The 57671-nt window shown below is 50.1% G+C and carries 51 protein-coding genes (1 of these 51 running past the window's edge); 20 read left to right on the top strand and 31 right to left on the bottom strand.

Annotation, left to right across the window (positions count from 1 at the left end; genetic code table 11):
• Both gcvP and trhA read left to right on the top strand, forming a co-directional pair.
• A protein-coding gene (gcvP, locus tag BUB52_RS07555; RefSeq protein ID WP_009121183.1) for an aminomethyl-transferring glycine dehydrogenase crosses the window boundary here: on the top strand, positions 1–236 show its end. It extends 2614 nt beyond the left edge of the window; only the last 236 of its 2850 coding nucleotides appear in the window; its start codon lies beyond the left edge, outside the window; it ends in the stop codon at positions 234–236.
• 58 nt (positions 237–294) lie between these two features.
• The gene (gene trhA, locus BUB52_RS07550; protein ID WP_009121184.1) at positions 295–966 is read left to right on the top strand and encodes a PAQR family membrane homeostasis protein TrhA; all 672 of its coding nucleotides are present in this window, start codon (positions 295–297) and stop codon (positions 964–966) included.
• A gap of 28 nt (positions 967–994) precedes the next feature.
• Here trhA and BUB52_RS07545 read toward each other — a convergent pair whose 3' ends face one another.
• Together BUB52_RS07545 and BUB52_RS07540 are read right to left on the bottom strand one after the other, a co-directional pair.
• On the bottom strand, positions 995–1561 hold the full coding sequence (locus BUB52_RS07545; protein ID WP_009121185.1) for a nitroreductase family protein: 567 nt from the start codon (positions 1559–1561) through the stop codon (positions 995–997).
• Between the two features lie 32 nt (positions 1562–1593).
• Positions 1594–2721, bottom strand: coding sequence for an HpaII family restriction endonuclease (locus BUB52_RS07540; protein WP_039950385.1), 1128 nt, complete (start codon positions 2719–2721; stop codon positions 1594–1596).
• A 125-nt stretch (positions 2722–2846) separates the two neighbouring features.
• Between BUB52_RS07540 and BUB52_RS07535 the strand changes: the two genes are divergently transcribed.
• Positions 2847–3074: a CDGSH iron-sulfur domain-containing protein gene (locus tag BUB52_RS07535; protein WP_009121187.1), complete on the top strand. Its 228-nt coding sequence runs from the start codon at positions 2847–2849 to the stop codon at positions 3072–3074.
• A 16-nt stretch (positions 3075–3090) separates the two neighbouring features.
• Here BUB52_RS07535 and BUB52_RS07530 read toward each other — a convergent pair whose 3' ends face one another.
• Positions 3091–3693: an IMPACT family protein gene (locus BUB52_RS07530; RefSeq protein WP_009121188.1), complete on the bottom strand. Its 603-nt coding sequence runs from the start codon at positions 3691–3693 to the stop codon at positions 3091–3093.
• Positions 3694–3822: 129 nt separating this feature from the next.
• Between BUB52_RS07530 and BUB52_RS07525 the strand changes: the two genes are divergently transcribed.
• Positions 3823–4953 (top strand): glycerate kinase family protein, encoded by a 1131-nt coding sequence (locus BUB52_RS07525; protein WP_009121189.1) that lies wholly within the window; start codon positions 3823–3825, stop codon positions 4951–4953.
• 7 nt (positions 4954–4960) lie between these two features.
• Here BUB52_RS07525 and BUB52_RS07520 read toward each other — a convergent pair whose 3' ends face one another.
• From BUB52_RS07520 to BUB52_RS07430, 19 genes are all read right to left on the bottom strand, one after another.
• Positions 4961–5866: a DMT family transporter gene (locus BUB52_RS07520; protein ID WP_009121190.1), complete on the bottom strand. Its 906-nt coding sequence runs from the start codon at positions 5864–5866 to the stop codon at positions 4961–4963.
• 108 nt (positions 5867–5974) lie between these two features.
• Positions 5975–7306, bottom strand: coding sequence for an MATE family efflux transporter (locus BUB52_RS07515; RefSeq protein ID WP_009121192.1), 1332 nt, complete (start codon positions 7304–7306; stop codon positions 5975–5977).
• A gap of 109 nt (positions 7307–7415) precedes the next feature.
• Positions 7416–7613 carry a hypothetical protein gene (locus BUB52_RS07510; protein WP_009121193.1) on the bottom strand — a complete coding sequence of 66 codons (198 nt, stop codon included), beginning with the start codon at positions 7611–7613 and terminating at the stop codon, positions 7416–7418.
• A gap of 66 nt (positions 7614–7679) precedes the next feature.
• On the bottom strand, positions 7680–8084 hold the full coding sequence (locus tag BUB52_RS07505) for a BamJ family beta-barrel-assembly machinery protein (protein WP_009121194.1): 405 nt from the start codon (positions 8082–8084) through the stop codon (positions 7680–7682).
• 12 nt (positions 8085–8096) lie between these two features.
• Positions 8097–8672, bottom strand: a complete 576-nt coding sequence (locus tag BUB52_RS07500) for a flavodoxin family protein (RefSeq protein ID WP_009121195.1) — start codon at positions 8670–8672, stop codon at positions 8097–8099.
• A gap of 131 nt (positions 8673–8803) precedes the next feature.
• Positions 8804–10051, bottom strand: coding sequence for a DUF1015 domain-containing protein (locus tag BUB52_RS07495; RefSeq protein WP_009121196.1), 1248 nt, complete (start codon positions 10049–10051; stop codon positions 8804–8806).
• 22 nt (positions 10052–10073) lie between these two features.
• Positions 10074–10994, bottom strand: a complete 921-nt coding sequence (locus BUB52_RS07490; protein WP_009121197.1) for an NAD(P)-dependent oxidoreductase — start codon at positions 10992–10994, stop codon at positions 10074–10076.
• Positions 10995–11106: 112 nt separating this feature from the next.
• A complete protein-coding gene (gene serC, locus BUB52_RS07485; RefSeq protein ID WP_009121198.1) occupies positions 11107–12174 on the bottom strand; it encodes a 3-phosphoserine/phosphohydroxythreonine transaminase in 1068 nt (355 codons plus the stop codon).
• A 327-nt stretch (positions 12175–12501) separates the two neighbouring features.
• Positions 12502–13848, bottom strand: a complete 1347-nt coding sequence (locus BUB52_RS07480; protein ID WP_009121200.1) for a DEAD/DEAH box helicase — start codon at positions 13846–13848, stop codon at positions 12502–12504.
• A 131-nt stretch (positions 13849–13979) separates the two neighbouring features.
• Positions 13980–15767, bottom strand: a complete 1788-nt coding sequence (locus tag BUB52_RS07475; RefSeq protein ID WP_139259702.1) for a PL29 family lyase N-terminal domain-containing protein — start codon at positions 15765–15767, stop codon at positions 13980–13982.
• 61 nt (positions 15768–15828) lie between these two features.
• The gene (locus tag BUB52_RS07470) at positions 15829–17193 is read right to left on the bottom strand and encodes a hypothetical protein (RefSeq protein WP_254302449.1); all 1365 of its coding nucleotides are present in this window, start codon (positions 17191–17193) and stop codon (positions 15829–15831) included.
• A 703-nt stretch (positions 17194–17896) separates the two neighbouring features.
• Positions 17897–19450, bottom strand: coding sequence for an ATP-binding protein (locus BUB52_RS07465; protein WP_009121205.1), 1554 nt, complete (start codon positions 19448–19450; stop codon positions 17897–17899).
• A 153-nt stretch (positions 19451–19603) separates the two neighbouring features.
• The gene (gene nqrF, locus BUB52_RS07460) at positions 19604–20878 is read right to left on the bottom strand and encodes an NADH:ubiquinone reductase (Na(+)-transporting) subunit F (protein ID WP_039950388.1); all 1275 of its coding nucleotides are present in this window, start codon (positions 20876–20878) and stop codon (positions 19604–19606) included.
• Positions 20879–20895: 17 nt separating this feature from the next.
• On the bottom strand, positions 20896–21522 hold the full coding sequence (nqrE, locus tag BUB52_RS07455; protein WP_009121207.1) for an NADH:ubiquinone reductase (Na(+)-transporting) subunit E: 627 nt from the start codon (positions 21520–21522) through the stop codon (positions 20896–20898).
• A 103-nt stretch (positions 21523–21625) separates the two neighbouring features.
• A complete protein-coding gene (locus BUB52_RS07450) occupies positions 21626–22261 on the bottom strand; it encodes an NADH:ubiquinone reductase (Na(+)-transporting) subunit D (protein WP_004294324.1) in 636 nt (211 codons plus the stop codon).
• Between the two features lie 4 nt (positions 22262–22265).
• Positions 22266–22955 carry a Na(+)-translocating NADH-quinone reductase subunit C gene (locus BUB52_RS07445; protein ID WP_039950394.1) on the bottom strand — a complete coding sequence of 230 codons (690 nt, stop codon included), beginning with the start codon at positions 22953–22955 and terminating at the stop codon, positions 22266–22268.
• Positions 22956–22971: 16 nt separating this feature from the next.
• Positions 22972–24144: an NADH:ubiquinone reductase (Na(+)-transporting) subunit B gene (locus BUB52_RS07440; RefSeq protein WP_004290754.1), complete on the bottom strand. Its 1173-nt coding sequence runs from the start codon at positions 24142–24144 to the stop codon at positions 22972–22974.
• A 122-nt stretch (positions 24145–24266) separates the two neighbouring features.
• The gene (locus tag BUB52_RS07435; RefSeq protein WP_009121209.1) at positions 24267–25616 is read right to left on the bottom strand and encodes a Na(+)-translocating NADH-quinone reductase subunit A; all 1350 of its coding nucleotides are present in this window, start codon (positions 25614–25616) and stop codon (positions 24267–24269) included.
• A 264-nt stretch (positions 25617–25880) separates the two neighbouring features.
• Positions 25881–27299 (bottom strand): C1 family peptidase, encoded by a 1419-nt coding sequence (locus BUB52_RS07430; protein ID WP_009121210.1) that lies wholly within the window; start codon positions 27297–27299, stop codon positions 25881–25883.
• Between the two features lie 206 nt (positions 27300–27505).
• Here BUB52_RS07430 and BUB52_RS07425 point away from each other — a divergent pair, with 206 nt between their 5' ends.
• The 3 genes from BUB52_RS07425 to BUB52_RS07415 all read left to right on the top strand — a co-directional run bounded on the left by BUB52_RS07425 (position 27506) and on the right by BUB52_RS07415 (position 32799).
• Entirely contained in the window at positions 27506–28708 is a 1203-nt protein-coding gene (locus tag BUB52_RS07425) for a BamA/TamA family outer membrane protein (RefSeq protein ID WP_039950396.1), read from the top strand.
• Positions 28709–28847: 139 nt separating this feature from the next.
• The gene (locus BUB52_RS07420) at positions 28848–30038 is read left to right on the top strand and encodes a glycosyltransferase family 2 protein (RefSeq protein WP_009121214.1); all 1191 of its coding nucleotides are present in this window, start codon (positions 28848–28850) and stop codon (positions 30036–30038) included.
• Between the two features lie 13 nt (positions 30039–30051).
• Complete coding sequence (locus BUB52_RS07415) at positions 30052–32799, top strand: hybrid sensor histidine kinase/response regulator (protein ID WP_039950436.1); 2748 nt, start codon at positions 30052–30054, stop codon at positions 32797–32799.
• 127 nt (positions 32800–32926) lie between these two features.
• Here the strand turns inward: BUB52_RS07415 and BUB52_RS07410 are convergent, their stop codons facing one another.
• The 3 genes from BUB52_RS07410 to BUB52_RS07400 all read right to left on the bottom strand — a co-directional run bounded on the left by BUB52_RS07410 (position 32927) and on the right by BUB52_RS07400 (position 36408).
• On the bottom strand, positions 32927–34702 hold the full coding sequence (locus tag BUB52_RS07410) for an oxaloacetate decarboxylase (protein ID WP_009121216.1): 1776 nt from the start codon (positions 34700–34702) through the stop codon (positions 32927–32929).
• Positions 34703–34921: 219 nt separating this feature from the next.
• Positions 34922–35425 carry an RNA polymerase sigma factor gene (locus BUB52_RS07405; protein ID WP_005653557.1) on the bottom strand — a complete coding sequence of 168 codons (504 nt, stop codon included), beginning with the start codon at positions 35423–35425 and terminating at the stop codon, positions 34922–34924.
• Between the two features lie 347 nt (positions 35426–35772).
• Positions 35773–36408: a trimeric intracellular cation channel family protein gene (locus BUB52_RS07400; RefSeq protein WP_009121217.1), complete on the bottom strand. Its 636-nt coding sequence runs from the start codon at positions 36406–36408 to the stop codon at positions 35773–35775.
• A gap of 79 nt (positions 36409–36487) precedes the next feature.
• Here BUB52_RS07400 and BUB52_RS07395 point away from each other — a divergent pair, with 79 nt between their 5' ends.
• A complete protein-coding gene (locus BUB52_RS07395; RefSeq protein ID WP_009121218.1) occupies positions 36488–37582 on the top strand; it encodes a UDP-N-acetyl glucosamine 2-epimerase in 1095 nt (364 codons plus the stop codon).
• A gap of 226 nt (positions 37583–37808) precedes the next feature.
• Here BUB52_RS07395 and BUB52_RS07390 read toward each other — a convergent pair whose 3' ends face one another.
• Positions 37809–38393, bottom strand: coding sequence for a porin family protein (locus tag BUB52_RS07390; protein WP_022218035.1), 585 nt, complete (start codon positions 38391–38393; stop codon positions 37809–37811).
• A gap of 260 nt (positions 38394–38653) precedes the next feature.
• Between BUB52_RS07390 and BUB52_RS07385 the strand changes: the two genes are divergently transcribed.
• From BUB52_RS07385 to BUB52_RS07365, 5 genes are all read left to right on the top strand, one after another.
• Complete coding sequence (locus tag BUB52_RS07385) at positions 38654–41239, top strand: DUF5686 and carboxypeptidase-like regulatory domain-containing protein (RefSeq protein ID WP_039950439.1); 2586 nt, start codon at positions 38654–38656, stop codon at positions 41237–41239.
• Positions 41240–41277: 38 nt separating this feature from the next.
• Entirely contained in the window at positions 41278–41652 is a 375-nt protein-coding gene (locus BUB52_RS07380; protein WP_009121221.1) for a four helix bundle protein, read from the top strand.
• Positions 41653–41688: 36 nt separating this feature from the next.
• Positions 41689–42984 (top strand): replication-associated recombination protein A, encoded by a 1296-nt coding sequence (locus tag BUB52_RS07375; protein WP_009121222.1) that lies wholly within the window; start codon positions 41689–41691, stop codon positions 42982–42984.
• 18 nt (positions 42985–43002) lie between these two features.
• On the top strand, positions 43003–43959 hold the full coding sequence (locus BUB52_RS07370) for a D-2-hydroxyacid dehydrogenase (RefSeq protein ID WP_009121223.1): 957 nt from the start codon (positions 43003–43005) through the stop codon (positions 43957–43959).
• 81 nt (positions 43960–44040) lie between these two features.
• A complete protein-coding gene (locus BUB52_RS07365; protein ID WP_009121224.1) occupies positions 44041–45153 on the top strand; it encodes an endonuclease/exonuclease/phosphatase family protein in 1113 nt (370 codons plus the stop codon).
• A gap of 85 nt (positions 45154–45238) precedes the next feature.
• On the opposite strand, the gene BUB52_RS07360 is transcribed toward BUB52_RS07365, so the two are convergent.
• From BUB52_RS07360 to BUB52_RS15860, 3 genes are all read right to left on the bottom strand, one after another.
• Positions 45239–48430: a TonB-dependent receptor gene (locus tag BUB52_RS07360; protein WP_009121225.1), complete on the bottom strand. Its 3192-nt coding sequence runs from the start codon at positions 48428–48430 to the stop codon at positions 45239–45241.
• A gap of 162 nt (positions 48431–48592) precedes the next feature.
• A complete protein-coding gene (locus tag BUB52_RS07355) occupies positions 48593–50722 on the bottom strand; it encodes a sensor histidine kinase (RefSeq protein ID WP_254302451.1) in 2130 nt (709 codons plus the stop codon).
• Positions 50723–50780: 58 nt separating this feature from the next.
• Positions 50781–50942 (bottom strand): hypothetical protein, encoded by a 162-nt coding sequence (locus tag BUB52_RS15860; protein ID WP_254302453.1) that lies wholly within the window; start codon positions 50940–50942, stop codon positions 50781–50783.
• A gap of 125 nt (positions 50943–51067) precedes the next feature.
• Between BUB52_RS15860 and BUB52_RS15760 the strand changes: the two genes are divergently transcribed.
• From BUB52_RS15760 to BUB52_RS07335, 5 genes are all read left to right on the top strand, one after another.
• Positions 51068–51229 carry a hypothetical protein gene (locus BUB52_RS15760; RefSeq protein ID WP_009121228.1) on the top strand — a complete coding sequence of 54 codons (162 nt, stop codon included), beginning with the start codon at positions 51068–51070 and terminating at the stop codon, positions 51227–51229.
• A gap of 224 nt (positions 51230–51453) precedes the next feature.
• Complete coding sequence (locus BUB52_RS07350) at positions 51454–54081, top strand: DUF3987 domain-containing protein (RefSeq protein ID WP_039950400.1); 2628 nt, start codon at positions 51454–51456, stop codon at positions 54079–54081.
• Positions 54082–54474: 393 nt separating this feature from the next.
• Positions 54475–54864, top strand: a complete 390-nt coding sequence (locus tag BUB52_RS07345; RefSeq protein WP_009121233.1) for a hypothetical protein — start codon at positions 54475–54477, stop codon at positions 54862–54864.
• Positions 54865–54930: 66 nt separating this feature from the next.
• On the top strand, positions 54931–55224 hold the full coding sequence (locus BUB52_RS07340) for a nucleotidyltransferase family protein (protein WP_009121234.1): 294 nt from the start codon (positions 54931–54933) through the stop codon (positions 55222–55224).
• Entirely contained in the window at positions 55217–55597 is a 381-nt protein-coding gene (locus BUB52_RS07335; RefSeq protein ID WP_009121235.1) for a HepT-like ribonuclease domain-containing protein, read from the top strand. The genes BUB52_RS07340 and BUB52_RS07335 overlap by 8 nt, the downstream gene beginning before the upstream one ends.
• Positions 55598–55743: 146 nt before the next feature.
• On the opposite strand, the gene BUB52_RS07330 is transcribed toward BUB52_RS07335, so the two are convergent.
• On the bottom strand, positions 55744–55989 hold the full coding sequence (locus BUB52_RS07330) for a DUF4248 domain-containing protein (RefSeq protein WP_009121236.1): 246 nt from the start codon (positions 55987–55989) through the stop codon (positions 55744–55746).
• Between the two features lie 95 nt (positions 55990–56084).
• Positions 56085–56291, bottom strand: coding sequence for a hypothetical protein (locus tag BUB52_RS07325; protein ID WP_022218022.1), 207 nt, complete (start codon positions 56289–56291; stop codon positions 56085–56087).
• 576 nt (positions 56292–56867) lie between these two features.
• Between BUB52_RS07325 and BUB52_RS07320 the strand changes: the two genes are divergently transcribed.
• Complete coding sequence (locus tag BUB52_RS07320) at positions 56868–57365, top strand: HU family DNA-binding protein (protein ID WP_009121238.1); 498 nt, start codon at positions 56868–56870, stop codon at positions 57363–57365.
• Between the two features lie 221 nt (positions 57366–57586).
• Positions 57587–57671, top strand: an 85-nt coding sequence (locus tag BUB52_RS15755; RefSeq protein WP_175546684.1) for a smalltalk protein, incomplete at its 3' end; no start/stop codon positions are given.

Genomic DNA, 57671 nt, shown 5'->3' with positions numbered 1-57671 from the left:
AAATTCAGGAAGTGAAGAACGGCGAAGCGGACAAGACGGACAACGTGCTGATAAATGCTCCGCATCCCGAATATGAAGTAGTGGCCGACGCATGGGAACACAGTTATACCCGGCAGAAAGCCGCCTATCCGATAGAAAGCGTTCGCGACAACAAGTTTTGGGTGAACGTGGCACGGGTAGACAATACGTTGGGCGACCGCAAATTGTTGCCAACGTGCTACGGATGCTTTGAATAGAATATCGGGAGAGGGTGTCGAAACACACCCTCTCTTCTTTTATACCGCAAATAAGTGTATGAGTACAACGCGCAAGAGAAAAAGAAACGGCCTTTTTTACAGTAAAGGCGAAGAAACCGTCAACAGCCTATCCCACGGCATAGGCATCTCGATGGCAGTTATTATCGGGGGATTCTTCCTGATGAAATGCTATCGGGCACAAGACCCGTGGGCGATACTCGGTATGTGGCTCTACCTGTTCGGTATGGGCGGTTCCTATTTGTCTTCCACCCTTTACCACTCCTTGAAGCACCATAATCCGTGGAAACGGCGGTTACGCCATTGGGATCACGCGGCTATCTACTGGCATATCGCCGGAAGCTTCTCTCCCATTACACTGATCGCCTTACGCGATGAGGGGCTCTGGGGCTGGGGACTGTTCTGTTTTGTCTGGCTATGCGCCGTTGCAGGCACTATCATCAGCTTCCGCAAGATGGAAGAACACAGCTATGTGGAAACGGTGTGCTACATCCTTATGGGGCTGTCCGTGCTGGTAGTGTTCAAACAACTCTTTGCCATCGCGCCCGCTTCCTGCTATTGGATTATCGCCGAAGGAGTATGCTATATAGGCGGTGCGGCGTTGTATTCCATACGCAACGTGCGCTATATGCACTCGGCGTTTCATTTCTTCGTATTGGCGGGGTCTGCCTGCCACCTCATCGCCGTGTGGTACATTCTGGCGGAGATATAAAAGTGTACTCTCCGCCTGTGCCGCACCGTCAGCGGATTACAGTAACCGTGTCTTCCGCCAGTTTCTTATCTTTCACGGGAGCGTCCGCAGAGGCATAGCCCAAAGCGGCACAGCCGTACACACGATGATTCTCGGGAATACCGAGTTGGGTAAGGAAAGCGCGCACATCGGGATCGTCACAGGTCTGTCCCAATTGGTTAATCCAGCAAGAGCCGATGCCTAAAGACTTGGCGGCAAGGAAGATATTCTGCAAAGCGCACGCGCAATCCATAGGCGCCCACCAGCAGGTCGGTTCGTTGGATACGATAATCAAGGCGGGAGCATGATAATAGCAGCAGTAAGTCCGGCTGTGTCCGCGTTCCTGCAGACGGGCATCGTCGCTCTTGGCAAAAGCGCCCTTTATCTTCTCATTCAGCTCGGTCAGTACGGCGGCATCCTGAATGGCGGTAAAATGCCAGGTCTGGAAATTCATACCGCTGGGAGCATACGTCGCCGCTTCCAGTATAAGGTTCAAATCTTCAGCGGAAACCTGTTGTTCCGTATAAGCGCGCACGCTGCGGCGCGACTTAATGTTTTCCAATACTTCGTTCAACATTGTACGTTCGTTTTTACGATTCTATGATCGGGTCAGCGTTTCAGCAACCCTATCTTTACATTCAGCTTAAAATAATACACACCGTTCTCCCGTTCCAGGAAGCCGTATTTGTCTTTATCCACCGAGCCTTTTTCAAAACGGGTGTTCCGGTAGAGAAAGTCGGCAAACGTCTGTCTGTCGGACTTGTGATAACAGAGCACTTCACCGTCTCCGTTGGTCAGCAACAACCCTTCCACGGCAGAGTCCGTACCGTTGTAAATCTTTGCCGGACGCATGCCCAGCGCAAGCGCCAGCAAGAACTGTTTCATCTTGAACTCGTAGAAGCAGTGTTTGTTTATCAGTTCGTCCTTTATCTTCAGGGGATTCATTTCCTTGATGCGTTCCGTCAGCTCGGCAACACGGGTGATACCGTCCAGGTGCATGATACGCACCATTTCGGCAAGCATACGGGGAAAGTGCAGGTCTATCATCAGCAGGTTGCAACGGAACACGCGGTCGGCAACGTCGGAATACTTCAATACACCGCCCAGACGCTCAATCATCAGCATGCGTTCGGCAACTTCCGCAGGCGATTCAGGCAAGGCGTTCACCTTGTTCACAGTGGGCACGGCAAACTTCACGCCGCTCTGCTCCAGCTTCAGGTTGGCTGTGCGCCCGCCGTCCAGCAAAGGATTCATGCGGCCGAGACGGCAGCGGACGGTAAATCCCGTCAGCGGAGCGTCCGCGCTCCAAAAAGCTACGGAGAAGTCTGTACGGTCATCGGTCTTGGACTCCAGGTCGTAGATGTTCACAGCATCCAGAAAGGCTTCCAATCCTTCGGAGACTTCCACTTCCTCGCCTTGCTCATTTCTCAACAGATGGAGTATGATTTCCGCCGCGTCGCCAAAGTCCGCACGGGGAAACGAAAGCTCCTCTTTCTCTGCCGACGCTGTGAATGTGCCGTCCTTTTCCACCGTACCGCTGACAATGCGTACATCCTCTTCCCCGATATAATAGCGGCGTGTGCCGTCATGTTCCTCTCTCTGTATCAGCGCCACAGGCCAACATTTTTTATCCTCTCTCTGGGCGTTCGGAGTACCCGGAAAGACTTTTCCGTCCGCCAGCAGACGGAAGAATGTATAGAGCTCGCCCAATTCGCGCTTAGTTGCTTCAAATGCCATATCAACTCGATTTTGATTAAATAAGTGTGCAAAGATAAGTAAATCCATACAAAAGATATGGAATTAACAAACTATTTCCATGCGGAGACGTTCTACCAAGTACGTAAAACATAAAGACCGAGAACATGGAAAAAGAAGAAAATACAGTAACGATTACAGCTACACCCAACGGGCCTTTCATCGTAGAAGGCAATTTTAAACTGGTAGACAGGGAAGGAAAGGCGGAAATGCAGGAAGGCCGGATAGCCCTCTGCCGCTGCGGACGCTCCTGCAAACAACCTTTTTGCGACGGCACGCACCGCAAAATCCATTATAACGATTTATCCGTAAAGAGGATTGAAAGAGTTGTCTGAAAAGAAACCGGAGACTTTACTCCTCCTCAAAACGTAGGGTCTCCACTTTCTCCAGACGCGCCCTCAACCTGGGCATCATCGACTGGCGGATGCGAAGCGTCATACGGCAGTCCATATCATACGACTGTTCCGACAGCTCCGGTTCTTCTTCCTTCACGATGCGCATTACATCGTTCATAAAAGGATACTCGAAGAGAACGGTCACCGTTTCGTCCACAGTCTTTTCAATAACGGTAGCGGCGGCGATAGCCTCGGCGGCGGCAGCCTTATAAGCCACTATCAGCCCGCTCGTACCCAGCTTTATACCACCGAAATAGCGGACTACGACAATCAGAATATCCGTCAGTTCGTTCGAATTTATTTGTCCCAGGATAGGTTTTCCCGCCGTACCGGACGGCTCTCCGTTGTCATTGGCGCGAAAATCCTTGCGCTCGTGCCCCAGCATATAGGCATAACACACATGGCGGGCATCGTAGTATTTCTTCTGATAAGTTTCCAGATGCGCCTTTACTTCTTCAACCGTACGTACCGGCAAGGCGATAGCGATAAACTTGCTGCGCTTCTCGGTGTAAATTCCTTCGGACGGGGTGGCAATGGTTTTATACGTATCTTCACTCATGCCGCAAAGATACTATACTTTTCGCTATCCGCCTTTTGATAGCTATCAAAAAACTTTATCTTTGCAGGAGAAAGAAGTTATCTTCCCACGAAAAAAGGGTATCCTCTTATGAAACCATATTATCCCCCGATGAAAAAAGCGGTTCTTGCCATAGACTCCTTCAAAGGCTGCCTTACATCCGCGGAAGCCGAAGCGGCGGCTGCCGAAGGCGTACACGCCGCACTGCCGGAATGTGAAGTTATCCGTATCCCCGTAGCCGACGGCGGCGAAGGCATGCTGGACGTTCTGATTGCCGCCACTCACGGAAAGAGTATCAGCGTGCAGGCTCACGGTCCTTTAATGGAACTTCGCGAAGCCCGCTACGGCATTTCCGGTGACGGGCAGACGGCTTTCATCGAGATGGCAGCCATTAGCGGACTTCCACTCGTCGCCCCGGAGAAGCGTAACCCGATGCAGACAACAACTTTCGGAACGGGCGAACTGATACGGGACGCATTGCAACGCGGATGCAGGCATTTCATCATCGGTCTGGGCGGAAGCGCCACGAACGACGCCGGATTGGGCATGCTCCGGGCATTAGGTTTCCGTTTCCCGGATAAAACGGGGAATGTTTCGGGCTATGGCGGACAGATGATGGGTAAGGTCGATAGCATAGACACCTCGTCCGTTCATCCCCTGCTCTCCGGATGTACCTTTACCGCCGCCTGCGATGTACGCAACCCATTCTACGGGACAGACGGAGCGGCATACGTATTCGCCCCGCAGAAAGGAGCCGACGCGGCTATGATAGAGGCATTGGATGCAGGTATGCGACATTTGGCCGCGGTCATCTTCCGAACCACCGGTAAGGATATATCTTCCTGTCCCGGAGCAGGAGCAGCCGGCGGAATGGGCGGAAGTCTGTCGGCATTCCTCAATGCCGAACTGAAACCGGGCATACAGCTCTTACTGGAAATGCAGAATTTTGCAGAACAGATAAAAGACGCCGACTTGATTATCACCGGAGAAGGGAAATCGGACAGACAAACCGTCATGGGGAAAGTTCCGTACGGCATACTGACGGAAGCAAGAAAACAGCATATTCCCGTCGTGTTGATAGCGGGCTGCATAGAAGATACGGACATTCTTACCCGTGCCGGATTTCACGGGATATTCTCCATCACTCCAAGTCCCGTCGCTTTGGAACAAGCCATGCAACCGGAATTCGCGCGCATGAATATCCGCCGTACCGTAGAGCAGATATGCAGGATTATCCGCTAACCGCCCGTCAGTGCCGGGTATGCTTCTTCGCCAGCTCCAGCAAGGGTTTGGCCGCGATTATCAGTGTTACGGCAGTCAATATCATCAATACACCGAGCATGATGCGCGGCGTGAGTTGCTCACCGAACACCGCTACCCCGAAGAACAGAGCCGTTACAGGCTCCAACGCTCCCAAAATGGCAGCCGGCGTAGAGCCTATGCTATGAATGGAAAGCGTCATCATAATTAATGAAATGATAGTGGGAAACAAAGCCAGCGAAAGGACATTCACCCACAACACCGGAGAAGGGACAGGCTGCAAGGCCGCACAGAAATCCAGACGCACCACGTAAATGATGACACCGAACAGCAAAGCATAGAAAGTCAGCTTCGCCGTAGGCAGGTCTTTCAGGGAAGAGCGGTTGACCCCTACTATATATACGGCATACGTCAGCGAGGACAGAATAACGAGCAGTACGCCGAACATATTCAACGTCTTGCCATCGCCCCCCTCATACAACAATGAGATGCCCGTAAAAGCCATTGCGATGGAAAACATCGTAATGAACGAGACTTTCTCATGGAAGAACACCGCCATAATGATAGCCACCAGCACCGGATAGACAAACAAAATGGTAGACGCGATACCCGCATCCATATAATTATAACTCTCGAACAGGAACAACGAAGAGAAAGAGAACAGCAACCCCATCACCGCCAACGGCAGTATATCCGTCTTTTTCAGAGCGAAGGACTGTTTCTTTACTTTCATCAGAACGCCCAGCATCACAATAGCAAGAAAATAACGGTAGAACAAGACGGAATCCGCATTCATCCCCGCCCCGTACAAGGGTAACGCAAACAACGGATTCATTCCGTAGCTGGCTGCGGCAATAGCTCCGTAAGTAAATCCTTTCAAACGCTCATTAGTCATGGCAGTATCTCTTTCTAAAAATCGGGCGCAAAGATACTGCTTTTAAATGAAGAATGAAAAATGAAGAATGAAGAATTTCGCTGCGCAAGTATGCCGCAAGGATATTCTTCATTTTTCATTCTTCATTTTATAATACAGTACTCCTACCGCATCCGCCAGCAGCCAACCGATGGGAATAGACCACCAGATGCCTGTTACCCCGATGGAAGGAATGGCGGCGAGTATATAGGAAAGCACGACGCGGGTACCTAACGAAATCACCGTAAGCACGACCGACATCCCCGGTTTGCGGATAGCGCGATAATAGCCGTAAAGCAGGAAAAGGATGCCGATGCCATAGTAGAACGCACCCTCTATACGCAGATATTCCACTCCGGTAGCAAGGATTTCCGTCTCGCTCGGATGAACGAAAATCAGCATCAGCGGTTCTGCAAAGACGAATACAACTACGGAGACGATAAGCGAAAAGATAACCGTAGTGAGAAACGCGCTGCGAACACCCCGGCGAATACGTTCGTAACGTTTCGCCCCGAAATTCTGCGCAATGAAAGTGGAGAAAGCATTTCCGAACTCCTGTACGGGCATATATGCGAAGGAGTCTATCTTTACAGCGGCAGCAAAGGCCGCCATAACGGCTGTACCGAAACTGTTGACCAGCCCTTGTATCATCAGGATACCGAAATTCATAACCGATTGCTGTACACAGGTCAGTGTGGAGAAAGAAACTATCTCTTTCAGACTGCAACGGTCGAAGTGCATGTCTTCGCGATGCAGCCGCAGCTCCGGACGTTTCTTGCAGGTATAGAGCAGTATTCCCGCCGCAGCCGCTCCCTGCGCTATGACTGTGGCTATCGCAGCTCCCTCGATGCCCCAACCCAATTGCAGGATAAAGAACAGGTCGAGCACGATATTCAGTACGACAGAGACGGCCAGAAACCAGAGAGGAGTTACCGAATCTCCCACCGCACGCAGCAGCGCCGCATAGAAATTATAGATGAATGTGAAAACAATGCCGCAAAAGATTATCCACAGGTAGCTGCGCATCATACCGTAGATGTCCTGCGGTACTTGCAGCAGGCGGAGAATAGGGTCTAACCATACGAATGCGGCCACATTCAGCAAAAATGTAACCGCTCCTATCAGCACGAATGAAACAAAAATGCTGCGACGCAAAGCAGAGCTGTTTCCCGCGCCGTAGTGCAATGAAAATACCGTACCGCTACCGATGGACAAACCGAGAAGAACGGAGATAAGGAAAACCATCAGCGTATATGCCGAACCTACCGCCGCCAGGGCGTCCGCACCGATACACTGTCCTACAATAAGGGTATCGGCTATATTATAACACTGTTGCAGCAACGAACCTGCCATCATGGGCAAGGTAAAACGCAACAGCGTACTCGTTATGCCGCCTTGGGTAAGGTCTCCGTTCCGTAACATTCACTACCGTATTTCGATATTTTCGTATTCCGTTTCGTATTTTGCCGCAAAGATACGAAACATAGCGGTGTAACCTACCCGATAAAGGGATAAAATAAAAAGCAGAGGGTTATCCTCTGCTTTCCATGCTGTGCTTGTCCGGATTCAATATCTTAACCATTTGACGAACATCTTTCTTATCCGCTTTTCCATACAGCCCGATTTGCTGTCCGGGTAACGTTTCTTTCTCGTTTTCATTTACCGGCTGTTCCGGGGAGATGGATGCGTTCAAGGTATCACACTCCTTTTTCTTCTTTTCCTGATTCATACTTATTGTTAAAGTTTAAGTTATAAGTAATGTAACGTGTGAAGAAGAAGGATTGTTCACGCTCTCTCAGGCAATACCCAATAGTTTCACTTCAAATATCAGTGTGGAGAAAGCCGGAATAGGTCCGCTGGTACGTGTGCCGTATCCCACGGTATAAGGAATGTAGACCATCCAGTGGTCACCCACGCGCATCCGTTGCAAAGCTATCTGCCAACCGTCAATTACTTCGTTCAGCCGAAAAGCTTCCGGGCAGTTACGCTTCCAGGAGTTGTCAAACTCTCTGCCGTTGATGAGCGTTCCCTTATAATGTACCGACACAATGCTGTTTAAGCGGGGAGTGGCGCCACTGCCCTGCCCGTTTTCCAGCACACGGTAAAGCACACCGGCACCCAACTCTTTTACGCCCTCTTCGGTACGCAGACTTTGCAGAAACTGTTCGTTCTTCAGCTTGTATTCTTCTTTTTTGCTCATATCGATTCAGTATTATAATAACTTATGTACAGCTCTTTTACAATGTGATATCTCTTTGGAGGTCAAATCCGGATGCTTTCTGGTGCCACCCTTCTCTATGGCTTTCACAACTTTGAAGCCGCTCCACTTTAATATTTCCTTGAGGGCTTTCACTACCCCGCGTGTCTGGTTATAAAGAATATTAAAAGGATAAGGAGTTGTGCAGGTACTTACAATAATTACTTTCTTTCCTTTATGAAGCGCAAGAGGCATACCCAATGAATTCTCTCCCATCATGCCGTACACCATACGATCGAACAACACTTTTAATTCTCCGGGCATATTTCCCCAATAACACGGAGCGCCTATTATCAGCGCATCAGCATCCCTGATACTTTGTAATACCCGCTGCGCGTCATCTTCCGGCAAGCAGCACCGTAACGAACAGCGGCATTTCATACAGCCGATACAAGGACGCACTTTCAGCTCCGGCACTCTGACATAGACCGCTTCGGCATTACAACATTCTATTTCCTGTTTCATCGCTTCCAGCATCTTCGAGATGTTGCCATTTCTGCGAGGACTGCTGTTGAGTATTAATATCTTCATAAATATAATCCGGCCTTTTCGGCAAAGGTCAGTATTTTCTATATAACAGGAAAGAAAACGGCCAATAAAATAACGGAGCACCGCGTAATGCAATGCTCCGTCTCCTATTCATTCTTCAAGATTATATCTGATTAGTCTAGTTTGTGAATTACCAGTCCCGAACGTAGCTTCGGTTCAAACCAAGTAGTCTTGGGCGGCATGATATTACCGGTATCGGCGATGTCCATCAATTGTTTCATGGATACGGGATAAAGAGCCAAAGCTACTTTCATTTCGCCGCTATCCACCCGTTTCTTCAATTCGCCCAGACCACGGATACCGCCTACGAAGTCAATACGCTTGTCGGAACGGAGGTCTTTGATACCGAGGATTTCATCCAGTATCAGATTGGATGAAATAGTAACATCCAGCACACCGATAGGATCGTTATCGTTGTAAGTACCCGGCTTGGCAGTAAGACTATACCACTTACCGTCCAGATAAAGGGAGAAGTTATGCAAGCCTGTCGGTTTGTAGATTTCCGTTCCTTTCTCTTCCACCGTGAAGTTCTTACCTACGGCAGCCAGGAATTGTTCGGGCGTCATACCGTTCAAATCTTTCACCACACGATTATAGTCGATGATAGTCAACTGATTGGCGGGGAAACAAACCGCCATGAAGTAGTTGTATTCCTCGTCTCCGCGATGATTGGGATTTTGCTTGGCTTTCTCCGCGCCAACCAGAGCAGCGGCCGCGCTACGGTGATGTCCGTCTGCGATATAGAGCGCGGGCATCTTGGCGAACTCTTTGGTTATGACATCGATATCTTCCTGTTTGTCGATAATCCAGAATGTATGACCGAAGCCGTCGCCCGGAGCAATAAAATCATAAACAGGTTTCTGAGCCGTGTAACGGGCAATGACAGCATCCAGCGTGGCATTATCGGGATAGGCGAAGAATACAGGTTCGATGTTGGCATTATTCACACGCACATGTTTCATGCGATCTTCTTCCTTATCGCGACGGGTAAGCTCATGCTTCTTAATGACGCCATTCATATAATCGGGCACGTATGCGCCCACCACCAAACCATATTGCGTCTTGCCGTTCATGGTCTGGGCATATACGTAGTAATTTTCCTTATCGTCCTGTACCAGCCAGCCTTTGTCCTGAAACATTCGGAAGTTGTCGGCGGCTTTCCGGTAAACACGTTCATCATGCTCATCCGTGCCCTCAGGAAAATCTATCTCGGGCTTAATGATATGATACAAGGATTTTTCGTTTCCTGCCGCTTCTTCACGGGCTTCGGCGGAGTTCAGTACATCGTAAGGACGGGATGCAACTTGCTCTACCAAGTCTTGGGGCGGGCGAATGCCTTTAAAAGGTTTAATTGTAGCCATGGCTATCAGATTATTAATCTATTTACTTATTTACACGGAACTTCTCGCAACCGTCTTTCAGGAATCCTACAATCTGCTTGGCAGCGGCAATACCGGCATTGATATTGGCTTCGGCAGTCTGCGCACCCATCTTTTTCGGTGTGGAGAAATAACGGCCGGCAAACTTGGCGGCAAATGTCTCGTTGGCTGCGGGCATGATGTCAGTCATGTACTTCAAGTCGGCGCGTTCTTCCATAAGCTGAATCAGTTCGGCTTCGTTGATAACTTCCTTGCGGGCGGTATTCACCAACAAACCGCCTTTCGGCATCTTGTTCACCAAAGCATAGTTGATGGAATTCTTGGTTTCCGCCGTTGCGGGAATGTGCAGGGAAACGACATCACAAGTAGAGTAAAGTTCCTCGGCAGAGGCCACAGCCTTTACACCGTCTTTCTCAATAACTTCTTTCGGGCAGAAAGCGTCGAATGCGTAAATCTCCATACCGACACCTTTGGCGATACGGGCTACATTACGACCGACATTACCGTAAGCATGGATACCCAGCTTCTTACCCATCAGTTCCGTACCGGAAGTACCGTTGTACATATTGCGGACAGCCATTACCATAAGTCCGAAAGCCAGTTCGGCTACGGCGTTGGAGTTCTGTCCCGGAGTGTTCATGACACATACGTTGTGGGCGGTGGCGGCAGCCAAGTCCACATTGTCATAGCCCGCACCGGCGCGTACCACAATTTTCAGTTCTTTGGCGGCATCCAAAACCTCGGCATCAATGATGTCGCTGCGGATAATAATAGCGTTGGCGTCTTTCACAGCATCCAGCAGTTTTGCTTTATCGCCATATTTTTCCAGCAAAGCAAGTTCATAACCTGCCGCTTCAATCTCTTTGCGAATACCGTCTACCGCAACTTTTGCAAACGGTTTGTCTGTTGCAACTAATACTTTCATGATTTAATGGTATTAAAAAAAGATTCACCACAAAGTCGCACAGAGTTTCACAGAGTTCTCCTTTTATCCAATCTCTGCGGGACTCTGCGCCCTCTGTGGTGAATGAATATTGTTAATGAAGTTTCTCAAATTCCTGCATGCAGTCTATCAAAGCCTGTACGCTTTCTTTCGGCATGGCGTTGTAGCAAGATGCACGGAAGCCACCTACGGAACGGTGTCCCTTGATACCTACCATACCCTTTTCAGTAGCGAATTTCAGGAAGTCGGCTTCGAGTTCTTTGTATTCGGGAGCCATTACGAAGCAGATATTCATGCGAGAACGGTCTTCCTTGGCGGCGGTACCCACGAACATCTTGTTGCGGTCTATCTCGGCGTACAGCATATCAGCCTTCTCGATGGCACGACGTTCCATTTCTTTCACACCACCCTGAGCCTTTATCCAGCGCAAAGTCTGCAATGCCGCATAAATAGGAACAACCGGAGGAGTATTGAACATTGAACCGCCGTCGATGTGAGTCTGATAGTTCAGCATGGTCGGGATGTAACGGGACACCTTACCTACCGCATCATTCTTCACGATAACGAATGTCACGCCCGAAGGAGCCAGATTCTTCTGTGCGCCACCGTAAATACAGATATATTTAGACACGTCGATAGGACGGGAGAAAATATCGGATGACATATCGGCAACCATAGGAACATTTACATCCAGGTCTTCTTTCAATTCCGTACCATAGATAGTATTGTTGGTAGTGATATGGAAATAATCCGCATCGGCCGGTACCGTGTAATCTTTCGGAATATAAGTATAAGTGGCTTCAGCAGAAGAGGCAACTTCTACAACCTCGCCAAAACCTTTGGCCTCTTTCATAGCTTTCTTGGCCCACACACCCGTATTGAGGTAAGCGGCTTTCTTTTCGAGGAAGTTGAAAGGTACCATGCAGAATTCCAGACTTGCACCACCACCCAGGAACAGTACCGAATAACCTTCGGGAATGTTAAGTAGTTCTTTGAACAGTGCTACGGCTTCGTCCACTACGGGCTGGAAGTCTTTAGCACGGTGGCTAATCTCCATAAGAGAGAGACCGGATCCATTGAAATCTAAAATAGCCTTCGCTGTATCCTCTATCACCTCACGCGGAAGAATGGAAGGTCCTGCATTGAAATTATGCTTTTTCATTTGAAGTTTGTTTTGGTTATACAATTTCGTTCATTTTGTGTCTTACGACATGGCGAAATTACGGAATTATTTCTGTATTGCAAATCTTTCCTTATAAAAATCCTTCTTTAAAGCACATTTACCTTACTTTTTATTGGTATATACAAGAAATATACACCAATCTGTTATGTATACTTACCAAAAAAGCTATTAAAAGGTAAACTGAAAGATAGAAACGGAAATAACTTTCTACTAAGAATTAAAACCGAAAAGAAAGTGCATAATTATTAGAAACAAACTATTCTCCTATGCTTAATAACATCACCGGACATGCTTCATAACATGAAGTTACCGGGCTTCTTCTATCAGCGTTTTCATGCCTTTTATCTTTTCTCCGCGCAACAGCGTGAGCAGTTGCTTCACCTTGCCGCGACGAACCGCCACAAAAGCGTAGTGCTCCTTTACGTCTACCTGTCCCACATCCTCGCGCACCAGCCCGCCTTTCTTATATAGAAAGCCCACGATATCCACCTTGTTCAGTTTGTCTTTCTTACCTTTACCTATATATAAGGTAGTCCAGCGAGGTTTGGCCGGTTTCGGCGTCTGCTCCGGCAGCCCGAATACGGGGATGTCTTCCGGGATATAATCGGGAAGGCGTTCTTCTGCATGGAGAAGAATGAAAGACGAGCCGCGCGCTTCCCAACGTGCCGTACGTCCGTTACGATGTGTAAAGGCTTCTTCGTTGACGGGTATGTGGTAGTGCACGACATTGTCGATACCCGGAATGTCCAATCCGCGTGCGGCAAGATCGGTAGATACCAGAACGGGGCAACTGCCGTTACGGAACTTGTAAAGCGCCCGTTCCCGGTCGTCCTGTTCCATACCGCCATGAAAAGCGTCGCAAGGGAATTTCTTCGATTTCAGGTAGGAAACCACACGCTCCACGCTTTCGCGGTAGTTTACGAACACCAGTGTAGAATGGTCGCCAAGCGTACAAAGCAGGCGGTACAGCGTTTCCAGTTTATCTTTCTCGGGTGAGATTACTTTCTGTAAATTCAGACGTTCGGAAACGGCTTCTTCCGAAAGGAAGTTCAACTTAATGACCCGTGACGATGATGCAGCGTTACCGGATGCTTCACCCCCTACTCCCGCAAATTGCGGAATTTCCTCGGCATCCGTAGCCGAAAGCAGCACGCGCTTCTTCAAGGCGGGCAACTGCCCGATAACCTCTGCCATTTCGTCGTGGAAACCGAATTCAAGGCATTTATCGAACTCATCTATTACCAGCACAGTGACGAAACGGGTATCAAAGTTTCGCTTCCGCAAGTGGTCGTTCATACGACCGGGCGTACCGATGATAACGGCAGGATTAACGCCTCTCATCGTGCGGTGCTCTTCCATTGCCGGACGTCCGCCGTAGCAACTCATTGCCTTAAAGGGCGTACCCATCGACTTAAAAACTGTTTCTATCTGCAAGGCAAGTTCGCGCGAAGGGACAAGCACCACCGCCTGAACGCCTTGTATTTCCGCTTTGAGCGACTGTACCAGCGGCAGTAAGAATGCCAGTGTTTTACCCGAACCCGTGGGCGACAGCAGGACGAGGTCTTTGTCCGATTGATAGGCATCCTGCGCAGACTCTTGCATCGGAGTGAGCTGTTCTATCCGTAAGTTACGAAGTATATCAGATTGTTCCATAAAATTCTTTTATTTAGTGGAGCAAAGATAACAAAAGATTAGCGAAAAACGGGCAATGGGTTTATAATGTTTCTTCAACGCTCTCCACCGGACAGTTTCTGCCTGTCATCGGTTCATGTTCATTACCCGTACTAAAAAGCCAGAACGGCACGTATCGGATGGGAAACAAGATCTTTACGGTCCATGTTCACATTACCGCTAATCATATAGACCGTAAGGGCAATTTTCTCATTATACTGATATACCGAGGAAGACCAGTAGACTGTACCTGTAATTTTTGCGGCATCTACACCCGATGCAGACAAGGCGGATAGTTTTTCATTGATAATATCGATATTACTGCCGGATGTGTCTGTACCGCTATACGTACCGGAATCCACCCAAACATTTTGCCACCCCGAACAAAGGGTAGAAAGTTCACGAATGGAAGGAAAATACCAACCGCTGCTACCGGCGGGAACTGAATTGATGGCGGCATACCCGGCCAATTGCCTATAGGCTTCTATAAGATTACCGCTATGACTACCGTCTTCATTCCACTCTTTCATTTTCAATGTATTGCTATAACCGCATATGTCACTCCCGCCGGTAGTACCTATAGCGGTCGGAGTATAGTTGCGTTGCCAATAAGTGAAGCTGCCCGCATCTTTCAAGGCAACCACCAAACCGTGGATATCATCCGACTTATAATTATCAGCGTTACCGCCACCTAATATTTCCTTCAAATGGCTGTCTTTTGCCACGACATCACCTACATAAAAGACGATTCCGACAGGGGTTTTATCGGGATTATCGCTGATGATTTGACTTGAAACAGAACCGTCGCTGTAATAGTAATCACCCGATTTGGGAACAGTCAAGGCACGAGTGGAAACAGTCTTACTACCGTCTTTGCCTACGAGAGTCACTTCTATAAGAGCACTCTCGTTCTCTCCTATACCTACGGGCATGGTTACGGTTACTTTAGCGTCCTTTTTGTAACTTCCGTCAACATTGAAGGTCGGCTTTGTTACAGTGACTTGCCAAGAACCTGCAGCAACACGAGTCTGAATATCCGTATTCGCATCCTTACCAATGATTTGAGCCATAATAGCGGTATAATCGTTCCTCGAGAAAGCATCGGGAAGAACAAGAGGAATATCCGTTACGTTACGGGTAATAACCAGTGCATCATTCCGTACTGCTTTCGCATCATCTCCGATGTAAAAAACTCTGTAAAGGGGAAGTACGATTTCCGTATCGGTATCTTTTCCCTCGGCATCGGTATTGGTTATGGTAACAATGATCGGGTCGCCGCTATCATCAACCTTGATAGAGCAGGAAGTGCCATTAGTACCGTTCATACCGTCTTTACCCGCAGCCTTTACCCCCGTGGATGTCCAGTTATCGCCGTTGTCGGTGGAAATTTCCCATTCATTATTATCCGTACTAATCCGAACTTGCGGAGCAACGGCATCATCGCCTTTTGCTCCCGCATCTCCCGGTTTTCCTTGTTCACCTGTGACACGCAGAGGATTACCGTTGCCATCTTTTATATAGTCACCGTCAAGTGTCCAGTAATAAACGCCGCTATCTTCTTTGACACCGATATTAGGTGTATTACCCGGTATTCCGGTAGCGCCTGTCTCGCCTTTGACGCCGTTCTTTATGGTTATGGCTCCGCTTTTCACGAAGTTTATCACGTAGCCGGTTCCGTCGGCCAATTCGTCGACGCCCGTCACGTAGTCATTACCTTCAAGAGCGGAGAAAATATTTTGCAGGCTCGTGATTTGTCCGTTTATTGTCCTTTGCCACTCTTCCAGGATGGAAAGGCGGGCGTCAAGACCTGCTTGTTCGGCACGTATTTCATCAAGGTCTTGCTTGGTGCAACTGCATAAAGCGAATGTCGCGGCAAGCAACAGGAATAAAATCTTCTTCATAAGTGTAAGTTTTAATTTAATATGAGTTTTCATAATAGAAGAATCAAATGAATGGTTTCCATCATTTCAAAGTCCAAAGTACGCCGAATTGGAGTAACCACAGTATGTTATGGCGTGTATGTCCGTAAGGTGTAGTGATGCCATCGAATTTATTATCGGTCATCCACAGCAAGTTGTTCTTTAGTTGCAAGCCCCAAGCGGAAGCGATACGATAGCGGAAAATCACGGCTCCGCCCAAACCGATAGACAACGTTCTCGGCCGGGTAGTTCCATCGGAGAATCGGGTGTCGTTCACCTTATCATATATATCGGCTTTGAAGAATTGCCCATAAACGGTAGGAGTCAGCACTGTTTGGAAGCGGTTGTACAGGGCATGAGTACCAAGGAAACGATTGAAATATATATCCAAGCCTAAACCTACATTCACTACGGATATTTTAGAATAAAGTTCTTTGTAAGGTTGGGAAACAGCGGTTCCGTCAGAGTAAATCGTCATACCGGAAGGAGACAGTTGATAGTCCCGCGCATAACTCCGCGCACCTGTCTTGCCTTGTGCATAGTCGGCTGAAAGGTTGGCTCCAAGAAAATCGGAGAAACGGTAATCGATTTGCAGGCCTGCGGATATACCTATGTAGGTTTTATCGGCAGACATGGAAAGCATATCACCCCAAAAGAAAGGGATACCGACGTTTAGGCCGAGAGTCCAACCTCGAAAAGAAGAGGGTACTCTTGAATCGGATACATTTGCGGATGCGGAAAGAGGAGATTCTTCGCTTCGCTCCGAATGACAGTCGGCAGAGGAAGGATTGGTTTCGTAAAGGGTTACTTCGGAAGTATAAAGCTCTTCTTTAGGATTACAGTCTTTATTCCCTGCCGTATTGTCCTTCAGAGCAGAACGAAGAATCTCTTCTCCTATCATCTGTGTATCAGAAGTAGTTTTATCTTCCGGCAACGTAATGCGTACAAACACTACATCACTTGCTTCTTCACTTGCACTCGTAGAATTTGTAGTACGGAAACAATCTTCACGCAGTCCGCTACGCAGTATCATTTCCGCTTTTACCCGATTACTGCGTTCACGTACAAGATTCCGGTTCTTTTTATCGATAGGTGCAGATTGACAGAAGCCACTGATAAATACAGGGATATTCCCGGTAAGAATATCTTTTCGATGCTGTCGTATCAGAAGTAACAACCTTTCCAGTTCCACACTGTTTTTCTTGTAAGAAATGTAAAGCATTCCTTGTTTAGGAACGAACTGAAATGTGTACAGGCTATCTCTTTCAACTGCCTGCATTACAGTGTAAGGTGAAAATGATAGAAGTACGACAAGTAGCGTTATCGGTAATACGGCAGATAGTCGTGCCGATGATGCTGCCAGTAATTTCATCAGGATACAAATGGAGATGCGTTTTCTTTTCGTCATGTGCCATATTATTAAGTTAAACATACAAAAAACGTGAGTTGCTGTATCTGTTTACCCTAACATCAGGCCTTCGCATTGCCTTGCACTTGGATAAACAACAGCCACTCACGTCGTTTTGTATATAGATACTTGCACCCGATATACTCTGGCGGAAAAGTAGGTATATAACACAGACGTGAGCGTTGTTGTTATCATCTTCAAGTGCATTTCAAAGTTGCGAAGTTTGATGTTAGAAGATAATTTCAATAACGCCTCTAAAAAAAATAACAGTTCCATTGCACCCAACGGGACTGTCGCAAAGATAAACAGTTTTTTGTTACGAGAGACTGAATTCTCTACTTTTTATTTTGCTTTCTTCAAGAGTTAGTTCTTACTATCTTTAGTTCAATAACATTTGTCTTCACCTTCCACTGCCCTGTTCATGAGAGATAGCGAGCGAAATGCACATTTGCTGTTTCCCATGAGCAAAAAAAGAAATAAAAAGTGAGAGGGAAGTATAAACAAATACTTTCTTGTAGAAAACGCACCATCTGTTTAAGGTAAACGCATTATCTGTTACACCCAAACAGATAATGCGTTTACCTTAAACAGACAGTATGTTTTTGTCAAGATGATAATTCCGTTTGATATGCTTGATAATATCGTTTGATGCGCTTGATAATTCCATTTGATATACATCAAATATCAGAAGGAATGGTTTCCGCTAAAGTTCCTCTACCACCCAGCGTTCAATATTACGCGTAACATTACTGAAGTTCACCCCTATCTTAAACACTTTACGACTATCCGCAGCAAAAGGCAACGCATACCCTTTATCATTGATTTGCCGCAAAGCCTCTTCCGCCGTGCCATTCAGTTTGAATTCCATTACATAAATATACTTGTCGGTTTGCAGCACCAAATCTATCCTGCCCTGCGAAGTGTGATATTCCGCTTTCACATAAAAACCTACCAGCTTAAAGACGATGAAAAGCACATTCTGATAATGCAGCTCCAAATCCTTCACCAGCTCGTAAGGCGTATCTGCAAAGAAACTTTGCAGGCGGCGGAAGAAAGCGTCGGGCTCACCCGCACGTATCTCCTGCACAAATCTTTGTATCTCAAACGGCGCTTCAATCTTATTGAAGCGTGTATAATAAGGAATAAGGAACTTGATAAATCCCTCTTCCACCTCACGATTCGGAAAACCGAGACGGTAAATGCCAAACTCTTCATCATACCCTTTTATCGTGAGATAACCACTCTGGAAAATTACAGGCAACGGCTCTTCATCCCCATAGATACTGTTCAGTACATCGGCATACGTTTCGGCGTGCGCCATGTGTTCCAAGTCATAGTGATAGCGTTTCAGCAGTTCTATCAAGTAAGTAGGCGTACCCGTCTCGAACCAGTAACTGCCGAACTTTTTATATTTAAAAGTATTCAGCAGGCTGAAAGGATTATAGACCCCTTCAGTGTTCTCTACAAAATGATAACCGTCATATCTCCGCTTCAACTCGGCGCAGGCTTCCTCGTAGGTCATTTTCTGCGCATCCGCCAATTCGTGAAGTTCTTCTTCAAGATTGTCGTGGATTTCCTGCTCGGTCACTCCGCAAAGTCCGACATACATTTCCTGCATGGAAATATCATCCAGATTATTCAAGTCACTGAATACGCTGACCTTGCCAAACTTGGTGACCCCGGTAAGGAAAGCCAATTTGATACAGCCGTCCATGGTTTTCAGTACGCCGTAGAAAGGTTTCAGCGTATCTCGGTATTCCTTTTGCAGTTCCTCGTTGCCGATGGCCTGGAGCATCGGTTTGTCGTATTCGTCCACAAGAATGACTGCACGCTGACCTGTCTGTTGGCAAGCACGCTTAATGATTCCGGCAAAACGCAAAGAAAAAGTTACTTCGGACGGACGAGTACCATATTGTGATTCCCATTGTTCCAAATGGTCGTTCAATATTTTGTCCAAGCTATCAGGAGTATCATATTTACCAATATTTAAATCCAAATGAAATATCGGATACTGTATCCAGTCTTTCTCCAGTTTCTCGATGGCCAATCCTTTGAACAATTCCTTTTTCCCCTGAAAGTAGGCCTCTAAGGTGGAAATCAGAAGACTTTTACCGAAGCGACGCGGACGGCTGAGGAAATAGTAGCTGCCTGTCTTAGCCAACTGATAAACCCAGGCGGTTTTATCGATGTAGAAATATCCGTCCTTGCGGATTTTCTCGAAGTTCTGTATTCCGATAGGATATATTTTATTGCTCATACCGTCCACTGTTTTTAGATTACGATAAAGCAAAGATAGTCATTTCTTCCGAAGTGCCCCGCTACTTGGTTATAAAAAAACTCCGGCAAGAGCCACAGCCCTGCCGGAGTTTCTTCACTATTTTACCTGTATGTGTCTTAACAACGCATCGTCTTATCCGCCGAAGTTATCGAACATCAAGTTCTGAGCCGGAACGCCGAGGTCGTCGAGCATCTTCTCAACGGCTTTGGACATCGGGCCGGGACCGCACATGTAGTATTCGATATCTTCGGGAGCTTCGTGGTCTTTCAAGTAAGTCTCGTAGATTACGTTGTGAACGAAGCCCGGAGTATACTTCACGCCCGCCGCATCGGCTGCCGGATCCGGACGGTCCAGCGCAAGGTGGAACTTGAAGTTGGGGAAATCCTTTTCTATCTGCAGGAAGTCTTCCAGGTAGAACACCTCGTTCAGCGCACGTGCACCGTAGAAATAGTTCATCACGCGGTCCGTGGTATGCAATGTCTTCGTGAGGTGCATAATCTGCGCACGCAACGGAGCCATACCGGCACCACCGCCAATCCACATCATTTCCTTCTTGGAATCGAAAATCGGGTGGAAGTCTCCGTAAGGACCGCTCATGATTACCTTGTCACCCGGTTTCAAGGTGAAGATATAAGATGAAGCGATACCCGGCATTACATCCATAAAGCCCGGACCCTGGTCTTTCGGCTTGAACGGCGGAGTAGCGATACGTACCGTCAGCATGATGCGGTCGCCCTCTGCGGGGTAGTTCGCCATGGAGTAGGCACGGATGGTCTCTTCGTCGTTACGGCACTTCAAGCCCAGCAGACCGAATTTCTCCCATGCAGGCAGATACTCTTCACCGATAAGAGACTTGTCGATGTCCTTGTCATAATCCATAGAGAATTTAGGAATCTTAATCTGCGCATAAGAACCGGGGATGAAGTCCATGTGTTCGCCCTTAGGCAACGCAACGATAAACTCCTTGATGAACGTAGCCACGTTCTTGTTGGAGATAACCTCGCACTCCCACTCTTTTACGCCGAGTACGGACTCGTCGATTTTAATTCCCATGTCGCCTTTCACCTTTACCTGACAACCCAGACGCCAATGGTCCTGGACTTGCTTACGGCTGAAGTGAGGTATTTCGGAAGGCAGAATCTCACCGCCGCCTTCTACAACCTGGCATTTGCACTGTCCGCATGAACCCTTACCACCGCAAGCAGAGGAAAGGAACACGCCGTTTACAGACAGCGTATTCAGCAACGTCGAACCGGAAGCCACTTCCAGCTCCTTGTCGCCGTTGATAGTCAGTTTTACATTACCTGACGGCAGCAAGAATTGCTTGGCTACCAACAGAATAACCACAAGCAACAGAATAACCACAAGGAATACTCCAATGCTCGCTAATATTAAATTCATATCCATTGTCTTATTCCTTTCTTTTAGATGTTCAAACCAGAGAAACACATGAATGCCATTGCCATCAAACCTACTGTGATGAAAGTGATGCCTAAGCCTTTCAGCGGAGCAGGCACGTCAGAGTAGGCCATTTTCTCGCGGATGGCGGCCAGACCGACAATAGCCAGCAACCAGCCGATACCCGAACCCAATGCGTAAGAGATGGAATCCCAAACGTCACCGATGTATTTCGGATCGCTCTCACCCACGTTGATACGTTGCTGCATGAAGAGCGACGCACCCATAATGGCGCAGTTTACGGCAATCAGCGGCAGGAAGATACCCAGTGAAGCATACAGCGAGGGGCTGAAACGCTCCACGACCATTTCCACCAACTGAACGATACCGGCGATAACGGCAATGAAAAGAATAAAACTCAGGAAGCTGAGGTCAACGCCTTCAACGATTGCATTGGCAGCCAGCACCTTAGTTTGCAACAAATAGTTGACCGGAAGCGTCACCACCAACACGAAGGTTACGGCGATACCCAGTCCTACGGCAGTCTTTACATTCTTTGATACGGCCAGATAAGAGCACATACCGAGGAAGAACGCAAATATCATATTGTCCACAAAAATGGAGCGGACGAATAAACTTAATAAATGTTCCATAATTCCTTTAATTAAGAACTAAGAATTAAGAATCAAGAATCTACATAACAGCGCCACAACACCGCCCCGTTCTTCACTCTTCATTCATCATTCTTCATTTATATTACTTTTCCTGCAATTCTTTATGACGTGCACGTTGATACCAGATGATGCAGGCGCAGAGAATCAGCGCCATAGGCGGCATCAGCATCAAGCCGTTGTTCACATAACCTATCTTCTGCAAAGGCTCGTAGTTAAGGATGTTGAACCCGAGCAACGTACCCGAACCCAGCAACTCGCGGAAGAAAGCCACGATTACCAGAATCTTGGCATATCCCAAACCGTTGCCCACACCGTCGAGGAAGGATTCCCACGGACCGTTCTGCATGGCAAACGCTTCCAAACGTCCCATGAGGATACAGTTTGTGATAATCAGACCTACGTATACGGAAAGCTGTACGCTTACATCGTAGGCAAAAGCCTTCAGAATCTCACTTACAATAGTTACCAACGCCGCAACTACTACCAACTGAACGATGATACGGATGCGGTTGGGAATAGTCTTGCGCAGCAATGAAATCACTACGTTGGAGAATGCCGTAATCACCGTTACGGAAAGTCCCATCACGATAGCCGGTTCCAGCTTGGCGGTAACGGCCAAGGCAGAGCAGATACCCAGCACCTGTACGGTAACGGGGTTGTTCAGTCCGAGCGGAGTAGAGAATACTTCTTTATTCTTTTTTGAAAACAATGCTCCCATATTCTTATTTCTCCTCATTATTATTAGTTAAAAAGTTCTTGTAGCTGTTCAGACAGGTTTTCAGCATGGCATCCACACCTACGGAGGTGATAGTACCGCCTGAGATACCGTCCACCTGATAGTCAGGTTTCTCTACTTTTCCGTTCTTCACAACGCCGAGGGCGATTTCGCCGTTCTCCAGTGTCTTCTTGCCGTTGAACTCTGCCTGAAACTGAGCGGTCGCGATTTCAGCACCCAGACCCGGAGTTTCGCTGGCATGAGAGAAGTAAACGCCGTAAACGGTGTCCTTGTCGCTGTTCAGGGCGACATAGCCCCAGATAGCGCCCCAAAGACCTGCGCCGTAAACAGGGAATACATATTTGGTCTCTCCGTCCACTTCAGCAACGAATACGTGCAGGCGGTGGTTTTCCTTGGCTTCCTTTTCGTAAGCGGTGGCAAATGCGTCGGTGTTCTCGGTCAGCGTACCGTCCTCGTTCATCAGCATATCGCCTTTGATGTACTTATTATATTCTGTGTCGGCATCCTTCACATCCTTGATGTTGAGGGCGGCAAGAATCTGCTTCTTCGTGTCCAGCTCTACGTTCTTGTTCTGGGTGGCACGCAGAGAAGAGCTTACGAATGCCAGCAGGAATGCAACGATAACAACCATTACCGAAGCATAAATGATAGTATAACTATTACTATTGGTATTCATTTCTTTTTCCGGTATTTTAATTGTTAGACTTAGCGGTTGCACGTTTCTCGCGACGGCTGATATTGCCCTGTACCACACAGTAGTCAATCAGCGGAGCGAAGATATTCATCAGCAGGATGGCAAGCATCATGCCTTCGGGATAACCGGGGTTCAGCACACGGATAATGATAGCCATCGCACCGATGAGGAATCCGAAGATATACTTACCTGTTTCCGTACGGGCCGAAGTTACGGGGTCGGTAGCCATAAACACGGCGCCGAAGCAGAAACCGCCCAATACGAGGTGTTCGTACCACGGCATCTGAGCCATTGCGGTGTCCGGACCGATAGTGTTGAACACCCATCCCATGAATGCACCGCCCACAAATACGGAGAACATGGTTTTCCAGCTTGCGATGCCTGTCCACAACAGCAGGATAGCGCCGAGGGCGATGGCAATAACGCTGGTTTCGCCGATAGAGCCCGGAATGAGGCCGGTCACCATGTCCCACGAGAACTCCGGATAAGCCCCCGCAGTAGCGGCAGCTCCCAGCGGAGTGGCAACGGTGAGTCCGTCTACCGTCTGTCCCAAACCGAAGATACTGTCGCCCGACACCCAAACGGCATCACCGGACATCTTCGTAGGATAGGCGAAGAACAGGAAGGCGCGTGTAATCAGGGCGACGTTGAACACGTTCATACCCGTACCGCCGAATACTTCCTTGGCGAAGATTACAGAGAACGCGGTGGCTACCGCCAGAATCCACAGCGGACAGTCTACCGGTACAATCATCGGAATCAAGATACCCGAAACCAGGAAACCTTCCTGAATTTCTTCCTTCTTCCACTGAGCCACAACGAACTCAATGCCCAGACCCACTACATAAGACACAATGATTTTAGGCAATACTGCCAGGAAACCGTAAGCGAACATTTCAATAAAGCTGCCGGTAGCGCCGGTAGCGTGGAAATGCTGGTAACCTACGTTATACATACCGAACAACAGCGCCGGTATCAACGCAATAACCACCATCGACATGATGCGTTTGCTGTCAATGGAGTCGTGAATATGCGTTCCCGATTTCGCAGTGGCGTTGGGCACGAACAAGAATGTCTCGAAGCCGTCGAACACCGAACGAAATGCGTGGAATTTGCCGCCCTCTTCAAAGTTCGGCTTTATCTTGTCGAGATAATTTCTTAACGCTTTCATTTATTAAATTGATAATTGAGAATTGAAAATTGAGAAATAGGCTGCGCCGTATACACTTGGCAGGTTATATCGCAATGTTTCAACTATCATTTTTTATTCTTAATTTTTAATTCTTAATTCAATTACGCCATTTCGGCACGAAGCATGTCAAGTCCGGCACGAACGATACGTTGAACCTCTACTTTGGAAGAGCATACGAATTCGCAGAGCGCGAAGTCTTCGGGAGCTACTTCGTAGATGCCCAGAGCTTCCATGCGGTCGATGTCTCCTGCAATGATGGCCTTCAACAGATATTCGGGGAAGATGTCCATGGGGAACACGCGGTCGTATTCGCCCGACATAATCATATGGCGTTCGCCACCCTTGATACGGGCGTCGATTACATATTCTTTCTTGCCCATCAACCAGCTGAAATAAGAGCGGTTGACGCTGAACTGATTGAAACGCGGCATAATCCAACCCAGCATTTCGTGGATTTCATCTCCTTCGGGAATTACGGTCAACTGGCTGTCGAAAGCGCCGAGGAAGCCGTTGGGAGAAACCTTCTTGCCCGTCAGCACATTACCGCTGATGTAGCGCAGGTCTTTATCGGTGGTTACGTTGCCCTTGAAGACGTTGGTCAGCAATGCTCCCACCTGCAGCTTGCAGTAAGCGGGTTTCAGCACTTCACTGCCTGTTACGGCTACGGTGCGGGTAAGGTCTACGCGACCGGTGTTCATCAAACGGCCGATAAAGAGTACGGCTTCCGCTCCGATAGTCCATACCGTCTCACCTTTCACTACGGGCGAGATGTGGTTGATTTGCACACCTACGTTACCTGCCGGATTGGGTCCGTCGAATGCGGTAACGGTAACGTTCTTTGCCTGCACGAGCGCGGCGGCTTTTTGTTTTACACTGATGTTCAGATACGTCTTTGCCATTCGGGACAAAGCGTCAAGTCCTGTCTGGAAGTTTGCTTCTTCGCCTTTCAAAACGAATTCGAAGTCGGGAGCCAGCGGATTGCTGTCGAAAGCTGAAATGAAGATAGCTTTCGGAGCTACCGTCGGGTCGGCGATTACATCGTACGGACGTTGGCGGATGAAAGCGAACATACCGGCTTGCAGTAATGCGTCCTTTACTTCCTGTGCGCTCATTTTGGACGGATCCATCTTGCCGAATTCCTCGTAGTCCTGCTCGGCGGCAGCCTCTACCACGATGTTCAGCACCTTACGACGTGCACCGCGTTCCACGCTCGTCACTACGCCGCTTACGGGCGAAACAAATTTCAATTCAGGATGATTCTTGTCGATAAACAAGGGTCCCCCGGCCATTACATACTCCTGCTCTTTCACCACCACTTTCGGAGTGATACCTGTAAAATCATCGGGAACCAACGAGTAGAATCCCGGCTCTTTCACAGACATGAACTCTTCGGCAGCTTTACCTTTCAGGTTAATGTCAAGGCCTTTGCGTAACTTAATTACATTTGCCATGCGTTTATATAAAATAATGGTTTCATTAATTTGCCCGCAAAAGTAGCAAAAAAGAATGTGAATAAAGAGCAAAAAAGAAAGGAATTACGGAGAAATTTCCGTAATTCCTTTCGTTAACGAGCACGAGAATAGTGATGAGCGGTTAGTGATGAGTGATTAGTGGGCTGCGCTATAACTTCACAGGGTACCCATCCCCCATTACTACCCCCTAATCACTCATCACTAATCGCTAATCACTCATCACTCATCACTAATCGCTCATCACTAATCGCTAACCCCTATTTCTTTCTCTTCGGCGAACATATGGTCCCATGCAGGCAGGCGGACGGGTTTCTGTTTGAAGAGCTCCATTATCTTGGCGGGGACGTATTTGGTTTCTACGACCAGACGGAACATATATTCGTCGAACCAGTCGTCCGTCATGATGAGATGGCCTTTGTAGCCGCTGTCAGCGCCCCAACTGTTTTCAACCATCCACTTGACGGGTTTTCCGTTTTTGTCCAAGTCTACCGCCATGAGCGTCATGGCATGGGAAGAGCCGCTGGAGAAGGTTTGGATGCGTTGTTTCTTATTCATTCCGAAGGTAGTGCCCATGAGCGACTCGTAGTCATAGTTTTTCACATCGAGCAAGCCGCGCTCCGAATTCAGGAACTTACCGACATCGCAGGAGAAATACATCATGGTACTGTCTTTCAGCGAGGCAACAGCCATTTGCTTGATGTCCTCTACGGGCAGGTTGACGTAAGTCCAGTTCCTGCCGTCGTAGCGGTGGCGGTCGTAGTCTATTTCATAACATTTGTAATACTCCCGGCTGGGGTCGTTCATCAGCATTACGTAGTTGGTGAGCAATTGTTTGTCACCGTATTTGTCAAGGAAAGACATCGGGGTGTGATGTTCCGTTTCTACCGGGTTGCCTTTGGCATCGGTACGCACGTAGTCGAATTCCGTAGGCGGAACACCCAAGTTCAGCACCAGCATACGGTAGACGGTACCGAGCATGGCGGTTTTCTCTTTCTCCAGGGCGGCAGGCGTAGCGCCTTTGGCGGCAAGGTCACGGAGTTGAAGGGCATACTCCTTCAGTTTTAAAGAGATGAGAGCGGCCATACGGGCGGTATTCTCGCTACTGTTCGTTTCCGGCATGGCACTCTTGGGCACAAGGCCATACTTGGAAACGATGTCCGCCACTCCGGTGAATGTACCGCCGTCGCTCAACGGATGTTTCAGAAGCCATTCCACGGTCGGGTCTTCCAGCGGACTTTTGGCGGTGTCGATGATGCCTTGCAGAAACAGATTGGACTTCTCCAACTGGTCCCAGAAGAAAGGATATATCTCCGAGAACTCAAACGACTGAAAGCCATAGCGCGCAAGAGTCTTGGCACGCATTACGTTCAGCCCTGTAAAGAGCCAGCAACGGCCGGAAGACTTTTGATCGGTGATGCCTTTGGAGTCCACCTTGATGGAGAAATGGGTGTCCATGTCCTGCATATTCTCCTGGTTGAGCGCCAGTTTGCGGATGTCGTTATTGCCAATGGCATTACGCAGCGCCTTGTCGGAAGGCGTGCCTCGATAACTCTGTTGAATCCGGCCGAGCATGGCGGGGCTTATCCCGCCCTTGCCGTCCTGCGCCTGCACCGACAGCAGCGCGGCGCTGAAAACAATTACGGATAAAATACGTTTGTTCATTTCAGATATATGTTTGTTTATTTCAAATAGTTGTCATGCAGGTTATCCGATAATGAAGACAGGCCGAAAAAACTGCCTCACCATGGAATGGAAAGCAAATGTAATGTCTTTTTTGATAATTTTAGTGCCCTCTTTAGATTTATTATCTATTCCGCTCAAAACCAATTCAAATAAAATAGTTTTCTTTGCAGCCACATTCGTACGATATGAAAAGATACATACTGGGTATATTTACTCTGATATTGATACTGACGACTGTTTCAGCACAAGAGCAGACCGTTACAGCTACCAACGACACTACTCCCGCACTGACCAAAAAGGAATTGCGCAAACAAAGGGTGGCTCGCAGAAATTTCCATTATAACATATTAGGCGGTCCCAGCTATACGCCCGATTTCGGCGCGCTGGTAGGCGGAAGCGCGCTGATGACTTTCCGCATGAACCCCAGCGATACCACACAGTTGCGTTCGGTGCTGCCCATGTCCATAGCCTATATGTTTAAAGGCGGCGTCAATCTGATGGTAAAGCCGCAGCTTTTCTTTAAAGGCGACCGTTTCCGTATCTTCGGAAAGTTCGTCTACAAGAATACGGAAGACAACTTCTACGGCATCGGTTACAGTACCAACAAGAATTATGTCCGCAGCGACAGTACCAGCAAATACCGTTACAGCGGCATACAAATCAACCCGTGGTTCCTGTTCCGTCTGGGAGAAAGCAACGTCTTCGCCGGTCCGCAGGTAGACATCAACTACGACAAGATAACCGACCCCGCCAAACATCTCATCGAAGAGCCCGACTACATGGCAGCCGGCGGTACAGCCAACGGTTACAAGAACTTCAACTCCGGCCTCGGCTTCCTCTTGACCTACGACAGCCGCGATATCCCCGCCAATGCCTACAAGGGCGTGTATCTGGACTTCCGGGGCATGATGTACAGCAAGGCGTTCGGCAGCGACAACAATTTCTACCGTCTGGAACTGGACTACCGCCAATACAAGTCCGTAGGCCACCGCAAGGTATTCGCCTGGACCGCGCAAAGCAAGAACGTATTCGGCAATGTCCCCCTCACCCAGTATTCGCTGACCGGTACCCCTTTCGACCTGCGCGGCTACTACATGGGACAATATCGTGATAAATCCTCGCACGTCGTCATGGCCGAATACCGCCAGATGATAAACACCGACCGCGGCAACTGGATGAAACGCCTGCTGCACCACATCGGCTTCGTAGCCTGGACGGGATGCGGCTTCATGGGTCCTACCATGGGCAAGATAGAAGGCGTACTGCCCAACTACGGCGTAGGTCTGCGCATCGAAGTTCAGCCCCGTATGAACGTTCGTCTGGACTTAGGCAAGAATACGGTAAACAAACAAACGCTGTTCTACTTCAACATGACAGAAGCGTTTTAAACACTAAATGCCAATCATCCGCCCTAAATCGCTAACCACTAATAAATTCTCCCTTTTCCTTGCACCGCCAAAAGATTATCCATAATTTTGGGCGTTAATCCCCAAGCTCCCGAAATAGAAATATAAGAATCTGATACAGATGAAGACTTGCGAAATTATCTTTTGGATAAGTTTATTCATTGTATTCTATACGTATATAGGTTATGGAATGCTCCTTTACGTTCTGGTCAGACTAAAGGAATGTTTTCGCAAAACAGTCATCCCGCCCCTGCCGGAAGACAGCCGGCTTCCCGAACTGACCCTGTTCATCGCCGCCTACAACGAAGAAGATGTCATAGACGACAAGATGCGCAACTGCCTTGCGCTGGACTATCCGGCAGACAAGCTGCACATCCTTTGGGTTACGGACGGCAGCAACGACCGTACCAACGAGCGTCTTTCGCGCTGGCCGCAGGCCACCGTGCTTCATCAGCCCCAAAGACAGGGCAAGACCGCCGCTCTGAACCGTGGCATTCACTTCGTCACCACGCCGATTGTCGTATTCACCGACGCCAATACGCACCTCAACCGTGAAGCGCTGCGTAAGATTGTACACGCATTCGCCAATCCCGAAACGGGCTGCGTAGCCGGAGAAAAGCGCATCGCCGTACAGGCCGAAGACAATGCCGCATCCGGCGGCGAAGGTCTTTACTGGAAATACGAATCCGCCCTCAAGAAGCTCGACTCCCGCCTCTACTCGGCCGTAGGAGCAGCCGGAGAGCTGTTTGCCATCCGTCGCGAGCTGTTCGAGGAGATGCCTGCGGACACATTACTGGACGATTTCATCCTCTCCCTGCGCATCGTGATGCGTGGATATACCATTGCCTATTGCGCCGACGCCTACGCCGTGGAAAACGGTTCGGCGGACATGCGCGAAGAAGAAAAGCGCAAAGTGCGCATCGCTGCCGGCGGCCTGCAGTCCGTCCGGCGTCTGCGTGCGTTGCTCAACCCATTCCGCTACGGCGTATTCAGCTTTCAATACATATCCCACCGCGTACTGAGGTGGTCGCTTACGCCCGTCCTGCTATTCCTGCTGCTCCCTCTCAACGCGATTCTTATTTTTACGACAGACCGTCCTCTGCTCTATGCCGTCATCTGGCTGTTGCAAACGCTGTTCTATCTCATGGCGAGCCTGGGTTATTACCTGTCAACGAAACACATCAAAAACAAGATACTCTTTGTTCCTTATTATTTCCTTTTCATGAACATCAACGTTATCCGTGGTTTCAACTATCTGCGCAAACGACGGGGGCAAACCGGCGGTGCATGGGAAAAAGCACGAAGGGCATAAAAACAAGAGAAATATGAAAAACATCCTGAAAAACGCAGAGAACGCCGAAGAGCTGCTGAAACTGACCTCGGACACCATGATTTTATTGGACAGGAACGGCATCTGCGTGGATATCGCAGTGTACAACGTAGACTTGTGGTTCCTGAAAGAAGACCGGTTGCAGGGCAAGAACATACTCCGGTTGCTTCCCCCTGTCACCTACCGGCAGGTATACCCCGAGTTCGAGAAAGTACTTACGCGCAGGGAAGTCTCCAGCCGGAACTACGAGCTGGCCATCGGCGACACCACCTACTTCTTCAAGTGCATCATGCGCCCCTACGAAGATATGGTGCTCTGCCAATACCGTGACATCACCGAGCGAAGCCAGCGCAAACTGAAACTGGAAAAGACGAATCGCGAACTCAACGAAATACAGAAAGCCGCCCTCATCGGCAGATGGCAATACGACTCCGGCAAGAAATCCTTCTGCTACACCGGACACTCCGGCGTGATGTGTACCGAAGAGGAGCAGGAAATCCTGCTCGAAGACTACAAGACGCACATACTGCCCGAAGACAGGGAAGTATTCGGCAAATGGCTGATGCAGAACCTGCAAGGAGATATGGAAGCCAGCATAGACTATCGCATCCATTTCCGGAAGCGGGTGTTCTATATCCGCCTGAAAACCTTCTCATACGAGAAACAACCCGACGGAAACATCCTTCTGGAAGGGTACATACAAAACATCACCGACATCCAGCAGCGGCGCAACGACATCAACCTGCTGACACACGCCATCAACAACTCCACCGAAGACATTTTCGCCGCCCACGAGGACGGTACGCTCGTCTTTGCCAACCGCCGCTTCCGGGAGCATCACAACATCGGCGTGGCAGACGACATCAGCGAACTGAACATCTACCGGATAGACATGAATACGCCGGGCGGAAACTTCTGGCAGGGACTGCTCCACTCCCTCAAAAAGGGAGAAAAACGCAGCGGCTTCGTCCTCTACAATCCCCTGCCCGACCATCCCGAAGTACTGGCCATGGAAGGAAGCGCCTATTGGGTGACGAGCGACAAAGGCGAAGCCATTCTCTGGGGTTTCGGCCGGGACATCACCCAGCGCATCAAGAATGAGCAGCAAATCAAGCGGTTCAGTCAGATTCTGGACAAGACCATCGAGAATCTTCCCGCCGGCATCGTGGTAAAAGACATCCGAAGCGGCTTTAAATACCTGTACCGCAACCGCGAATCGTACAACCGCAACATTCCCCTGAAAGAAGCGCTGGGCAAGGACGACTTCGACTTCTACCCCTTCGACGTCGCACAGGAGAAGAGAACGCAGGACATCGAAATAGCCCGAACCGGAGTAGAGAAACACTGGATTACCGAGGAGCACGACCAAAACGGCAAGTCCATCTTTCTGGACAAACGGAAGATACGCATCGAAAGCGACGACTTCCCCCCTATCCTGCTGAGCATCGAATGGGACATCACCGAAATGGAACGGATGAAGCGGGAACTGCTCGTGGCCAAAGAGAAAGCGGAGACTTCCGACCAATTGAAGTCGGCCTTCCTTGCCAATATGAGCCACGAGATACGCACCCCGCTCAATGCCATCGTAGGCTTCTCCAGAATCATCGCCGAAAGTACCGACGATGAAGAACGCAAAAACTACTACGACATCGTGGAAGCCAACAACGAAAGGCTCCTGCAACTGATAAACGAAATTCTGGACCTCTCCAAGATTGAGGCGGGCATGGTAGAGTTCACCATTGCTCCGATGCGTCTGCATCTGCTCTGCAACGAGATATACAACGCGCTGAAATTCCGTTGTCCGATGGGAGTAGAATTGGTCTACGAGGCTTCGGACGAGGATATTGTCATCGAGGGAGACAAGAACCGTATTTTCCAAGTGGTGTCCAACCTTATCGGCAATGCCTTCAAATTTACCACAAACGGCAGCGTCAGTTACGGATACCGCCGCAAAGGAAGCGAAATAGAGTTCCACGTCAGCGACACGGGTATCGGCATCGAGGCCGACAAACTGTCAAAGGTCTTCGAACGCTTTGTGAAAGTGAATAATTTTGCGCAAGGTACGGGACTGGGATTGTCTATCTGCAAAACCATTATCGAACGGTTGGGCGGCACCATATCCGTCAGCTCGGAAATGGGAAAAGGGACGACTTTCCTCTTTACCCTGCCTCTGTCGGAGAGTAAAAAAGAAACGGCAGCCAAACAAAAAGAAACGGCAGCCAAACAAAAAGAAACGACAGACGGACAAAAAGAAACGGCAGACGGACAAAACAAGACGTCCGGAACAAGCTTGAACGCATCCGGCAATACAGAAAAGAGCGATACGGTTTCCGGCTCCCGTGAAGAGCCGCAAGAGCTTCAAGAACCTCAAAAGCCCGAAGCCTCTAAAGCCCCCACCATACTGATAGCCGAAGATACGGACAGCAACTACGTCCTCGTCAAAGCCATTTTAGGAAAGCTATACCGCCTGGAACGTGCCAAAGACGGTATGGAAGCCGTAACCATGTTCGAGGAACTGCATCCTGAATTGATTCTGATGGATATGAAAATGCCCAATCTCGGCGGATTGGACGCAACGAAAATCATTCGTGAGCTTTCGCCAAAGACACCCATCATCGCCCTCACCGCCTATGCCTACGAGCACGACAAACAGGCCGCGATTGACGCGGGATGCAATGACTTCCTGACAAAGCCCTATACGCAAGAAGTTCTGAAACAAATGATAAAGAAATATTTAAAGTAGGAAAGCATACGCCAACACCCGGATAAGGCTTACATCCTGTCATTCAGAGGAGCGTAGCGACGAGGAATCCCCTCTCTTTATCGATGTAAAGAGAAGAGATTCCTCGCTCCGTTCCGAATGACAACCGCTACGCGAAGATATCGCTTCGCTGGATGTACGCTATCACGTCTCCCTTGTTGACGTTAGCACCTTGCCGGGCACATACTTCGACAACACGGCCTGTAAATCCGGTCATTACCTTTTCGTACTCACCCCACGGCGTAGAGAGATAGCAGAACACCTCGTCGTGCTGATACTTACGCCCGATAAACGGCGCCGCAGACGGACCTTCCACGGAAACTTCCCAAAGCACCTGCCCCTTGGACGGCGCAATAACGGGGTCTGCTTTGGCGCGTTTCAGCTTCTTTATCTCCTCTTCCGAGTATCCGCTCTTTGCCATAGAAGCATCCTTTACACGCTCCAACTCATCACGGAAACGTTTCTTGGCAACACCCGACTTATAATCGCGGTATTGGCGGTCGTGCATAGCCAATTCAAAAAGCTCCTCATCATCCTCACCATATTCCCAGCCGTTCTCGTCCATTTCCTTGCGGTATTCGTCCAAAGCGTCCGGATAGTTGGATTGCGGGTCTGTGTCGACAAACTCGTAACCTTTGGACTTGGCAAGCTCTATGATTTCGGGAGCCAGCTCACCCGGCAGACGTCCGCTCTTGCCCAGAATCATGTCCCAGGTATGATTATCGATCATCGTCCAGCGTTCTTCTCCTTTCACCAGTTGCATTACGTTCATCAGCGCCACGTTCTTCACGTACTGGCTGAACGGAGTCACCAAAGGCGGATAGCCCAGCTTAGGCCATACATATTCCACTTCGTCGAAAAGCATCACCAGCAGGTCGTCTATGCTGAGTTCGGGCTGGTTCTTACCTTTCAGTATCATGTTGATGCCGGAATGTACGCCTTTCAAGTCCGCCATCATGGAGCCCATCATACCGCCCGGAAGTCCGCACTTCAAGAGCAGGGACGACATATGCTTGTTGGTAGGGTCCATAAAATAACCGAGGAAGTCGTCTATGAACTCCTGCGTCATGGCGCGCGCTTTCATATAGGCCTTCATATTGATGTCGGGCACCCGGAAACCCTTGTCGCGCAGCATGGCCTGTACGGAAATAACGTCCGGATGCACCTTTCCCCACGACATGGGTTCCATGGCCACATCTATGATATCGGCTCCGTTTTCGCATACTTCGAGGATGGAAGCCATTGAAAGCCCCGGTCCGCTATGGCCGTGATACTGTATCAGCACGTCGGGATGTTTCTCCTTGATGGCTTTCGTCAGTTCGCCCAGCATACCCGGACGGCCGATGCCCGCCATGTCCTTCAAGCAGATTTCGGGCGCTCCCGCTTCGATAAGTTTGTCGGCTATACGGGCGTAGTACTCCACCGTATGTACGGGCGAATGAGTGATACAGAGCGTTGCCTGCGGTATCATGCCCGCTTCGAGCGCATAGCGGATGGAAGGGATAATGTTGCGCGTTTCATTCAGTCCGCAGAAGATACGGGTGATATCCACGCCTTGCGCATGTTTCACCTTGTACATCAGCCGGCGCACATCGGCGGGAACGGGATACATACGCAGCGCATTCAGTCCGCGGTCGAGCATGTGGGTCTGTATGCCCGCATCGTTGAAAGGCTTGGTAAAGGCGCGGACTGCCTTGTTAGGGTTCTCACCATAGAGAAGGTTCACTTGCTCGAAAGCTCCGCCGTTGGTCTCGACACGTGCAAAGCAGCCCATTTCGATTATCAACGGTGCGATACGTACCAACTGGTCTACTCGCGGCTGGTATTTACCGGACGACTGCCACATATCGCGGTAAACAAGACTGAATTTGATTTCTTTTTTCATTGTAATAGGTAATTAGCTATTTGGTCACTCGGTTAACTTGATACATACAAATATAAAGGATTATTCTGACATATAGTCAAAATAACCCCATAATTATTCACTCAAAAGATATGTTTTATATCATTTGGTAAATTGAGAATTGAGAATTAAAAATTGAGAAATAGGGAACGAACATCGCGCAGCCTATTTCTCAATTTTTAATTCTCAATTCTCAATTTACTAAATGAAGTCTTTCAACTCTTCCTGTAATTTCTGTCTTGTAAAGAAGATGCGGCTTTTTACTGTTCCGAGGGGGAGTCCGAGGCGTTCGGCTATTTCGCGGTATTTAAATCCGGAGACATGCATGGAGAAGGGTACTTTATAATCACGTGGCAATGAATTGACGATGCGGTGCATTTCTTTCAGGTCGTAGGCGCCTTCGGTGCTGGCGAAGCCGGAATCCTGCGGCATGCTCAGATGATACAGATTATCGGTCTGGTCTACGAAAGTCTGTTCACGAACTATCTTCCGGTAGTTATTTATAAAGATGTTACGCATAATGGTATACATCCAACCTTTAAAGTTGGTATCAGGTTCATATTTATCCTCATTATCCAAGGCTTTAAGAGAGGTCTCCTGCAACAAATCATTCGCTTCTTCCCGATCGGCCGTCAATTTGTATGCAAAGCGAAGCAGTTCTTCTTGCACGGCAAGTAAATCTTTTCTAAAACTGTAAGTGTTCATACTTTGCTAATTTTTTTAAATGGTTAATATTCGTTTCGGTTTAGTGATTGCAAGTATACGGAAGTTTCCAAGTCTTGAGGGATGAAATACGGGTATTCTTTGGGGTGAAAACTATCATTTGACAGATTTCACCCCCTATTTTGACAGTTTTCGGGTGAAGCGAAGCGGCTGAAATTCAGCAGGAAGTACAATTTCACCGCTGATTTATGACAATTATTACCATAAGATAAACAAAAAGATGTCTACGGAAAGGGCGCATCAGAGGGAATAATTAAAATGTGTCTGCCTGTAATGAAAGCGGAACATCATTACAGGCAGACACATCTATCGGAGAAAAACGGGCGAAGTCAATTTTCTTTCCCTTGCTCCTCTCCGTCGTTGCCCGACAGTATGGGCAGACAAATCTTATATTTCACAGCCAGAATACGGGTGATGAACACGGATATTCCGCCTATCACCTGACAGCCGTAAGACTGCATGCCGGCAAGTTCGCAAAGCCAATACACCGTACCGCCCACCACACACGCCATCGCATAAATCTCCTTACGGAATATGAGCGGTATCTCGTTGATAAAGACATCGCGTATCACGCCGCCCGCCGCTCCGGTAATGCTGCCCATGATGATGGCCACCCAAAAAGGATAGCCCAGCGCAAGGCTCTTGCCCACGCCCACCACCGTAAACAGCGCCAGACCGATTGTGTCGAATATAAAGAACGTATTGTGCAGATGGATAAGATGCTTTCCGAAGAAGATGACCCACAGCAACGCCAGTCCGGTACATATCAGATAAATGGGGTCGGTCATCCAGCCGGGGGTCACATCCAGCAGCAGGTCGCGTATCGTACCGCCGCCGATGGCCGTCACGAAGCCCACCACATAGGCTCCGAACCAGTCGAAACGTTTCGCCGAAGCCAGCCGTATGCCGCTGATGGCGAAAGCGAATGTACCAATGAAGTCGAGTATCTGAACAAATGTTGGCATGAGGGCATTTCTTTTTCTGCAAAGTAACAAATAATTTCCCTAAGAAAGTGTATTTTTGTCTCATCAATTTATATCGGCAATGAAAATAACCATCGTATCGGGCGCACGTCCCAACTTTATGAAGATCGCCCCCCTCTGCCGCGCCATCGACGCAGCCAGAGAGGCAGGCAAGAACATCTCCTACCGCATAGTGTACACCGGAGCACAGGACGACACCACCCTGGACGCCTCGCTCTTCTCCGACCTTGCCATGCGCAAGCCCGACGCCTACCTGGGCATCGGCGGACGCAACCACTCCCAAGTGGCGGCCGCCATCATGCTGGCCTTCGAGCAGGAGCTCAACGAACACCCCGCCCGGGTGGTGCTCGTGGTGGACGACATGACCGCCACCATGAGTTGCGCCATCGTAGCCAAGAAGCGCGGGCTGAAAGTGGCGCACGTCATAGCCGGAACCCGCTCGTTCGACATGAATATGCCGCGTGAGGTCAACCGTACGATTGTAGACGCCATCTCCGACTATCTCTTCACCGCCGGCATGGTAGCCAACCGCAACCTCAACCAAGAAGGCATGATACCCGAATACATCCATTACGTAGGCAATATCCTCATCGATACCATCCGCTACAACCGCCACCGCCTTGTACAGCCGCTCTGGTTCTCCAGCCTCGGACTGCGCAAGGGCGGCTATCTCCTGCTCACCCTGAACCGCCACGACCTGCTGGAAAAGAAAGCCGTGCTCGGCTCCCTGATGCAGACGCTGGCCGGGAAAGCAGGCGACATGCCCATCGTAGCCCCCGTGCATCCGTACGTGGAGCGCGCCATCAAGTCATTGGGGCTCGACATGCCCCGGCTGCACATCCTGCCGCCCCAGAGCTACCTGCACTTCGGCTTCCTCATCAACCAGGCCAAAGGCATCGTGACCGACTCCGGCAACATAGCCGAAGAAGCCACCTTCCTCGACGTGCCCTGCATCACGCTCAACACCTACGCCGAGCATCCCGAAACCTGGCGCATCGGAACCAACGAACTCGTAGGCGAGAACTCCTTCGCCCTCTCCGCCGCCCTCGACAAGCTGCTGCACGGCGAATGGAAGCACACCACCCTGCCCGACCGCTGGGACGGACGTACCGCCGAGCGCATCGTACAGACGCTGATAAACGGAGAGAAAATATAGAAATCGTCCGGAAAATCATCCCGCCACATGAGCCGGCTCATCCCGTGAGATGAATTTATCCATTCCGCAAGACGGATTATTTCGCCCCGTAAGACGAATCCGCTTGTTTTACGAGGCGATTTTTGGTATATAAAAAAGGGTATGGTCATTAGCTGCCATACCCACACTAAACACAGTACAATAAAAGAAAAATAGTTTAAGTCAGTCTGTTATTATGTTTCTGTAATCAGAATTTGTAACCTACCGAGAGAGCGATAGACATATTCTTCGGAGAATCTTTGCCCCAATCCATCACTTCCGTCAGACCGAACAGGAAGTCCAGGCCGACCAGGTACTTGCCGAATTCGGCACCCACGCCGAAGCCCAAACCGAAGTCGAAGCGTTTGGCGTCCCAGCCTTCACCGGTATCCTCGTCGTATTTGAAAATCTTTTCGCCGTCGCATTTGCCGCCCAGACCAAAGCCCAGATACGGACCCACCTTACCGACGATATTTATGCTTTCAGTCACCGGAAAACGGCCTGCCGCCATGATAGGAATCTGCAAATAGGTAGGTTTGAACTTTTCGGACTCTCCGCCACCGTAATCAAATTTGGCTCCGTTACCCACAATCATCAACGACGGCTGGACAGACCACATATCGGTAAAAGCATATTCCATGCCCACACCCAGCTGATAGCCCACTTTCATATCGGCCCCCTCACCACCGGTCAATTTACTCATATTAATACCTGCTTTCGCATTCCAAGAGATTTGCGCAAAGGTTACAGTAGACACCATTGCAACCAAAACCAATACAAATAACTTTTTCATAATACAATATATTTTGTGATTTGATAAGACAAATGTATTCAATTGTATAAAAAAACTCAAAACGCCGATTCGCCCCATCGTCACTATCCTGCGCAAATCCCGTTCTATTCTGTCAATATTAACAAACAAGAGGGGGAAATAAAGTGAGAAAACGCCCGAACGGCGGCCTCACCCTCTTAAACATCCCTCTCATTCTTTAAAATATATTTGCTTCTTGATTAACAGTAAATTGTTAACTTTGCGGCTTGATTATGAAACGTATGAAACGAATATATAGCATTACCCTCATCCTCTTGCTTTTACTATTCGCCTCTGCCGGCGCATCAGCACAGATAAGAGGCGTTATAACGGACTCCCTCACCCACGAACCGCTGATGTATATCACCGTACAATACGAAGGAAAAGGCGTAGGCGGCATCTCCAACGCTGACGGAGAATACCAGGTGGAGACACGTAAAGGCTGGGATGAACTGACCTTCTCCGCCATAGGCTACATCACCAAGAAAGTGAAGTTCGCCCCCGGCACGAAAGTACTCAACGTAAAGCTGACACCCGCCGACGTGATGCTTTCCGAAGTCGTCGTCAAGCCCAAGAAAGAGAAGTACTCGCGCAAGAACAACCCCGCCGTGGAGTTCATGAAGAAGGTCATCGAGAACAAGAAAGTCCTGAAGCTCGAGGAGAACGACTACTACCAGTACCAGAAATACGAGAAGATGAAGATGTCCATCAACGACGTCACGCCGGAGAAAATGGAGAAAGGCATCTACAAGAAATTCTCTTTCTTCAAAGACCAGGTGGAAGTGTCGCCCAAGACCAACAAGATGATTCTGCCCATCTCCATCAAGGAGACGGCTTCCAAGACCATCTACCGCAAAAGTCCCAAGAGCGAGAAGACCATCATCGAGGGAATGAACTCCAACGGTATCGAAGAATTCTTCAACACGGGCGATATGCTGGGCACCATCCTCACCGACGTGTTCTCCGACGTCAACATCTACGACGACGATATCCGCCTGCTGCAACGCCGCTTCGTCAGCCCTATCGGACGCGGAGCCATCAGCTTCTATAAGTTCTACCTGATGGACACCCTCATGGTGGACAAGCAGGAATGCGTGCACCTCACCTTCGTACCCCAGAACTCGCAGGACTTCGGCTTCACCGGACACCTGTACGTGGTGAAAGACTCCACCTACGCCGTAAAAAAAGCCATCATGAACCTGCCCAAGAAGACAGGCGTCAACTTCGTGGAGAACCTCGACATCGTGCAGCAGTTCGAGCAACTGCCCGACGGCAACTGGGTACTCACCGACGACGACATGACCGTGGAGCTCGCCCTGATGAAAGGCATACAAGGCCTGGAAGTGCAGCGCACCACCAAGTACAGCGACTACAAATTCGATGAGATAGAGCCCCGCCTATTCCGCCTGAAAGGAAACGTCATCAAAGAAGCCAACATGCTTGCCAAGAGCGACGAATACTGGGCCAAAGTACGCCAGGTGCCGCTCACCAAGAAAGAGAGCTCCATGGACGTGTTCATGAACCGCATCGAACAGATACCGGGTTTCAAATACGTCATATTCGGTGCAAAGGCGCTCATCGAGAACTTCGTGGAGACGGGCAGCAAGAAGCATCCCAGCAAGTTCGATTTCGGTCCCATCAACACCATGATTACCAGCAACTACGTGAACGGCACCCGTTTCCGTCTCAGCGGCATGACCACCGGTAACCTGCATCCGCACTGGAGCTTCAGCGGTTACGGAGCCTACGGTACGCGCGACAAGAAATGGTTCTACTCCGGACAGGCCGCCTACTCCTTCAACAAGCGCGAGTACGTCCTTTGGGAGTTCCCCAAGCATTACCTCGCCTTCCAGTACACCTACGACGTGATGTCTCCCATGGACAAGTACCTGGCCACGGACAAGGACAATATGTTCGTCGGCTGGAAATGGACTACCGTAGACCAGATGTCGTACATGCGCGACGCCACCCTGACCTACGAGCTCGAAACCCAATCCGGCTTCTCCGTCAAGGCAATGGCGCGCCACCGCAACGACCAGCCCGCTGGTATGCTGCAATACTGGAAGAACAACGGCTCCACCCCCGGCGAATGGGACGAGAAGAACACCCTGGTGCACGACGTCACCACCACCGAGCTGGGACTGACGCTGCGTTACGCCCCCGGTGAGACGTTCGTCAACACCAAGCAGCGCCGTGTACCCGTATCGCTGGATGCGCCCACGTTCACCCTCTCTCACACCGTCGGCCTGAAAGGCGTGCTTGGGGGCGAATACAACTTCAACCTTACGGAAGCCAGCATCCGCAAACGCTTCTGGTTCGGTTCGTGGGGTAAGCTGGACGTCACCGCCCGTGCCGGCGCGCAATGGAACACCGTGCCCTTCCCGTTGCTGAACCTGCCGATGGCGAACCTCTCGTACATCACCCAGAACAACGAATCGTTCAACCTCATCAACAACATGGAGTTCCTGAACGACCGCTACGCCTCACTCGCCCTCAGCTACGACATGAACGGAAAGCTCTTCAACCGCATCCCCCTCATCAAGAAGCTGAAGTGGAGAGAGATGTTCCGCATCCGAGGCATGTGGGGCACACTGACGGACAAGAACAACCCGTACAAAAGCGGCAACCCCGACCTCTTCCTCTTCCCGATGCGCGACGGCATGCCCACCAGCCATATCATGAGCAATACCCCCTACGTCGAAGCCAGCGTAGGTATCTACAACATCTTCAAGCTGCTGCACATAGAATATGTGCGCCGCCTCACCTACACCGACATCCCCGGCGTGAAGAAAGGCGGAGTGAGGTTTATGATATTGATGATATTTTAGGAGTTATGAGTTATAAGTTATGAGTTATTTTGGGGGATATGAAGGAAAGTATATTGAAAGAGAAAGCCATGGATTTTGCGATACGCATTGTCAATCTATATCATTTTCTGAATGATAAAAAGCAGGAAAAGGTTATGGCGAAACAGATATTACGGAGCGGCACCTCTATTGGAGCAAACATCAGTGAAGGGATATATGCAGAGTCCACAGCCGATTTCATTCATAAACATGCCATTGCCCAAAAAGAGTGTGCAGAAACCCTATATTGGCTTGAACTATTGAAAAGAACCCAATATATCGACCCGAAGCAATATGACTCTTTATACCAAGATTGCAACGAACTACATAAAATGATAACCTCTACCATCATAACTTCCAAGAAATCCCATCATCCCCCCCCCACAACCCAATAACTCATAACTCATAACTTATAACTCATAACTCATACCATGCAACCATTAGCAGAACGGCTTAGGCCAAAGACATTAGACGAGTACATCGGTCAGAAACACTTGGTAGGACAAGGAGCGGTACTGCGCAAGATGATTGATGCGGGACGCATCTCCTCGTTCATCCTATGGGGCCCGCCGGGAGTGGGCAAGACGACGCTTGCACAGATTATAGCCAACAAGCTGGAAACTCCGTTCTACACCCTCAGCGCTGTGACGAGCGGCGTAAAGGACGTACGCGACGTGATAGACCGCGCCAAGAGCAACCGCTTCTTCTCGCAGGCAAGCCCGATACTGTTCATCGATGAAATACACCGTTTCAGCAAGTCGCAGCAAGACTCCCTGCTCGGCGCTGTGGAACAGGGAACGGTGACGCTGATAGGCGCTACCACGGAGAACCCCTCGTTCGAGGTAATCCGTCCGCTGCTCTCCCGTTGCCAGCTCTACGTACTGAAATCACTGGAGAAAGACGACCTGCTGGAACTGCTCCGGCGCGCCATAACCACGGATGTCCAGCTGAAAGAGCGCCGGATAGAGCTCAAGGAGACAACCGCCATGCTCCGTTACAGTGGCGGCGATGCCCGCAAACTGCTTAATATCCTCGACCTCGTCGTGCAGTCCGAAGCCGGCGACCCCGTTGTCATTACCGACGAGATGGTGACCGAGCGCCTTCAGCAGAACCCCCTCGCCTACGACAAAGACGGAGAGATGCACTACGACATCATCTCCGCCTTCATCAAGTCCATCCGCGGCAGCGACCCCGACGGAGCCATCTACTGGCTGGCACGCATGGTAGAGGGCGGTGAAGACCCCGCTTTCATAGCCCGCCGTCTCGTCATTTCCGCTTCCGAGGACATCGGACTGGCGAACCCCAACGCCCTGCTGCTGGCCAATGCCTGCTTCGACACCATCATGAAAGTAGGCTGGCCTGAAGGACGCATCCCGTTGGCGGAGACTACCATCTACCTCGCCACCAGTCCCAAGAGCAACTCCGCCTACATGGCCATCAACGACGCCCTCGAACTGGTGCGGCAGACAGGCAACCTGCCCGTTCCCCTGCACCTGCGCAACGCCCCCACCAAACTGATGAAACAGCTCGGTTACGGCGGCAACTATAAATACGCCCACGACTATCCCGGCAATTTCGTCCGCCAGCAGTTCCTGCCCGACGACCTGAAAGACCGCCGCATCTGGCATCCTCAGGACAATCCCGCCGAACAGAAGCATAAGGAAAGGATGGACAGTTTGTGGGGAAAGCGAAATGACACCCCCAACCCCATAACTCATAACTCATAACTCATAACTCATAACCCCATGAAAATAATAGCATTAGACGGCTACGCCGCCAACCCCGGAGACCTCTCCTGGGACGAACTGAAAAGCCTGGGCGAATGTACCATTTACGAACGTACCGCCCCCACCGAAGTACTTGAACGTGCAGCCGGAGCAGATATCCTGCTGACGAACAAAGTCGTGCTCGATGCGGCGACCATCGCATCCCTGCCCGACCTGAAATACATCGGCGTACTTGCCACCGGATACAACATCGTCGATACCGCCGCTGCCAAAGAGCGGGGCATCATCGTTACCAATATCCCGGCATACAGCACCCCGTCCGTCGCGCAAATGGTCTTCGCGCACATCCTCAACATCGCCCAGCAGGTGCAGCACTACACCGACGAGATACGCAACGGCCGTTGGAGCGACAGTCCCGATTTCTGCTTCTGGGACACTCCGCTCATCGAACTGCGCGGTAAGAAAATCGGTATCATCGGCCTCGGACAAACCGGCTACAACACCGCCCGCATCGCCATCGGCTTCGGCATGGAAGTACATGCGTACACATCCAAATCGCCTTTCCAGCTTCCCCCCGAAATCAAGAAAACGGAGCTCGACGAACTCTTTGCCAACTGCGACATCATCAGCCTGCACTGCCCCCTCACCGACTCCACCCGTGAACTGATTAACACCGCCCGCCTGAAACAGATGAAGCCCAACGCGATTCTCATCAACACCGGACGCGGCCCGCTTATCAACGAGCAAGACCTTGCCGATGCCCTGAACAACGGCACCATCTTCGCCGCCGGGCTGGACGTACTCTCGCAAGAGCCACCCCGTGCCGACAACCCGCTGCTCACCGCCAGAAACTGTTACATCACCCCGCACATCGCCTGGGCAAGCGCCGCCGCCCGCGAACGCCTCATGCAAATTATGCTGGACAATGTAAAAGCCTTCTTAGACGGAAAACCGATTAATTCAGTAATAAAATAACCGACAGAAGAGTAAGCGTCAAAGCTCCGGCAGTCCCGTCTCCGGAGCTTCCGACGCCCTTATAAGTCACCGGTGCCGACCATGGGAAAAGCCGCCGTCAAAAGCCTGTTTCATCTGATACTGACAGCCGCCACATTCGTGCTGGCCGCCGTCACCGTCCTCGCGTCCCGTTCCGGACATTACCATCCGGAAAGCTCCACCGTCATGCCCTTGCTGGGACTTGCCGTACCGGTATTGCTGGTCTCCTGCCTGATTGTCTCCCTCTGCTGGGCAGTGGCACGCAAGAAATGGGCGTTCGTCACGCTGATAGCTTTCTTCTTCAATTGGGAGTACCTCACGGCCGTTATCCGGTTCGGTTCCGCCCGTGACATACCCGCCACGGCATCGGCACCGAACCACCAGGGCAACCCCGGCGGTTACCTCACCGTAGCCACCTACAACGTTCATAACTTCGGAAACGAAATCACCGGCTACTCCTGCAAAGAGATAGCCAGGTACATGCGGCAACAGCACGTCGATGTACTCTGCTTTCAGGAATTCGGCGGCAACAAACACTTCACGGCAGACAGCCTGCGTCGCGCCCTTTCCCACTGGCAATACGCCCTTATCCCCGCAGACGACTCCATCCGCGGCCTTCTCCCCATCGCCGTATTCAGCCGCTACCCGCTCACCGGCGGACGCTTCATCACCTACCCCCACAGCTCCAATTGCAGCATGCTGTGCGACATCGTTGCGGGTACGGACACCATCCGTCTGCTGAACAACCACCTGCAAACTACCGGCGTCAGCCGGAACCGTAAAAAATGGGAACGCGAACTCACCACCGACAATACCCGCCGTGAAGCGCAGGCCGTACAGGACGCGGCGGAAACCCTGCATGAAAACTTCGTGAAACGTGCCGCCCAAACCGACAGCATCTGTCACCTCGCCATTGCCGCCCCTCACCCCGTACTGGTGTGCGGCGACTTCAACTCCCTACCCTCATCCTACACCTACCGCCGGCTCTCCGGATTCCTCGAAGACGGTTTCAAGACGGGCGGACACGGCTATATGTACACCTACCGTTACGGCAAGCGCATGCTGCGTATCGACTACGCCTTCCATTCACCCGAACTGGAATGCATCGACTACTACTCTCCCGATCTGGATTTATGCAGCGACCACAATCCGGTGATATTCACGGTGAAGTATTAAAAGACGCTACAACTAAAAAAAGATAGAGCCGCCCCGGTCTCCCGGAACAGCTCTACCATAAAAATAAACATAAAATAAAATATCCTTAGAACGTCAAGCGGACACCTACCTGAGCGTGCCAGCGTGAAGAAACATCGCTCTTGGTGATTTCAGACTTGTTGTAGATATAGTTAGGAGTGGTCTGGCCGTTTACCGTTGTCAGTTTCGTAACGGAAATCGGTGAGAGGTTGTAGAGCGAACCGTAGGTTGCTCCCCACTTCTTATTCAGCATATTGGCGAAGTTGATGATGTCGAAAGTAAATTCCAGCTTACCCAAACCCTTAGGATTATAGATGGTTTGAGCCAGGTGGAGATTGATTTCGTGCTCCCACTTGGTGAGGTTGGAGTTACGTTCGGCATACTGTCCGCGGTGGTTCTTGGCGTAAGCGTCGTCCTCAATCCACTGTTTGAAAGCCTGGCGGCTCTCTTCGGCGGTCATGGTCACTTCTCCCTGCTTGTTTGTAGCATCCACAAATTCCATCTTGTTCAGTTCTTCGTCGGTCGGGATGTACAGCAGGGAATTACCGCTAAAACCGTCACCGTTGAAGTCAGCAGATTCATTCATGGTCAGGCTGTAACGGTTTCCGGAGAATCCGTTGTAGATGACAGAGATAGAAGTACTCATCCAGTTGTTCCAGTATTTCGGAGTGGTGTAAGCTACCTGAGCCATTACACGGTGCGGAATATCGAATTTGGAGAAACCGAGTTCGTTGCCGCTGTTGGTATCACGGGAGTAGTTGTACTTCCAGTTGGAGTAAGCTACGGAAGAAGTACCGTCGTTCACAGACTTGGAATGTCCGAAAGTATAAGAAGCTGACATGTCGAGACCGAATCCGAAGTGTTTCTCCAGCAAGGCTGAAAGAGCGTAGCTGTAACCCTTGTTCGTATTCTTCAGGTTGATGATGGAGTAATAATCACCGGCCTGCACCTTATAAGCGGGAGAAGCGGAAGCCTCTACACCCGGAACGGCGTACACCTGTCCGTTTTCCACCAGAGCGAGGTTTTCAAAGAACACGTTGTTCATGGTCTTGGAGTAAACACCCTCAAGAGTCATTTTCACGTTACCCGGCAGGAATTGCTCCCAAGCCAAGTTAGCGCGCAAAACTTGCGGATATTTAAAGTCATTGGCTACGGTCACAATATCCTGCTTGGCATTGGTTGTAGCCGCAGATAAAGGATTGTCCTTATATTGTGTCAAAGTAGGAGCTTCGTTGGTATAGTTCTTATCGATATCCTTGGGAGCGATGGTAGTACCTTTCTGTTCCATACCCGTATTGTTGAACGAGTTGCTGAGCCATACGAACGGTACACGTCCGGTAAAGATACCCACACCGCCACGGATAAGCGTGCGATGCTCCTCGTCTGTATACCAGCTGAAACCTACACGCGGTGAAACCATCAGCTTGGCGCTCGGGGTTTCGCCTACACGTACACCGAGGTTACGTTCTACGGCAAAGTCATTGAAAGCCGGGTTTACGGTAGGATCATTGAACAGCAAAGGAATATCGAAACGGATACCGTAAGTGAAGTTGAAGTCTCTCGACACCACCCACTTGTCCTGAGCGTAGAAGCCGAACTGTCCGGCTTTCATTACAGGAGCATATTTCAAGTCGCCACCCGTAAGAGCGGGATCGCTATACTTATAAGTAAACTGATAAGGTTTGTCCGCCATAAACAAATCAAGCGAGTTGTAGTACCACGCGCCTTCCGAAGCCTGGATAAACAAGTTGCTGATTTTGTAGATTTCGTTGTGGGTACCGAAAGTCAGGGTATGGTTGCCGAGATACCAGGAGAGGTTGTCCTCGAAGCTGTATACATCCTGATTCAGTCTGTTGGCGCCGGAAGAGAATTCCGTACCGATGTTGGCTGTAATCTTCGTTTCACCGTCACCGCCCAATACATTCTTGATTTGCACGCAAGGGCCTGCATATTCCGTATCGCGGAAGTCGCGAACGAACGTGCCCGATGCACGGAGCTCGTTGTAGAGGTTATCGCTCAGGCGGGAGTTCAACTCGGCCACTACCGAATTCATCTTGTTGTTCATGCGGTAACCGCTGTTGCCGAAGTAGTAAGTGGTGGAGTTGGCTCCGTACACATCTTTATAAGAGTTGTTGTGCTGGTAGCGTACGGCGAGTTTATGCTTTTCGCTGATGTTCCAGTCCACACGCGCCAAGAGGCCGAAAGATTTCTGTTCGATGTCACGTTCGCCGTAAGCCTCTTCGATGCCGGTCAGATTCTTGTACTGGTCGGCAATCTGCTTGGCGGTGGCGCTGGTGATATAGTTAGAGGTATAGCCCGGGTAAGTGCTTGAAGGATAGCTGTTCTTCTTGCCTTCCGCGCTGACGAAGTAGAACAGTTTGTTCTTGATGATGGCGCCGCCCAGCGTACCGCCGTAAGTACGGTCGAACTGCTGAGACATCGGCGACTTCTCGTAGCCGCGTACGGCGCTATACTTGCCATACATGTTCTGGTTGTTGAAATAGGTGTAAGCCGAACCGTGAGTTTCGTTCGTACCCTGCTTGGTGATGGCGTTGATGCCGCCGCCCGTAAATCCGCTCTGGCGGACGTCGTAGGGGGCTACCACCACCTGAATTTCCTGAATGGCGTCCATGGAGATGGGATTGGCGCCTGTCTGAGCGCCGTTCGTACCGCCGGCAGAGAGGCCGAATACGTCGTTGGCTACCGTACCGTCGATTTGGAAGCTGTTGTAGCGGTTGTTGGAGCCAACAAACGTGATACCGCCGTTTTTGGAAGTCATGGCCAGCGGGCTGTTCTTCACGATGTCGTAGATGTTGCGGTCTACGGTCGGGGTATTCTCGATGGCGTTTGTAGAGAAGTTGGTGGCAGCGCCGCTTTTGGTCTTGGCGTCGGCTACGACTACCACTTCATCCAGCAACTCCGAGCTGGGGTGCAGTTTTACGTTCTGTGTGTAAGTGTTACCCAATTCCAGCATGATGCCGGTAAACGCCGCGCTCTGATAACCTACATAAGACACTGTAAGCTTGTACGGGCCGCCCGTACGCATACCCTGAATGGTATAGCGTCCGTCCACGTTGGTGATGGCGCCGTACTGTGTACCAGAGGGCTCATGAACAGCAACAATCGTCGCTCCGATCACTGTTTCATTCTGTTCGTCGGTCACCTTGCCGCTGATGGCGGAAGTGGTAACCTGCGCATTTACGCCCGCAGCTGCCAGAACCAGCATCAGCGTAAAAATAAGTCTTAGTCTTTTTAACATAATTGTTTTTAATTAGTTTCGTAAAATGTTATATTTCTGAAAACATTGGCAAAGATAAGCAAAATAATATGTACTTGCATTACATTTCTGCTACATTTTTTAAGAATAGCGTCAGCAGGTATGTAAATACGGTATATGTCATCGGAAAAAAGGTATATATGACTATTCCGCGCAAGGCAGCACCACCGTAAACCGGCTTCCCCGCCCCACTTGCGATTTTACTTCGATGCGTCCGCCCAGCCGTTCCACAATGACTTTGCAGATGGGCAGCCCCAGTCCCACGCCTTGCGAAAACTCGCTGCGCTTGTAGAAGCGGGCGAAAATCATCTCCCGTTCCTCTTGCGGAATACCTATCCCGGTGTCTTCCACGTAGATGCTCACTTCGCGGGTGGCGGGCAGGCGGACGTATCCCAGCCTGATATGGCCTTCGGACGTGAATTTGCCGGCGTTGTTCAGAAAGTTCGTGACGACCTGCGTCAGGCGCATGCGGTCTGCGTGCACGAAGGCGTCCTCTGCGGGGAAATCCGCGATGAACTCCAGCGGCGGTTTTATCAGTACGCTGTGTGTCCGGTAAACCGCTTCGAGCAGGTGGCGTACGCTTTCGCGGCGCAGGTCGAAAGACATGTTGGCGGTTTCCATGCGCGAGAGTTGCAGCACGTCGTCCACCAGTTTCAGCAGCAGTTTGGTGTTGGTGTCGATGATGCCGGCATACTCCCGCTTCTCCGTTTCGGACAGCTCCGGGTCGTACACCAGCAGATTGGCGAAGCCCGCTATGGCGTTGAGGGGCGTGCGTATCTCGTGGCTCATGTTGTTCAGGAACGACTGTTTCAGCTCGGCGTGCTCCGCCAGACGGCGCGCCTGTATCAGTTCCTCTTCATGGTCTTTGACGTCCTGGATGTTCTGCAACAGTCCCGTAATGATGTGCCTGCCGCCCGACGCGGTGGCGGGCAGCGTGCTGTAACGCAGTTCCCACCATTCGTAGCCCCCGCCGGTGAAGTCGAAGCGGTAGTGCCCCTTATGGGTATGCACGTTCTCCGAGGCACGATAGCTGCGGTAGAAACGCTCGCGGTCGTCGGGATGCAGGAAGTGTATTATCTCGTCCAGCGTGATGCGCTCGCGCGGGTGGCGGATAAGGTCGTAGAAGTGCGGGTCGCAGATAATCCCCTCGCCTTCCAGGCGCCACACGTAGGTGGAGCTGCCGCTGATGGCAAGCGTCAGCGTTTCGTGCTCGTAGCGCAGGGAGTGCTGCGCCTCACGCTTGCGCCTGCGCTCCACGGAGAGGCTGCGGATAAGAAAGACGATGAGCAGCAGCAGGAGAAGCCCGGAAAGGGTGGCTATATATAATAAGGTGTAACGATAGCGTTCCGTAAAGGGGATGTACATCACGGTGTACTCCTTGGGGATGCGGCTCAGGGGGATGCCGTAGCGTTGCAGCACGTGCCAGTTTACGACGTACCGCTTGGCGCAATACCGCACCTGCCTGTCGGGCGTCCCGCCTCGGAGACGTTCGGCGATGCCCTGCGCCATGTCGTCCAGTTGCGTTTCGAGGGGAGCGAAGTAGCCGCCCAGAGCGTAGTCCGACATGCCGAAGCCCTCGTTCACGGTTTCAAAGCAGGGGTTGCGGAAGAAGTTGGCGGAGTGCACGGCTATGAATTCCCGTCTGGTGAAAAGGCAGAGCGTGCGGCTGCCGTGCCCCGTCCATGCCATTTGGGTGAGCGAAATGGAGTCGCCGTTCAGCCGGACGATGGCGGTGGTGTCGAACCGTTCGTTCTCCCCGCTCATGCCGGACGCTGCGGGCGGCAGGGCGCTGCTCAGCCCCCGGTGAACGGACACGTGCATGCCTATCTGTCCGCAGTAGATTTCGTAGCCTTTCCCGCGGAGCTGCCCGGTGAGGTCGTCCCAGATGAAGCGGTCGAGTACGCTGTTGCGGTTTATCACGCACACGCGGGACTTGCCCATGATGCGCTCCACCATGCGTATGGTGTTCAGGTAGTCGGGAGCGTCGGCATAGCCCGTCACGTTGGGATAGCGTTCCAGCAGCTTGCGGTTGGGATAGTTTACGCCGCCGAACACCACGGGCAGGTCGTGCAGGCGGGGATTGCCGCAGGCCATGAGTGAGTAGAGCGCCTGGTCGTCCAGCACCGCCACGAGGCGGGCGCCCCAGCGGGTGAAGTCGTCGATGAAGTCCGAGCAGCGCTCTTCTTCTTTGGCGGGCAGCAGGTCGTCGCAGTCCAGGAAGTATTCGCGGAAGTCGCAGGAGATGCCGCGCCTGGCCAGCGCGTCACTCAGCATTTCCCGGGTGCGTCCGGCATCCGGATACCCGGCTTCGTAGGAGTGGACAAGAGCTATCTTATACCGCCCGGCATGAGGCTTGCGCCCGCATCCCGGCAGGCAGAGCAGAACTACCCAGCACGATAGCAAGGCAGCTATTGTCTTTATTTTCATTTTGTTTGTTCGTCTGTTCTACATGCAAAGATACGGATATATATCCGATATAAAAGGCTGTCGGCATGATTATTTTTCAGGAAATTTAGAATATCTTTGCCGCCTTTATTTTTGGAGACGAAACATTATATGAATCATTATGGAAACTAAAAAAAAGAAGGATGGGCACATCTGAATCGAGTAAGAAAAGCCATGGAGTGTATTAAAATCGTTACCGACGAAAACTACGAAGTAAGCGATGAAGCCTACCACACGTTGAAGCGGATAGTAAAGGGATGTGAGAAACTGATTAAGGCTTACGAAAGAAAGCTGGCGCAGCGGGAAAAGGAACGGGAAAGGGCGCTGAACCGTTAATAAAGTACAAATATCCCCCATAAGTATGTTTATACATTTACACAAATGCAATGCGTTGGGACACACCGGAATAGGTGGCGCAAAGTGTATAGGCAGGAAAAAGCGTCCGTTTTATTTTCAGTAACTTTGTGGTAACAAACGTTGAACAGGCTGTCTTCCGACCGCGCTTTGCATGCATCGGAGACAGCCTGCTTCAATCAGTACTCATCCTATAAAACAAAGACATGGTAACTACATGTACAGAGGGAGAGATAGAAATCTCCGAATTCGGCTCCGTCCGAAGTAAAACATCACGGATCATCAGCCTTCGACAGTATGTAAACAATGTGCGCAGCGATATGTTCAAGGCACGCGTAGAGGAGTATATGCGCCTCGCAGCCCTGCCGGGACATGAAGCCGAAGCGCAGGCCGTAAAGGACAGGATGCCCTGCATCGTACCCGCCGGCGTGTGCAGCGGCGGACATGCGGTAAAGAACCTCGTCAGGCACAGCGGACTGCTGCAAATAGACATGGACCACACCGGAGCGCGCACCGCCGAAGTGTGCGGCCTGTTGCGGCAACTGCCTTACGTGGTGGTGGCGCACATGAGTTTCTCGCACAACGGGGTACGCGCATTCGCGCTCGTGGCCGCCGGGGATGTGGAACGGAACTATGAGCGGTTGTACGCCGCCGTAGGAGAAGCCGTGAGCCGCCATGCCGGACACGATTACGACTCCAAGTGCAAGATACTGACGCAGCCCAGCTTCTACTCGTGGGATGCCGACGCGTATTACAACCCCGGTGCGGAAACGTTCCGGATGCAGTGGGAAGAGGAAATGACGGGCCCGGAAGGGGGAGTTGCGGAAAGGGAGATTGCAGGGAATGGAAATGCAGGAAATAGGAGTTCGGGAACAGGAAGAAGGACATCGGAAACAAAAACAGGAGCAACAGCAGGAACAGGAACAGATACAGCAGGAACAGATACAACAGGAGTTGCAAATGCAGGAACAGGTACGAACGCAGATACAACAGACGCAGGTACGGCAGCAGCTTCCGCCTCAGTTTCCGCCTCTGCCCCGAACACCGTTTCCAACACTGTTTCCAACACTACTTCCAACACTGCTTCTAACTCCGCCACTCCTTCCACCCCCGATGCCGCTCCCGGTTTCCTCGCCCAATTCCTCAACGACTTCGAGCATCGCAACCCTTTCCGCCGAGGCGAACGAAACTACCTTGCGCTGAAGCTCGGACGTGTGGCACGCAGTAAAGGATTTTCAAAAGAAGAGCTGGAAGAAATCACCCGTATTTTCACCCGCCGCTACTCTGCGACCGATTTTACAGCCGAGGACATTCGCCAACGCATAAACGCTGGTTATCAGTTCATTGAATCACTTCCGCAAAAAACGGAAGAGCACAACAGGGTTCAAAATAGGGGTCAGGTTCTATATGACCCCTCCGAGCCGCCCGATGAAGCTCTCGAAGACGCGGATTTGTTGGAGAAAAACAACGAACTGCGCGCCAGTTCTCCCTACATTCCCGACAGCGTTTACGACGGACTGCCCGCACTGCTCAAAGAGTGCGTAAAGTACTCCGGCGACCTGCGCGAACGGGACATCGTACTGCTGGGCTGCCTGAGCTGTTGCGGAGCCCTCTTCCCACACGTCAGTTTCTTCTATAAGAACGCCCTCTATTCGCCGCATTTCTACCTTGCCCTGATAGCCGCCGCCGGAGCGGGAAAAGGCGTACTGGCCTTTATCATCAGCCTGCTCGACGCCACTCAGGAGCACTATGACGACGAACGCCGCCAACAGAAAAAGGCTTTCGAGAAAGCACAGGCCGAGTGGGACAACGAACTGCATCAAGCCCAACGTGAGCACCGCTCTCCCGACACCGACAAGAAGCCGGAAGAACCCAAAGGCAAGTATCTGAAAACCTCTGCCACCACCAGCAAAAGCCGCCTGCTGGAACAGCTTGCCACCAATGGCGAACTCGGTTGCCACATGGCGTCTACCGAAATCAACACCCTCATTTCTTCGCTCACCCAAGACTACGGCAAATACGAGGACATCCTCTGCAAAGCCGCCCACCACGAAGAAATCTCGCAGTCGTACAAGGCAGACGGCGACCCGATAGTCGTACCTCATCCTCACCTTGCACTCGCCATATCGGGCACACAGGAGCAGTTCATCAACTTCTTCCATTCACACGAAAACGGTCTGTACAGCCGCTTCCTCATCTACACCCGTCAGCTCAGCCTGCATTGGGAAACCTGCTCCCCCGGCGAAGGACGTGTAGACCTGCGCGCGCACTTCCGCGCACTGGGGCAGAAGCTGTTCGATATGCACAAGTTGTTGCTGGACTCTCCCACCCTCGTCACCTTTACCCCCGAACAGTGGGAACGCCACACGCAACAGTTCTCACTGTGGCTCAAATCCGCTTTGGTAGAGGGACGCGAATATCCCAGCAGCATTGTATTCCGTCACGGGCTGCTTGCCATGCGCCTGGCATCCATCCTTACCATTTTCCGCAAATGGGACGATTACCGCTACGCCAAAGAGTATGCCTGCACCGATGCCGATTTCAACGCCGCCATGCAGATTGTAGCCACAATCCTTGAACACAGTCTGCTGCTGGGAACCACACTGCCCGACACCGGACGACAGCCCGTCCTCATGCGGCACTTCCACCAGTTCGACCAGATACTGGCCGACTTGCCACGCTCTTTTTCTTACAGTGACTTCACCTTCGCCGCCCAAAATCTCGGCATTTCCCTCTCCACCGCCAAGCGTATTCTCAAGAAAGGCTTGGAACAGGAACTCATTGTAAAGCAAGGAGATAAGTATAGAAAAAGGAATAAAAGGCGGGGGAAATAGGGTCAATAAGGAAGTGACCCCAAAAATGAACCCAAACAATATCTCCCCATTTCGTACGGGCAACCGGAAAAATGTTTATCTTTGTCCCGGTCTTCTCCCGGCGTTGTGAGAAGATGTGTTTTTCTTGATTTGGAGAAAATCATTTTATTATTCGTCACTCCTACGAAAGTCTGGTAAATTTTCACAAGAACGAGTAATAAGTGAGACTCTCCACGTCCGGCTTGCGTATAACTCTGTTATATAAAAGTTTGGCGTGGAGCTATTGCTTATTATTATTCTCTTGTACGGTCTTACCAGAGCCTCAGGGGTGGGATAATAATATCAATAGTTTCCACGCCATTCTTTATTATGGCTGACGGGGGAACACACTATTAACCCGATTAAAAAAAAGCCATGAAAAAGGAACAAGAAACAAGCGAAGAAAAAAACGAGGAGATTGCCGATAGCACCGATAAGACGACAGCCCCCTCAACGGCATTTCCCGACCTGACAGAGAAACATCCCTGCCCTCACCGCTACTGCGCCCTGTTGGAAGAACTAAAAACCACTCCCGACCTCTACGACCTTTTACACTCCTACTGCACCTTTCCCGAATCGTTAGACAACCTTTACGGCACGCCCCTCGCCCACCTGCGCTGCGATTGTTGCCTGTACGCCCACGCGCTGATACGGCTGCGCCAACGCCCCGCATCCCGCTGGAAACGGATAAAGAAGTACCTTGCCTCGCTCCTGCCCGCATTTCTCAAAAAAAAGAAAAAAGCCGCGAGACAAAGCCGTTTCTAAAAAACTATTAGTATCTTTGTGTACAATGTATAAGCATCACATAGCAATACATAAAAGCATAATCCCATGAAATCGACTACCGAAATATTAGAGTTACTTCGTACCTACAAGGCACACTCCGCCGCCAAATACGGTGTGAAACGCCTTGGTATTTTCGGCTCCGTTGCCCGTGGTGAACAGACAGAGCACAGTGATGTCGACATCTGCTACGAAGGAGATGCTCCTTCACTCCTCACGCTGGAACGTTTTCAAAACGAATTAGAAAATCTGTTGGGAAGCCCGGTAGACTTGATAAGGATACGAGAACGTATGAACAGCCGCCTGAAACAACGAATATTAAAAGAAAGTATCTATGTATGACAAAGATTTAGCACTCGACAGTCTGTGTAATATCCAAGATGCACTGCAAATGATAACCGAACGTGCTGCCGTAGCCAATACTCCGGACGACTTTCTACTATCACCGGACGGAATGATGCGTCTTGATGCTATCTGTATGAATCTGATAGCACTGGGTGAAGCTGTAAAGGGGCTTGATAAAATAACTCAAGGAGAACTGCTTCCCCACTACTCCGAAATATACTGGAGCGGAGTTATGAAAATGAGGGATAAAATAGCCCATCACTATTTTGAAATGGATGCAGAAGTTGTATTCAAAACTCTGAAAGAAGATATCCCCACAATGCTTCCCATTATTCAGCAGATGATTGAAGATATAAGTAAAAAAAAATAAGTGCAAGTCATTTTCATTCCTCTTACGAGATGAAATAAATCATTCTGCAAGAAAAATAAATTCATCCTGCGAGAGAAATAAATTCATCCCGTGAAACGGAAATATCCGTCTTACGGGCGGAATGGATTTATCCTGTGAGGTGGAAATCATGGCGTCCCCAACACCCCTATTATAAGTCGCACTTGCGCGGGCGTGTACCGTCTTGCGGTAGGCGTCATGCCCGTTTCCTGCAACTGCTGTTCCAGTCCGGGAGCGGTGCGTATCCATTCGTTAAACTGCTTGACGGCCGTCTGCTGTTGCACACCGCCTATATACATGCTCGCCAATTCGCCTTTGCCGTAGCTGCGCACGACAAACGCTTTCTCTACAATATCTTCATCTGCCTGTTCCATGTGGGGTAATTTACGGTAATCCTAATTATGGTTGGAGATATAAAGATAGTGATTTTCAGCGGGATAAGCAATTATATCGGACGGTATATCATCCTCTACCACCGTCTTTTTTTCTTCTTGCAGCCTTTCTGCAACGCCACGCCAAACAGGCAACAGGCGCATTTCAATTCTTTCTGGGAGAGTTTATCCAAATTGTCGAGGATACCGGGGATTGAGTAGTTTTCGTCGAGAAACTCATAAGGGTCGGCGGCTTCTTCCAAATCCTGCTTCATCAGGCAGGTACATACAGGACTTTTATCCATTAGTTTGTTATTTTTTTTGGTTTATGTAAGGGGTTATCTTATCTGCTTTACAAAAAAACGTCGGGGGGGACGCCCCATCGAAAAAAACGCACCTTACTCCCCTTGCGGAAAGAAGGATGCTCAAAGATAACACTTTTTTGCTATTATTTGCATGATTATTATAATTTAATACAATAAGTAAATGTTGAAAGTCTGTTTGTACTATCTGTCTGTCATTGTTACCCAATCGTACTTAGCAGCACTCAAACGTACTTAACAGCACTCAAACGTACCGAGCGTCGCCTAAGCTTACTTATCCTTACATAATCTTACCTATCCTTACGCAAAACCGCTCAACCTACTTATCCTTACATAACATTACTTATCCTTACTCAAAACAACTCAATCTTACTTATCCTTACATAACCTTACTTATCCCTACTCAAGACTACCCAACCTTACCGAAACGTATTTTCCGCCTTGTGCCTGCCGTATCTTTGTTTCAACGAAACGAGGTAAGGAATATCGCCGCGGAGACTTCTCCTCTGACCGTCAGCAATCAATAATCAATATTACCAATTAAAACCTAATTTCATCATGGCAATTATCGTAGAGCGTGTACAACGCTATCAGAAAGTCGGGGACAAGACTTCCCCGCAACTGTATTACTTGAAGCGGAAAGCCAAGAACTCCCGCCTGTACGACACCAAGCGCATCGCGCAAGAGATTGAGGAACTGGGCGGTATGTCCGCCGAAGACGTGGAGCACGTAGTCACCGCCCTTGTACGCAACATCAAGCGCAAGCTGACAGACGGCGACAGCGTAAAACTGGACGGCCTCGGCGTGTTCTACACCACTTTCCACAGCAAAGGCACCGTGAAATCGGAAGACTCCACCGTTAAGAATATCGACAAGGTGAATATCCGTTTCCTCACCGACAGCGGCCTGCGTCTGGTGAATGATTCCGGAGCAACGACCAAAGGCGGGCCGAACAACGTGGCGTTCGAGTTGTACAATCCCAAAGAGGACGGTTCGTCGGGCGGCAACGGCGGCGGTGGCGGAAACGACGGAGAAGAAGAGAATCCGTTGGGCTAAGAACCCGCCGGACTGAAACAGGGTAAAAGACGGGGCGGAACGGATTTCAAGCCTTATCCCGTTATTGAAAGGCCGTCTACCCGTCCGTACCCCTATCCCCCGATAACATTTCAATCAATCTTCATTATTACAAATAACCCATAAGTAAATACTTAAAATCAGTTTATATCAAGATAGTATAAGCCGATTATGCCTATTTACTTAACTTAATCCCAATTATTATGTCAACAAAATCAACCTGGTGGGACAAGCTCCTCAAAATCGTAATCGCAGTAGCATCGGCCGTTCTCGGCGCATTGGGCGCGC

The organism is Bacteroides clarus YIT 12056, assembly GCF_900129655.1.
GTDB classification, from domain to species: Bacteria; Bacteroidota; Bacteroidia; order Bacteroidales; family Bacteroidaceae; genus Bacteroides; species Bacteroides clarus.
Note: the sequence above shows the minus strand (reverse complement) of the source record. Positions and strands in the feature narration are given on the sequence as shown.

Coding starts and splice junctions, on each gene's coding strand:
- trhA (WP_009121184.1), top strand. CDS start 295: ATGAGTACAACGCGCAAGAGAAAAAGAAACGGCCTTTTTTACAGTAAA.
- BUB52_RS07545 (WP_009121185.1), bottom strand. CDS start 1,561: ATGTTGAACGAAGTATTGGAAAACATTAAGTCGCGCCGCAGCGTGCGC.
- BUB52_RS07540 (WP_039950385.1), bottom strand. CDS start 2,721: ATGGCATTTGAAGCAACTAAGCGCGAATTGGGCGAGCTCTATACATTC.
- BUB52_RS07535 (WP_009121187.1), top strand. CDS start 2,847: ATGGAAAAAGAAGAAAATACAGTAACGATTACAGCTACACCCAACGGG.
- BUB52_RS07530 (WP_009121188.1), bottom strand. CDS start 3,693: ATGAGTGAAGATACGTATAAAACCATTGCCACCCCGTCCGAAGGAATT.
- BUB52_RS07525 (WP_009121189.1), top strand. CDS start 3,823: ATGAAAAAAGCGGTTCTTGCCATAGACTCCTTCAAAGGCTGCCTTACA.
- BUB52_RS07520 (WP_009121190.1), bottom strand. CDS start 5,866: ATGACTAATGAGCGTTTGAAAGGATTTACTTACGGAGCTATTGCCGCA.
- BUB52_RS07515 (WP_009121192.1), bottom strand. CDS start 7,306: ATGTTACGGAACGGAGACCTTACCCAAGGCGGCATAACGAGTACGCTG.
- BUB52_RS07510 (WP_009121193.1), bottom strand. CDS start 7,613: ATGAATCAGGAAAAGAAGAAAAAGGAGTGTGATACCTTGAACGCATCC.
- BUB52_RS07505 (WP_009121194.1), bottom strand. CDS start 8,084: ATGAGCAAAAAAGAAGAATACAAGCTGAAGAACGAACAGTTTCTGCAA.
- BUB52_RS07500 (WP_009121195.1), bottom strand. CDS start 8,672: ATGAAGATATTAATACTCAACAGCAGTCCTCGCAGAAATGGCAACATC.
- BUB52_RS07495 (WP_009121196.1), bottom strand. CDS start 10,051: ATGGCTACAATTAAACCTTTTAAAGGCATTCGCCCGCCCCAAGACTTG.
- BUB52_RS07490 (WP_009121197.1), bottom strand. CDS start 10,994: ATGAAAGTATTAGTTGCAACAGACAAACCGTTTGCAAAAGTTGCGGTA.
- serC (WP_009121198.1), bottom strand. CDS start 12,174: ATGAAAAAGCATAATTTCAATGCAGGACCTTCCATTCTTCCGCGTGAG.
- BUB52_RS07480 (WP_009121200.1), bottom strand. CDS start 13,848: ATGGAACAATCTGATATACTTCGTAACTTACGGATAGAACAGCTCACT.
- BUB52_RS07475 (WP_139259702.1), bottom strand. CDS start 15,767: ATGAAGAAGATTTTATTCCTGTTGCTTGCCGCGACATTCGCTTTATGC.
- BUB52_RS07470 (WP_254302449.1), bottom strand. CDS start 17,193: ATGACGAAAAGAAAACGCATCTCCATTTGTATCCTGATGAAATTACTG.
- BUB52_RS07465 (WP_009121205.1), bottom strand. CDS start 19,450: ATGAGCAATAAAATATATCCTATCGGAATACAGAACTTCGAGAAAATC.
- nqrF (WP_039950388.1), bottom strand. CDS start 20,878: ATGGATATGAATTTAATATTAGCGAGCATTGGAGTATTCCTTGTGGTT.
- nqrE (WP_009121207.1), bottom strand. CDS start 21,522: ATGGAACATTTATTAAGTTTATTCGTCCGCTCCATTTTTGTGGACAAT.
- BUB52_RS07450 (WP_004294324.1), bottom strand. CDS start 22,261: ATGGGAGCATTGTTTTCAAAAAAGAATAAAGAAGTATTCTCTACTCCG.
- BUB52_RS07445 (WP_039950394.1), bottom strand. CDS start 22,955: ATGAATACCAATAGTAATAGTTATACTATCATTTATGCTTCGGTAATG.
- BUB52_RS07440 (WP_004290754.1), bottom strand. CDS start 24,144: ATGAAAGCGTTAAGAAATTATCTCGACAAGATAAAGCCGAACTTTGAA.
- BUB52_RS07435 (WP_009121209.1), bottom strand. CDS start 25,616: ATGGCAAATGTAATTAAGTTACGCAAAGGCCTTGACATTAACCTGAAA.
- BUB52_RS07430 (WP_009121210.1), bottom strand. CDS start 27,299: ATGAACAAACGTATTTTATCCGTAATTGTTTTCAGCGCCGCGCTGCTG.
- BUB52_RS07425 (WP_039950396.1), top strand. CDS start 27,506: ATGAAAAGATACATACTGGGTATATTTACTCTGATATTGATACTGACG.
- BUB52_RS07420 (WP_009121214.1), top strand. CDS start 28,848: ATGAAGACTTGCGAAATTATCTTTTGGATAAGTTTATTCATTGTATTC.
- BUB52_RS07415 (WP_039950436.1), top strand. CDS start 30,052: ATGAAAAACATCCTGAAAAACGCAGAGAACGCCGAAGAGCTGCTGAAA.
- BUB52_RS07410 (WP_009121216.1), bottom strand. CDS start 34,702: ATGAAAAAAGAAATCAAATTCAGTCTTGTTTACCGCGATATGTGGCAG.
- BUB52_RS07405 (WP_005653557.1), bottom strand. CDS start 35,425: ATGAACACTTACAGTTTTAGAAAAGATTTACTTGCCGTGCAAGAAGAA.
- BUB52_RS07400 (WP_009121217.1), bottom strand. CDS start 36,408: ATGCCAACATTTGTTCAGATACTCGACTTCATTGGTACATTCGCTTTC.
- BUB52_RS07395 (WP_009121218.1), top strand. CDS start 36,488: ATGAAAATAACCATCGTATCGGGCGCACGTCCCAACTTTATGAAGATC.
- BUB52_RS07390 (WP_022218035.1), bottom strand. CDS start 38,393: ATGAAAAAGTTATTTGTATTGGTTTTGGTTGCAATGGTGTCTACTGTA.
- BUB52_RS07385 (WP_039950439.1), top strand. CDS start 38,654: ATGAAACGAATATATAGCATTACCCTCATCCTCTTGCTTTTACTATTC.
- BUB52_RS07380 (WP_009121221.1), top strand. CDS start 41,278: ATGAAGGAAAGTATATTGAAAGAGAAAGCCATGGATTTTGCGATACGC.
- BUB52_RS07375 (WP_009121222.1), top strand. CDS start 41,689: ATGCAACCATTAGCAGAACGGCTTAGGCCAAAGACATTAGACGAGTAC.
- BUB52_RS07370 (WP_009121223.1), top strand. CDS start 43,003: ATGAAAATAATAGCATTAGACGGCTACGCCGCCAACCCCGGAGACCTC.
- BUB52_RS07365 (WP_009121224.1), top strand. CDS start 44,041: ATGGGAAAAGCCGCCGTCAAAAGCCTGTTTCATCTGATACTGACAGCC.
- BUB52_RS07360 (WP_009121225.1), bottom strand. CDS start 48,430: ATGTTAAAAAGACTAAGACTTATTTTTACGCTGATGCTGGTTCTGGCA.
- BUB52_RS07355 (WP_254302451.1), bottom strand. CDS start 50,722: ATGCTGAGTGACGCGCTGGCCAGGCGCGGCATCTCCTGCGACTTCCGC.
- BUB52_RS15860 (WP_254302453.1), bottom strand. CDS start 50,942: ATGCCGACAGCCTTTTATATCGGATATATATCCGTATCTTTGCATGTA.
- BUB52_RS15760 (WP_009121228.1), top strand. CDS start 51,068: ATGGAGTGTATTAAAATCGTTACCGACGAAAACTACGAAGTAAGCGAT.
- BUB52_RS07350 (WP_039950400.1), top strand. CDS start 51,454: ATGGTAACTACATGTACAGAGGGAGAGATAGAAATCTCCGAATTCGGC.
- BUB52_RS07345 (WP_009121233.1), top strand. CDS start 54,475: ATGAAAAAGGAACAAGAAACAAGCGAAGAAAAAAACGAGGAGATTGCC.
- BUB52_RS07340 (WP_009121234.1), top strand. CDS start 54,931: ATGAAATCGACTACCGAAATATTAGAGTTACTTCGTACCTACAAGGCA.
- BUB52_RS07335 (WP_009121235.1), top strand. CDS start 55,217: ATGTATGACAAAGATTTAGCACTCGACAGTCTGTGTAATATCCAAGAT.
- BUB52_RS07330 (WP_009121236.1), bottom strand. CDS start 55,989: ATGGAACAGGCAGATGAAGATATTGTAGAGAAAGCGTTTGTCGTGCGC.
- BUB52_RS07325 (WP_022218022.1), bottom strand. CDS start 56,291: ATGGATAAAAGTCCTGTATGTACCTGCCTGATGAAGCAGGATTTGGAA.
- BUB52_RS07320 (WP_009121238.1), top strand. CDS start 56,868: ATGGCAATTATCGTAGAGCGTGTACAACGCTATCAGAAAGTCGGGGAC.